Below are 55957 nucleotides of genomic sequence, written 5' to 3'. Positions count from 1 at the left end.
GACGTGGTGTCCCAACGCGGCCAGTTTCTCGGCGAGTTCGACGACCTTGGCGCGTACCTGCGGCTGGAGCCGGGCGGGCACCGCGGTGAACGGGGGCTTCAGGGAAAGGGCGATGCGCAGCCGCCCCGGTTCCCGGCCCACGGCGGCCGAGGCGTCGACGGCGGGCGGGCGGTGCGGGTCCCGCGCGTGGTTGCCGCTCGCCGCGTCCAGCAGCAGGGCGGCGTCGGCGACCGTACGGGCCAGGGTGCCGTTGACGGTGATGCCCTGGAAGGACTCGCCGCGCGGCCAGGTGGAGATCCGCCCGCGCTGCGGCTTGATGCCGACCAGGTTGGTCCAGCCGGCCGGGATCCGTACCGACCCGGCGCCGTCCGAGCCGAGGGCGGCGGGCACCAGACCGGCGGCGACCGCGGCGGCCGAACCGCCGGAGGAGCCGCCCGGGGTGTGCCCCTGGTGCCAGGGGTTGCGGGTCGCGCCGAAGGCGGGGCCCTCGGTGAACGGCCACTGCCCCAGTTCACAGGTGTTGGTCTTGCCGACGATCACGGCTCCGGCCGCGCGCAGCCGCCGTACCGCCTCGCCGTCCTCCGCGACCGGCGGGTACTCCCCGGGGCAGCCGAAGGCGGTGGGCTCACCGGCGACGTCCATGTCGTCCTTGACGGCCACCGGCACCCCGAGCAGGGGCCGCCGGGCCCCGGAGGCGAGTTCCCGGTCCGCCGCGTCCGCCTCCGCGAGCGCCGCCTCGGCCCGGACGAGCCGGAAGGCGTTGAGCGTGGGCTGCGTGGCCTCGATGCGCGCCAGCGCCTGCTCCACCAGCGTCCGGGACGACACCTCCCCGTCGGCCAGGGCACGGGCGGTCTCCGCCAGGCCTGCGGAACGGTCGAACGTCATACGGACACCTCCGGGGACGGCCTTGTCTACTGAACAGTAACCTGTGCGGCGCCGCGACGGAACGACCTTGGCGAGGGCGGGACTTGGGTGTACGGCGCATGTGTGCGCGAACCATTGACGCACTCCAGCCCCACCCCTACCTTCTGACCGACTTACCGAACTCTGTTCGATACCACGAACATGCTGGCGTCGCCGTACGCCGGCAGGGAGAGCCGCCCATGACCCCCCACCCCGCTCCGTCCCGCCGCACCCTGCTCCGCGCGATGGCCGCCGCCCCCGCCGCCGCGCTCCTGCTGAACGACACCCCCGCCCTCGCCGCCGCCCCACCGAACGGCTCCGCCACCCGCTACACGATCGTCCCGTTCCTCAACAGCGACGACGGCACGGTGAACGTCTACCAGTCCGACGACGCCACCGACTTCCGGCTGCTGCGGGCCTCCGCCTACACCCCGCCCGCCGGCCGCATCCGCGACGCGAGCGTCATCAAGCACACCGACGGCTACTACTACGCCACCTACACGACGCACACCTGGCAGGACCCCAGCACCACCATCGGCTTCGCCCGCAGCGCGGACCGCCTCAACTGGACGTTCCTCTACGACCACCCGGTCCCGATCGCGAACCTCTCCCGCGCCTGGGCCCCGGAGTTCTTCGTCGACAGCGACGGCAGCGTGCACATCATCGTGTCCTGCTCGACGACGAACGACGAGTGGATCTTCACGCCGTACGCGTTGCGTGCGACGAACTCCGCCCTGACATCGTGGAGTTCCCCGGCCCCCCTGTCCGGCATAGGCGCCAACCACATCGACACCTACCTGGTGAAGCTCGGCTCGACCTACCACGCCTTCACCAAGAACGAGACGACGAAGTACATCGAGTACGGCACGGCGTCCAGCCTCACCGGCCCGTACACGATCTCCCGCACCGGCGACTGGGCGGGCTGGGGCAGCTACCGCGAGGGCCCGGCCCTCGTCCAGCTCGACAACGGCGCCTGGCGCCTGTTCTTCGACGCCTACGGCGAGGCCCGCTACTACTACAGCGACAGCTACGACACCTTCACGACGTGGTCGCCCCCGACAGCCCTCCCGTCGATCTCGGGCACGGCCCGCCACTTCACGGTGGTGAAAGAGACGGTGACGGGCGGCCCGACGCTACCGCGCGACGCCACCCGCTCCTTCCAGTCCGCGAACTACCCCACCCGCTACTGGCAACAGCAGTCGGCGCTGCTGAACCTCCCGGTGGTGACCGCGACGAGCACGACCACGGACAAGCAGGCGTCCACCTTCACCGTCACCGCCGGCCTGGCCGACCCCACCGCGATCTCCTTCCGCGACACGTCCGGCAACTACCTGCGCCACTACGACTTCCGGGCCCGCTTCGACGCGAACAACGGCACGACCACGTTCGCGAGAGACGCGACGTTCATCCCCCGCACCGGCACGACACCAGGCTCCCTGCGCTTCGAGTCGTACAACTACCCCGGCCACTACCTGCGCCACTACGCCTACCAACTCCGCGTGGACCGCACGGACGGAACCGGTCTCTTCCGCCAGGACAGCTCGTTCGTCCCGGTCACGGCGTGGGGCTGAGCCCCGCCGCCGATCCATGGCCGCCCGCCCTCTCCAAGGCTTTGCGGGCGGCCAGGTACCCCGCGATCCGGAACGCCAGTTCATGGGAGTCCGACGCGTGCGCCCGGACGTGCCGCAGCACGACGCGGGTGGCGACGACGACGCGGTACCCGTGGTCGGGCGACGTGAGCTGCTCCTCGATGCCGCGGGCCGCGGCGGTGACGAAGCGGGACAGGTCCCCGGCCGACGGGGGTTCCACCGACAGCTCGCGCGCCACTTCGAAGACGAACCCCTCGGCGGCGGGCTCGAAGTCCACCTCGATCTCGGCGAAGTGCGGCGCGCAGTTCTGCTTCTGATGCCGCACCCGGACACCCCGGATGGGAAACGGCGGAAACCGAACCGGCCCTGAGGTCATGCAGGAACGCTACCCCGGTCACCCCTGCCTCACGACAGACCACCCGGCCCAGCGGTCAGGACGCTCCCGCGGATGGAGGTCTTGCCGTCGGCCGTCATGTGCGCCCACGTCAGGAAGACCCTTTCCTGGGAGCCGTTGGCGAAGACGGCGGCCGCGGACAGGTGGAAGCAGTTCTTCGGATTGCCGGAGCTGACCTGAACCGGAGTGCCGATGTTCAGCTGTGCGTCCGAGTACAGCTGTGCCGTCACCGTCGGAACGGTGGAGAACGTGTCCGCGCTCTTCTCCACCCAGGCCATGACGAATCGGCCGCCGGGAAGTGCCGTCAGAGCGGGGGAGGTCCGGGTGAAGTGCTTCGGCGAACCGGCGGTGCCGCTCGTGATGACGTCGCCGCCCCCTGCCGGGTCGAAAATGCTGGCCACGGCGGTGGTCTGGGGTTCGCCGAGGTCGCTGTTCTGGACGGACTTGATGTGCGCCGCGACGAACCGCCCGTCGGCGGCACCTGCCCGCCCGACGACCGGCACACGGCCCTCGTCGGCGAACTGGCCGAGCGGCTGCGAGCCCCGTGGGTCAGCGAGCACCTGGCCTTCAACCGGGTCGCGGACGCGACGGGCGGATTCCACACCGGCTTCATGCTGCCGCCCTGCCAGAACGACGCCGGGGTGCGTGCCGCCGTCCGGTCGGTGCGCATCATGGCCGATGCGCTGAGCTGTCCCTCGGCGATCGAGGTCGGCACCAACTACCTCCGGCCGAGGCCCGGCGAGCTGACCGACGGCGACTTCGTGCGGCGGGTCGCCGAGGGCAGTGGCTGCGGTCTGCTCCTGGACCTGCACAACGTGCTGGCCAACGAACGCAACGGCCGGGGCGGCGTGGACACCCTCCTGGCCGAACTGCCGCTGGACCGGGTGTGGGAGGTGCACCTGGCGGGCGGCACCGAGCACCGCGGGTACTGGCTGGACTCCCACTCCGGCCTGCCCGACGCCGAACTCCTCGCGCTCGCCGCGCGCGTCCTGCCCCGGCTGCCCGCCCTGCGCGCCGTCCTGTTCGAGGTGACACCGGGCTCCGTACCGGAACTCGACGCGGGCGCCGTACGTGACCTGCTCTCGTTCGTGCGGGAGGCCTGGCCGGACGCCGATCCGCTGCCCCCGCTGTCGTCGCCGCGCCCGGTGGCGCTCCCAGTGGCGCTCCCGGCAAGCGCGGCGGGAGGACAGGTACTCCCCGCCGAGTGGGAGCACACCCTGGCAAGTCTGGTCATCGGCCGCGACCCCGGCACACCGCTCGCCCGCGAACTCGCCGCCGACCCCGCGATCGGCCTGCTGCGCGAACTCGTCACCGAGTTCAGGGGCAGCGCGCTGGCGGGAGCTCTGCGCTACACCACACGGCTGCTGCTCCTCACACTCGGGCCCGAAGGCGTGGCCCGGCTCCTGGACGCCTACCTGCGCGCGCGACCGCCGCGGCTCTTCGCCTCCGAGGAGGCGTTCGCCTTCGCCGAGCACCTGGCCGGGGACCTTCCCCACGTGCCGTGGCTGGCGCAAGTCCTCCAACTCGACCTCGGACTGCTGCGGGCCCGGATCGACGGCACGCCCTGCACCGTGGCCCTCGACACCGATCCCACTGCCCTGCTGACCGATCTGGGCGCGGGCCGCCTGCCGGCGTCGCCGCGGCGCGGCCGGTACCGGGTCCGGCTCGTCGACGACGAGGTACCGGCCTGAGCGGACGCGGTGCGCTCAGCGGTCCCTGCGCCGCATTTGTCTGGGGCTCACCCTGAAGCGGCGGTGGAAGGCCGTGCTCATGGCGCTGGCCGAGGAGAAACCGGAGGCGTAGGCCAGGTCGGTGATGGTCAGGTGGTCGCAGTCGGGGCAGCGGAGGCGGTCGCGGACCAGGCGGAGGCGTTCCTCGCGGATCAGGTCGCGGGGCGTGGTGCCGACCTGCTGGAGGGCGAGCTGGATCTGGCGCAGGGACCAGCCGAGGGCGCGGGCCATGGACGTACCCGACAGGGCGGGGTCGGCGGCGTGGGCGCGGACGTAGCGGCGGACCATCGCCTCGACCTCCGTCAGGTGGCCGGGGCCGGTGGGGCGGTCGTCGCCGACGGCGAGCATACGGAGCATCTCCACGACCCGGTCGCAGACGGCGTCGAACTGCGCGGCGGTCAGATCGTCGCGCTCCTCGTGCAGGCTGCGCACGACGGTGTGCAGGACCCGGCCCAGGCCCTTGGTCAGGTCGAGGCCGGTGACCAGCGGGGCCTTGCTGTTCAGCGGGCCCTCGATCTCCTGGGCCGGTATCGACATCACGACACCGTGCAGGGAGTCGCCGTGCCTCAGTTCGAAGGGCGTGCCCAGGGTGAACAGGCTGCCCGTGCCCGGACCCATCCGGACCTCCTCGTCGGCCTGGCGCAGCCGCATCTCGCCGGCGAGTGGGATCAGCAGCCGGTAGTCGGGGTCGGGGGTCTGCCGGATCAGGCCGGGAGTGCGGGCGTACTCAACCTCGTCGCTGTGCCAGGTGACGATCTGGTAGGTGGCGCTGTGCTGGCGGATCAGCTCGCCACGGAACGACGCGGGGGAACCGAACCGGTAGTCCATCCGCGGGTGGTACGTGCCCACCCGCTCCGTCCACAACTCGGTCCGCTCGCCCGCCTCGACCTCGGCGGTCCTCGTCGTCTCCACGACATAGCTTCCCGCGGACACCGCTCATCCTCCGCTGTGACGTGCCCCGAGCGGCGCTGCTGCTGTCGGCAACTCCCCTGTGCCCGAGGGCTGTTACTCCCTGCACACTAGGCGTCGGCAATCGGTTTCCGAAACATTTCGCGCTCACATTTGGCCTCAGACCGAAGCGAATTCGGCGCGATCGTTGCCTTCCCGCACCCCGTATGCGCCCCACGGCAACTTCCCTGCGCGCCCGGACAAGTCCCGCTCCCCGCACGGCACTACCGTCTTGCGCTCGTCGACCCACCACCTGCTGTGAGGACCTGATGACGGAACGGATACCGGAGGCCGTGCTCTGGTGCCTGGCCGTGGGCCTGATCGCCGTCGCCGTGCTGCTGCTGCGCGAACGCGGCATCAGCGCACGGCAGCGCGCACGCACCACCGAACTGAGCGACGGCCTGCGGGCCCGTGACGAGGCGTTGCGGCACCTCGTCACGGTCCGCCTTCCGGCCGTGCAGGACACCGCCCAGCCGCGGGACACGGCCGCGCTCCCGCTCGACCACCGGCTGGCGGACACGGAGTTCGCGGGGTGTCTGGACGCCGTCGTGGAACGGTTCACCGACACCGTCGAGCACGCCCGTGCCCGCGCCGACCAGTCCGCGAAGGCCGCCCTGAAGGCGTCCATGCGCTCCATTCAGGCCCTCGCCAACGAACAGCAGGTGTCCATCGCCGATATGCAGGACCGCCACGACAACCCCGACGTGCTGCGTGACCTGCTCGAAATCGACCACGCCAACGCCCAGTTCGGCCGCCGGGCGCAGGCCGTCGCTGTCCTGTGCGGCTCCTGGCCGGGCCGCCAGCGCGCCACCTCCGCGCTGACCGAGGTGGTACGCGGTGCCACCTCCCGCATCCGCGACTACCGTCGCGTCCGCGTCAACGGCGAGGTCGATCTCGCCGTGCGCAGCCGGGCCGTGGAGCCGGTCGTCCTCGCCGTCGCCGAACTCCTCGACAACGCGGCCCGCCACTCCCAGCCGGGCACCACGGTCGAGGTCACCGTGCAGAGCGTGCACAACGGCGCCTGCGTCGTGATCGACGACGCCGGCGTCGGCATGGACGGCAGGGCGGCCGAGCACGCCGCCGAACTCCTCACCGGCAGCCGCCCGGTGGACATCACCCGGCTCGGCGACCCGCCCCGCTTCGGCTTCGCCGTCATCGGGGTCCTCGCCGGGCGCTACGGGTTCAACGTCTCGGTGGACACGCTCTCGCCCTACGGCGGTGTACGCGCCGTGGTGTTCCTGCCCGCCGCGCTGCTCACCCACCTGGAAGCCGTACCCGCGCCCGAACCCGCCCCCGTACCGTCCGCGCGCCCCACCACCGAACCCGACGCGCCGCCCGAGCCCGAGCCCGAGCCCGCCACTGCCCCCGCCCGCGAGCCCGAACCCGAGCACGAACCCGTGGCGACCACCCCCGGCGGACTGCCCCGGCGCCGGCGCCGCACCGCCCGTCCGGCGACCGCCGAGGCTCCACCGGCCGTCGAGGTCGGCGGACGCTCCGCGGACGAGAACGCCCGCCGCATGGCCGCCTTCGCCCGCGGCACCCGCTCCGGCCGCGGCGCCCGGAACCCATTTGACGACGAAGGGAACACCCAGGAATGACCGGGCTGACCGACAACACGCTGGGCTGGATGCTGGACGACGTACTGCAGGTCCCGCACGCGCGGCACGCCATCCTGCTCTCCGCCGACGGCATGCTCCGCGCCCACTCCAAGGACATCGGCCGAGACGACGCCGAACGGCTGGCCGCGGGCCTGTCCGGCGTCCAGTCGATCAGCCGGAGCACGGCCGAGTTCTGCGGCAGCCCGCACACCCCGTGGCGGCAGACCCTGATCGAGTTCGCGCACGGCTACGTCTTCCTGGTCGCCGCCGGGGAGGGCGCCTACCTCGCGGTCTCCACCGGAGAGGACGTCGACATGGAGGCCGTCACCTACCGCATGCACAAACTCGTCGACCGGCTGGGCAAGGAGCTGACCAGTCCCGCCCGGCGGGACGCCGGCCTCCCGGCATGACCCCCAAGCGCCGAGCATCCGACCGGCTGGTGCGGTCGTACGTCGTCACGGACGGCCGCGCCCACCCCACCCGCAACACGCTGGACCTGGTCACCCTGCTGATCGCGGTCGACGACCCGCCGCTCGACGGCCTCAACCCGGAGAAGCGGCGGGTGGTGGAGGTGTGCCGGCCCGGCGCCCTGTCCCTCGCGGAGGTGGCCGGCCATCTGTCGCTGCCGGTCGCCGTGACCAAGGTGCTGGTCGCCGACCTCATGGACAGCGGCCACATCGTCACCCGCGCCCCGATCCCCGCCGCCCGCCCGGCCGACGCCCGCATCCTCCAGGAGGTGCTCGATGCACTCCGCGCCCGCCTCTGACGCCGTCCACCTCGGGCCCCATGTGCAAACGGCGGTCAAACTGCTCGTCGTCGGCCACTTCGCGGTCGGCAAGACCACCTTCGTCGGCACGCTCTCCGAGATCCGGCCGCTGCGCACCGAGGAGGTCATGACCGAGGCCGGCGCCCTCGTCGACGACCTCGCAGGCATCCGCGACAAGACCACCACCACCGTCGCCCTCGACTTCGGCAGGCTCACCCTCAACGAGCGTATGGTGCTCTACCTCTTCGGCACCCCAGGCCAGCAGCGCTTCACCCCGCTGTGGCAGGACATGACCCGCGGTGCCCTCGGCGCGCTGGTCCTCGCCGACACCCGACGCCTCGGCCAGTCCTTCGAGGTGATGGGCGTGCTGGAGGAACACGGACTGCCCTACGCGGTGGCCGTCAACCAGTTCCCCGGCGCCGCCGCGCACCCCCTCGACGAGGTGCGCGAAGCCCTCGACCTGCTGCCCGAAACGCCCCTCGTCCGCTGCGACGCCCGCGACCCGGTCTCCTCCACGCGGGCCCTGATCAGCCTCGTCGAGTACCTCCTGAACCGCACCGGCCACCTGGAGCACGCGTGACCTCCGCAACCCCCGCACCGTCCGCCCCGCCGCCGGGCTGCCCGGCACACGAGTCCCTGCACGGACCGGAGTTCGCCGCCGACCCGGCCGCCGTCTACCGGCGGTTGCGCGCCGTTGGCCCGATAGCGCCGGTCGAACTGGCGCCCGGCGTGCCCGCCTCGCTGGTCGTCGGCTACGACGCCGCCCTGCACGTGCTGCGCGGCACCGAGACCTTCTCCAAGGACCCACGCCGCTGGAAGGACCTCGCCGACGGCACCGTCCCCATGGACAGCCCCGTCGTGCCGATGATGATGTACCGGCCGAACGCGCTGTGGAGCGACGGCGCCGAGCACCGCAGACTGCGCGGCGCGATCACCGACAGCCTGGCGCGGGTCGACGCGGCCACCCTGCGCGGCTATGTCGAGGCGAGCGCGGACACCCTCATCGACCGCATCGCCCCGGCCGGACAGGCCGATCTGCTCGGCGAGTACGCCCAGGTCCTGCCGCTGCTGGTGTTCAACCGCCTGTTCGGCTGCCCCGCCGACTACGGGGAGCGGCTGGTGCGCGGCATGTCCGGGATCTTCGACGGCGTGGACGCCGAACAGGCCAATGAACTGCTCGCCACGACCCTGCTCGACCTCGTCGCGCTCAAGCGCCGCAGGCCCGGAGCGGACGTGACCTCCTGGCTGATGGCCCACTCCGCAGAGCTGACCGACGAGGAGATGGTGCACACCCTGGTGCTGCTCATGGGCGCGGGCACCGAACCGCAGCAGAACCTGATCGCCAACAGCCTGCGCCTGCTGCTCTCCGACGACCGGTTCGCGGGCGACCTGTCCGGCGGCAGCCTGCCCGTGGAGGACGCCCTCGACGAGGTGCTGTGGACGGACCCGCCCATCGCCAACTACGCCGTGCACTACCCGGTGCACGACGTCGTGTACGAGGGAGTCCTGCTGCGGGCCGGGCATCCGCTCGTGGTCAGTCTCGCCGCCGCCAACACCGACCCGGCCCTGACGACCGATCAACGCGCTGGTAACCGGGCCCACTTGGCGTGGAGCGCGGGCCCGCACAACTGCCCGGCGCAGAGCCCGGCCCGGCTGATCGCGGCGGTCGCCGTGGAGAAGCTGCTCGACCGGCTGCCGGAGGTCGAACTCTCGGTACCGGTCGAGGAGTTGACCTGGCGGCCCGGTCCGTTCCACCGTGCGCTGGCGGAGCTGCCGGTGACCTTCCCGTCGGCCGCCGTCACCCCGCGCGGCGAGGGCGCGGCGCCCGTGACGGACACCGCGCCGACACCCCCGCCGTCCGGGGAGACCGGGACGGACCGCGTACGGCGGGGCTGGGGCGGCCGGCTGCTGGCCTGGTGGCGCGGGGAGTGATCAGGACACGTGGACCGGGAGGGAGCGGTGGCCGTTGGAGATGAAGGACTCCACCGGCTCCAACTCCCCCTCGGACACGGCCAGTCGCAGGTGCGGGAAGCGACCGAAGAGCGCCCGGAGCGCGATGTTCGCCTCCAGCCTGCCCAGCGGGGCGCCCAGACAGAAGTGCACCCCGTGACCGAAGGCGAGGTGCTCCTTGTCGACGCGGGTGACATCGAAGCGGTCGGCGTCCGCACCGTACTTGTCCGGGTGGCGCCCGGCGGCGGCGTACGCGGCGAGGATCGCCTCGCCCTTGGCGATCACCATGCCGTCCGGGCCGCCGAACTCGCTCATCTTCAGGTCCTCGACCGCGTACCGCAGCGGCAGGCTGGCCACGGGCGCCTCCACCCGCAGCGCCTCCTCGACCACGTCCTCCCAGCCGGTCCGGCCGTCGCGGACCCGGGCGAGCTGGTCCGGATGGGTCAGCAGGAGGTGGATGGCGTTGTCGATCAGGTTGACGGTGGTCTCGTGCCCGGCGCTCACCATCAGCACCAGGGTGTCCAGCAACTCCTGCTCGCTCAGCCGCCGGTCGCCGTCGTCGTCGCGGGCCGCGATGAGCGCCGAGGTCAGGTCGTCGCCCGGCGACCGCCGCTTGAGAGCGACGAGTTCGCCGAGCGCCGCGTACAACCGGGCGTAGTTGTCGGTGACTTCCTCGGGGGTCGCGGAGGTGCGGAACACGCCGTCCACGACGGCCCGCAGCTCCGCGCCCTGCTCCTCGGGCAGGCCGAAGAGTTCGCTGATCACGCCGATCGGCAGCGGGTAGCAGAACTCCTCGCGCAGATCGACGACTCGGCCGTCCTGCCCGGCCTCCGCGATCCGGTCGAGCAGACCGGTGGTGATCTCCTCGATCCGGGGCCGCAGCGCCGCGGTGCGCCGGGCGGTGAAGGCCTTGGAGACCAGGGAGCGAAGCCGTTTGTGCTCGCCCCCGTAGGCGGTGAACATGTTCTGCACCGCCACCCAGGTGAACAGTGGCCACTCCGGGGCGATTTCGCCGTTGATCCAGCGCGGCCAGTGCCGGCGCGGGTCCTTGGAGACACGGGGGTCGGTCAGCAGGCGCTTGAGCAGTTCGGGGCTGCTCACGGCCCACGCCGGGACTCCGTCGGGGAGTTCGACCAGGGTCACCGGGCCGCGCTCGCGAATCCGGGCGGCCTCGCCGTGGATGTCACGGCCGGTCGGGTCGATCACTAAGGGGCGGGGTTGTCCCACGCAAGCCTCCTCGGCGCTACAGGCATACGACCGGCAACGGTATGCCGACGTATCGCACCGGGGGAGGGCGCGCGGCGGGTGCTGCGCACCGGAGCAAGTTCTCTGCGTCCGGCGGCAAGTCGCGGGTGTGTTCCGCGTTCTACGGTTCGAGGTGTCGGATCGGAGAGCCGGTGAGGGTGATGGCAGTCGAGAGGACCTCGTGGTGGATGCCTCCGGGCAGCATCGAGGTGCGGACCGTGGCCGCGGGCGGTTGGTGGGACGCCGTACGCGCGCCCCTGGACCTCGGAGTGCAGGCGCTGTGGCATCTCGGTGACGATTCCGGAGCAGTGATCCGGGACGGTTTCGGGGGGCGCCTGTACTGGATGGTCCCCCCTGGCTCGGCGGCCGGCTGGGACATGCCACTGGTGCGCGTACTGGGCCGCGGCAGCCATGTCGTGGTCCCGCCGGTCCACCGGGTCATGGGTCCTGGCCTGTGCTGGCAGATCCCGCCGACGCGGGAGCGCGAGTGGACCGACCCGTCCCGTCTGCGCGCCGCCCTGCGCACGGCGCTGCTCAGCGAGGCGTCCCGTACCGCCTGAGAACCGCAAGAGACTTCCGCCCCGGCCGCACCTGAACCCGGCCGGGGCGGAACTGTCCCGGGGGTGGGCTCAGTCGAGGTCGAACCGGTCGAGGTTCATGACCTTGTCCCACGCCTTCACGAAGTCCCGTACGAGCTTCTCCTGCCCGTCGGCGCAGGCGTACACCTCGGCGACGGCGCGGAGCTGGGAGTTCGCGCCGAAGACCAGGTCGACGGCGGTGGCCGTCCACTTCACCTGGCCCGTGGCGCGGTCCCGGCCCTCGTAGACGTTCTCGTCCGTCGTCGAGACCTTCCACTCCGTGCCCATGTCGAGCAGGTTCACGAAGAAGTCGTTGGTCAGCGTTCCGGGCCGGTCCGTGAACACCCCGTGCCGGGACTGCTTGTGGCCGGTGTCCAGGGCGCGCATGCCGCCGATCAGCGCCGTCATCTCGGGCGCGGTCAGGGTCAGCAGGTTGGCGCGGTCCAGCAGCAGGGTCTCCGGGGACAGCTTCTCGCCGGACTTCAGGAAGTTGCGGAACCCGTCGGCCTGCGGCTCCAGCACGGAGAACGACTCCACGTCCGTCTGTTCCTGGGAGGCGTCCGTACGGCCGGGCGCGAACGGCACCGTGACGGCGTGCCCGGCGTCCTGCGCGGCCTTCTCGACGGCCGCGCATCCGCCCAGCACGATCAGGTCGGCCAGGGAGACCTTCTTGCCGCCGGTCTGCCCGGAGTTGAACTCCTGCTGGATCCGCTCCAGGGCCTGGACGGTGCCGGTCACCTCGGGCGCGTTGTTGACCTCCCAGTCCTTCTGCGGCGCCAGCCGGATCCGGGCGCCGTTGGCGCCGCCGCGCTTGTCGGTGCCGCGGAAGCTCGCCGCCGCGGCCCAGGCGGTGGTGACCAGGTTCGGCACGGACAGGCCCGAGTCGAGGATCTTCGCCTTGAGCGCGGTGATGTCCTCGTCCCCGACCAGCTCGTGGTCGACCGGCGGCACGGGGTCCTGCCACAGCTGCGGCTCGGGGACCCAGGGGCCGAGGTAGCGGGAGACGGGGCCCATGTCGCGGTGGAGCAGCTTGTACCAGGCCTTGGCGAAGGCGTCCGCGAGCCGGTCCGGGTTCTCGTGGAAGCTCTTGGTGATCGGACCGTAGACCGGGTCCAGCTTCAGCGCGAGGTCCGTCGTCAGCATCATCGGCGCGTGCCGCTTGGACGGGTCGTGGGCGTCGGGCACGTCGTTCTGGGCGGCGGGGTCGGTAGGCTTCCACTGATGGGCGCCGGCCGGGCTGGTCGTCAGCTCCCAGTCGTACTTGTACAGGTTGTCCAGGAAGCCGTTGTCCCACCGGACGGGGTTGTTCGTCCACGCGCCTTCGAGGCCGCTGGTGAGCGCGTCGCCGCCGACGCCGCTGCCGCAGGTGTTGCGCCAGCCGAGTCCCTGCTGCTCGATCGGGGCGGCCTCGGGCTCCGGGCCGATGCAGTTGGGGTCGACCGCGCCGTGACACTTGCCGAAGGTGTGTCCGCCGATGATCAGGGCGGCCGTCTCCTCGTCGTTCATCGCCATCCGGCCGAACGTCTCGCGGATGTCGCGGGCGGCGGCCAGCGGGTCCGGATTACTGTTGGGGCCCTCGGGATTGACGTAGATCAGGCCCATCTGAACAGCGCCGAAAGGACCGGTGAGTTCCCGGTCGCCGGTGTACCGCTCGTCACCGAGCCAGGTGTCCTCGGGGCCCCAGAAAATCTCCTCGGGCTCCCAGATGTCCTCGCGTCCGAAGCCGAATCCGAACGTCTTGAAACCCATGGATTCCATGGCGCAGTTTCCGGCGAAAACCAGAAGATCCGCCCAGGAGATCTTCTTCCCGTACTTCTGCTTGACCGGCCACAGCAACCGGCGCGCCTTGTCCAGGCTCGCGTTGTCCGGCCAGCTGTTCAGCGGCGCGAAACGCTGAGCGCCGCTGCCGCCGCCACCCCGGCCGTCCGCGATCCGGTACGTTCCAGCGGCGTGCCAGCTCATCCGGATGAAAAGGGGGCCGTAATGGCCGTAGTCGGCCGGCCACCACTCCTGTGAGCTGGTCATCACCTCGAAGACGTCCCGCTTGAGCGCCTCGACGTCGAGGGTCGCGAACTCCTTCGCGTAGTCGAAGTCCTCGTCCATCGGATTGGAGCGGGAGGAATGCTGGTGGAGGATCTGGAGGTCTAGCTGATTGGGCCACCAGTCGCGGTTCGTCCGGGGCCGAGTCGGTGTGGGACTCGGCGAGGAAATCGCGGGGTTCTCGCTTTCACTTCCGGGCATGCCAGTCCTTCTTCCTGTCGGTCGGCGTACGTATGCTCGCGCACGCCGGACCGCATGGCCACGAAACACGCAGAGCGGGTTCGTATGACAAACGCGGAAAAGGAAGTGGCTTTCCGGAAGGGCTGTCAGGCTGTGGGGTCGAGCAGGATTTTCCGCACCCCGTCCGAGCGCTCCGCGAACAATGCGTACGCCTTCGGGCCCTCCGACAGGGGGAAGCGGTGGGAGACCACGACCTCCGGCTTGATCCGGCCGGCCTGGGTGAGCGCGATCAGGGGCGGGAGTTCGTACTGGATCGAGCACAGGCCGATCGCGAACTCCAGTTCCTTGATCTGGGCCAGACCCAGGTGGAACGGGAACGCCTTGTTGTGGCTGACGCCGATCACGCTGACCCGTCCGGCCTGCCGGACCGACTTCAGGGCCAGCTCGATGGTCGCGTCCGAGCCCACCGCCTCCACCACCGCGTCCGGGCCGCGTCCGCCGGTCAGTTCGCGGATGCCGGCCCTGACGTCCTCGTCCTCGACGGGCTCGACGCCCAGCTCGGCGGCGAACGCACGGCGTTCCGCGACCAGGTCCACCCCGAGCACCCGGGCGGCGCCCATCGCGAAGGCGGACTGGGCCGCCATCAGGCCGACCGGGCCGAGGCCGATGACGAGGACGGTCTCGCCGGGCCGGATACGGGCACGGCGGCAGCCGTACCAGGCGGTGGGGGCGTTGTCGGTCAGGACGACGGCGGCCTCGTCGGAGACGCCCTCGGGCAGGGCGACCAGGTTGACGTCGGCGTGCGGCACCGCGAGGGCCTGGGCCTGGCTGCCGGGGAGGCGCGGGCTGACGCCGTAGCAGAGGTCCGTGGGGGACTTGGCGTTCTCGCAGCGGCCGGTGAATCCGGCCGCGCAGGAGCGGCACTGGGTGCAACCGGCCGAGGCGGGCACCAGAACCCGGTCGCCGGGTTTGAAGCGGGTGACCTGCGTGCCGGTGTCGACGACCACACCGACGCACTCGTGGCCCGGGGTGTAGCCGAGTTCCGGGCTGAACGGGTTGCCGTGGTAGATGTGCAGGTCGCTGCCGCAGATACCGGCGGTGGTCACCCGGACGACCGCGTCGGTGGGGCGGGCCACGGCGGGGTCGGGGACCTCGCCGTAGCGGATGTCGTGACGGCCGTGGTACGTCAGTGCCTTCATCGGTTCGCCGTGTCTCCCGTACCCGTCAGTCCGCGATCTTCAGTACGAGCTTGCCGCGGTTCTCGCCGCGGAACAGACGCATCAGGGTGTCCGGGAAGTCGTCGACCGAGCCGGAGACCACGTCCTCAAGGGACTTGAGCCTGCCCTCCGCCCGCCACGCGGCCATCTTCGCGATGCCCTCGCCGTACCGGTCGGCGTAGTCGAAGACGACCATGCCGGTCATGGTGGCCCGGTTGACCAGCAGGGAGAGGTAGTTGGCCGGTCCCTGCGGCTTGGTGCTGTTGTACTGGGATATCGCCCCGCAGACCACGATCCGGGCTCCGCGCGCCAGGCACAGCAGCACCGCGTCCAGGATCTCGCCGCCGACGTTGTCGAAGTACACGTCCACGCCGTTCGGGGCGTGCTCGCGCAGCGCCTTGCGGACGTCCTCGCTCTGGTAGTCGATGGCGGCGTCGAACCCGAACTCCTCCACGATCATGCGGCACTTGTCCGCGCCGCCCGCGATGCCGACGACCCGGCAGCCGAGGATCTTGGCGATCTGGCCGACCACGCTGCCGACCGCCCCGGCCGCACCCGACACCACGACCGTCTGCCCCGGCTCGGGGCGGCCGATGTCGATCAGGCCGAAATAGGCCGTCAGTCCGGACATGCCGAGCGTGCCGAGATACGTCGGCAGGGGCGCCGCCCCGGGGTCGACCTTGGTCACCCCGAGCCCGTTGGACACGCAGTACTCCTGCACGCCGAACGACCCCGACACATGGTCGCCGACGGCGAATCCGGGGTGGTGGGAGGCGACGACGCGTCCGACCGCGCCGGCGCGCATGACCTCGCCGATCTCCACCGGGCGGATGTAGGAGCGGCCCGCGTTCATCCAGCCGCGCATCGCCGGGTCGATGGACAGACAGAGCACCCGCACCAGGAACTCCCCGTCGCCGGGCTCGCCGACCGGTTCCTCGACGTGCTGCCAGTCGGTGGGCCGCGGCTCTCCCACGGGGCGTGCGGCCAGGCGGACCTGGCGGTTGGTCGTGCTCATCGTCGGCGGCTCCTCGGACGGTCGCGGGGGCTGGCGGCACGGCATACCAGCCGGTCGGTATGGGGGGTGAGCGTACGGTGCCGGGGCGGGCGAGGCAAGGGGTTCCGGTCCCGGGACGCGACGGGCCGCTGCGAATCGGCCACGGTCGGCGGCGCTATGGTGAACCAATGCGGACTGCTGTCCGGTAAGTGGGAGGAGCGGGAGTGCGGTCGAGCAACGACGGGCCCCAGCGCTCGGACGCACAGCGCAACCGGGAGCGCATCCTGGAAGTGGCGCTGGCCGAGCTGTCCCACGACGTCGACGTCCCGCTCAGCCGGATCGCCAAGAAGGCGGGCGTGGGACAGGGCACCTTCTACCGCAACTTCCCCAACCGCGAGTCCCTCGTCCTGGAGGTCCACAGCCACGAGGTGCGCGTACTGACCGACGCCGCGGCGGACCTGCTCAGAACCCGGGAGCCCGACCGGGCCCTGAGGGAATGGATGGACCGGCTCGCCCGCTTCGCCGTCGCCAAGGCGGGCCTGTCGGACGCCATGCGCCGGATCATCGGTACCTCGGACGGCCCGGCCCAGCCGGGATACGCGCGGGTGATCGAGGCGATCGAGACCCTGCTGGCGGCCAACCACCGGGCCGGGACCATCCGGCCGGGGCTGACCACCGACGACTTCCTGCTGGCGATCGCCGGCATCTGGCAGCTCGACGCCCGGGCCGACTGGCAGGCGCGGAGCACCAGACTGCTGGACCTCGTCATGGACGGGCTGCGCGCCGGGGCGCCCGCACGTCGCGTCAGTCCGTGATGACGGCGTCCCGGCGGCTCCACTCGGAGCCGTGCGCCGCCTTCACCATGAAGTCGGCGACATCCGCGCGGCTGACCGCGGGTGCCCCCTTCATCGGCAGCCGCTCCCCGACGCGGTACCTGCCCTTGGCCGGGCCGTTCGTCAGCATCGTCGGGTAGACCAGCGTCCAGTCCAGGTCGCCGGCGCGGAGGATGCGCTCGGACGCTTCCTTGTCGGCGTAGATCTTCTTCAGGAAGGTGCGGTACGTCGCCTTCTGGAAGGCGTTGGCCGACCGGTAGGTGTCGCCGACCCCGAACGACGACATCCACACCACCCGGGACACGCCCACCTCCGCCGCCGCGTCCACGAGCGCCGTCGCGGCCCGGGAGAACAGGTCGGTGGCGCGTATGGACTTGCCCCGGCCGAGCGCCGAAATGACGGCGTCCTGCCCGGTCATCGCCTTCGCCAGGTCCGCGCGCGAGGTGGCGTCCCCGCGGATGACGGTGACCCGGTCCGCGTGGCCGGCCATCGCCTCCGGCCTGCGCGCCAGGACGGTGACCGTGTCGCCGGCCGCGAGGGCCAGGTCGACGACGTGCCGACCGGTGGGTCCGGTCGCGCCCAGGATGAGCAGATTCATGCCCGGAACCTTTCGCCGCTGCCGTCCCCGAGGGGCGGCGCCAAGAGGAAAGCGGACAACTGTCCGCCTGTGTGGAACGTACCGGACAGTTATCCGGTTAGCAAGGCCGGACTCACCCGTGCCGGGCTCCGGCGGCGGTGTCATGCTGGAGGGGACGGCCCCAGGGGCCGTCGGCGCCCTTTGGTGAGGCAGCGATGAACTCCAGCGACCGCGGCCGGGCCCCCGACCCGTCCGCCTACCCGGCCTCCTGGGCGGATCGCGCCGACGGGAGTGGCGAGTGGGAGATCGGCCACTCCCTGGTCGGACAGTTCCTGGCGCGGTCCCCCATCGGCATGGCCGTCATGGACACCGATCTGCGCTACGTCTGGATCAACGAGGCCCTGGAGCAGCTCGGCGGTGTGGACCGTGAGGAGCGCCTGGGCAAGCGGCTGAGCGATGTGCTGCCCAAGCTCGACGCGGCGTCCATCGAGTCCGTCATGCGGGAGGTGCTGGAGAGCGGGCGGCCCGCCGTGGACGTCGAGTACCACGGGCGCACCAGCGCCGACCCGGACCGCGAACACGCCTACTCGACCTCGTTCTTCCGGCTGGAGGACGACTCCGGGACCGTGCGCGGCGTCTGCTACATGGTCCTCGACGTCACCGACCGCTGGCGGGCGCGCGAACGCCTCAGCCTGCTGAGCAGGGCCGGCGCGTGGACCGCCCGGACGCTGGATGTCTTCCGGCTCTCGGAGGGGCTCGCCGAGGTCTGCGTCCCCGACCTCGCCGACCTGATCAGCGTCGACCTCCTCGACGCCGTCCTCCAAGGCGAGACCTTCTACGGGACGCTGCCCGGCCAGCAGCGGCTGCGGCGGGTCGCCCTGCTGGGCGCCGAGGGCGCCGCGTCGGACGGACTCGCCGCGGTGGGACACCTGGTGCGGTTCGCCGCGGACTCGCCCGGCGCGCGCTGCCTGGCCGGTGGCATCCCGCACCGGCAGATCGTGACCGCGCGCGAGAGCGAGGGCTGGATCGCCGCCGACGCGCTGCAGGGCCCGCCCGCGCCGAGCCTCGGGCCGTGCGCGGTGATGCTGGTCCCGATCAGGACGCACGGCAGCGTGGTGGGGATGACGACTTTTCTGCGCTGGCCCCCGCGCGGGGCGTTCGACGAGGACGACCTGCTCGTGGCCGACGAGATCGTCGGACGGGCCGCGCTCGGCGTGGAGAACGCCCGCCAGTACACCAAGGAGCGCAACACCGCGCTGGCGTTGCAGCGTTTCCTGCTGCCGCGGCGGATCGCGGCGCAGCCGACGGTCGAGGTGGCCACCCGCTATCTCCCCTCGGGCGGCGGCGTGGGCGGCGACTGGTTCGACGTGATCCCGCTGTCCGGGGCGCGGGTCGCCCTGGTGATCGGCGACGTGGTCGGCCACGGCATCAACGCGGCGGCCTCGATGGGGCGGCTGCGCACCGCCGTCCGCACCCTGGCCGACCTGGACCTGCCGCCCGAGGAGATCCTGGCCCACCTCGACGACCTGATGCTCGGGCTCATCGCCGAGGAGTGTCCCGACGACGCCGGGCGGGTGCCGTCGGAGCTGGGCGCCACCTGTCTGTACGCGGTCTACGACCCGGTGGCCCGCACCGTGGTCATGGCGCGGGCCGGGCATCCGCCGCCGGCCGTCGTCGACCCCGACGGGTCGGTGGAGTTCCCCGAGCTGCCCGCGGGGCCGCCGCTCGGGCTCGGCGGTCTGCCGTTCGAGTCCGCGGAGGTCGAACTGGCCGAGGGAAGCCTGCTCGCGCTCTACACCGACGGGCTGTTCGAGATCCGCGGCCAGGACCCGGACATCGCCCTGAACCGGCTCCGCGCGGCGCTCGCCGCCGTGCACCGGCCGCTGGACGACATGTGCGGGGAGGCGCTGGACACGCTGGAACCCGAACGGCGGGACGACGACGTGGCGTTGCTCATCGCCCGTATCCACGGCCTCGGCGCGGACCAGGTCGCCGTGCTGGACGTGCCCTCCGATCCGGCGGCCGTCTCCAGCGCCCGCGCCTTCGCGCAGCTGTGCCTCGACGGCTGGGGGCTCGGTGACCTCGGGTTCACCGCGGAACTCCTGGTCAGCGAACTGGTCACCAACGCCATCCGGCACGCCTCGGGACCCATCCGGCTCCGGCTGATCCGCGAGTCCGTACTGACCTGCGAGGTCTTCGACGCCAGCAACGTCTCCCCGCGCCTGCGGCACGCCCGCACCCTGGACGAGGGCGGCCGCGGCCTGTTCCTCGTCGCCCAACTGTCCCGCCGCTGGGGCACGCGCTACACGACGGACGGCAAGATGATCTGGGCGGAACTGGACCTGCCGTAGGACACGGGCGTCCCGCCCCGGACTACGCCCGCTCCCGCTTGTCCTCGACGTGCACGACGCGCGGTTCCGTGCCGTCCCGGTGCCGCTTGGCGCGCCCGCACAGACCGACGCCGAGGTTCGAACCGTCCTGCGGCTCGGCGGGGCCGACGTAGGTGAGGACATCGTCATGATGTCCGGTGACGACCCAGCCCAGCTCGTCCTTGAGGGTCATCACCCCGAAATCCGCGGCGGGTGACCCGGCGTGCACCGGGCCGTAGTGCCTGAGGAGTTCGGTGGCCTGTTCGGCGAGGTCGCCCTCGGGTGCGGGCAGCAGGACGCAGGTGCCGTGCTCGAACAGCACCCATGACGTGGGGGAGTCGGAGAGGACCTGCTTCCAGACGTCCGTCGGTGTTCCGGGATTCACGTGATCATCATGCCGCATCCCGCGCCACGGGATCCGGTCCGTACCAAGTCTTGACCGTGGTCGGTCAGGACCCTACTCTCCCGAGCAGTGTAAGGAAACTTTCCTAACAATCATCAGCCGGATGCCGCGGCTTCACGCACCCCGGCGGATCCCCACCGCCGTCAGCATCACCCCCAGTTGAGACCCCACCAGGAGGGCGCCATGCGCAGACCCCTGTCAACTCTGCTCGCCGGCACACTGCTTGCCGCGCTCGGCTTCGGCCTCGTCCCGTCCACCGCCCTCGCCGCCACCGAAGCAACACCCGCGGCGAGTACGAGCGTCGCCGCCTACCAGGCATGGCAGCCCAACACCCCGTACACCGTGGGCACACGTGTGTCCTACGGCGGCAAGGACTACGAGTGCCTGCAGAGCCACACCTCGCTGACCGGCTGGGAACCCCCCAACACCCCCGCCCTGTGGAAGCCGGTCGGCGACAGCGGTGGCGGCACCGACACCACCGCCCCCACGGCCCCGGGCAACCTGCGCGCCACCGGCACCACGTCCGCCACCGTGTCCCTGGCCTGGAACGCCGCCACCGACAATGTGGGCGTGACGGGATACGTGATCTACCGCGACGGCACCCAGGTCGCCACGGCGAGCGGCACCACGTACACCGTCGGCGGACTCGCCGCGAGCACGGCGTACGGCTTCACCGTCCGCGCCCGTGACGCGGCCGGCAACCTCTCACCTGCCTCCAACGCCGTCCGCGCCACCACCCAGAACGGCGGCGGCCCCCAGCCGGGCACCACCCCCGCCGAGATCAACGGCCGCCTCAAGGTGTGCGGACTGAAGCTGTGCAACCAGTACGGCCGCCCGGTCCAGCTCCGCGGCATGAGCAGCCACGGCCTCCAGTGGTACAGCCACTGCCTGACCAACGCCTCCCTCGACGCCCTCGCGGGCGACTGGAACGCCGACGTGCTGCGTATCTCCCTCTACGTCCAGGAAGGCGGCTACGAGACCAACCCGAGGATGTTCACCGACCGCGTGCACCAGCTCATCGAGATGGCGACCGCCCGCGGCATGTACGCCCTCGTCGACTGGCACCAGCTCACCCCCGGCGACCCCAACCACAACCTCGCCGCCGCCAAGACCTTCTTCACCGAGATCGCCCAGCGCCACCGCGACAAGACCAACCTGCTCTACGACATCGCCAACGAGCCCAACAACGTCAGCTGGTCACGGGTCAAGTCCTACGCGGAGCAGCTCATCCCCGTCATCCGCGCCCAGGACCCGGCCACCCCGATCCTCGTCGGCACCCACGGCTGGGGCTCCCTCGGGATCTCCGACGGCCGCGACGAGACCGACATCATCAACAACCCGGTCCAGGCCTCCAACATCATGTACACGTTCCACTTCTACGCCGCCTCGCACGGCCAGGAGTACCTGAGCGCGCTCGACCGGGCCTCGGACCGCATCCCGATCTTCGTCACCGAGTTCGGCACCCAGGAGGCCTCCGGCGACGGCCCGGACAACTTCGGCCGCGCCCAGCAGTACCTCGACCTGCTGGGCGCCAAGAAGATCAGCTGGGTCAACTGGAACTTCTCCGACGACGGCCGCTCCGGCGCCGTCTTCAAGGCCGGCACCTGCAACGGCAACGGCCCCTGGGCGGGCACCGGTTCGCTGAAGCCGGCCGGGATCTGGATCCGCGACCGCATCCGCACACCGGACACCTTCCCCACGTCCTGACCGCACGCAGCCGCTCCCCGCTGGACAAGGGCGGGGAGCGGCACGGGATCAGTCGCCGGAGAACCCGAAGATCCCCAGGTGACTCGCCTTGTCCTCGGAGTAGAGCGTCACGTAGCAGGCGGTCCACCGCATCCGGCACTCATTGGGCAGACTCCGCTGGAACTCCTCGTGATTCATCTCGTTGGCCGCGTCGATCAGCTCCCGGAACCGCTCGACCGTGGGCCGTTCGGTACCGAAGTGGTGCACCACCCGGTCGAGGGCCAGCGGCCGCAGGGTGCCGTGGTCGTCGAGACATGTCGCCACCGGCGGTTTGTCCGTGGCGACGACCGCGTATATGTCGAGGATCGAGTGCGTGCCCTCGGTCGCGAGGTACTCGTCCTGGCGCAGGTCCTCCAGGCTCGCGAACTCGCCCCCGTACTCCTCCTGGAACTCCCGGGCGTGCAGGGCCCCGAGCGCCGCCTCGACGTCCCCCTCGTACTCGGTGACGTAGCTCCACCCACTGGCGCCCATGAGGCACCCCCCTCGCAGATCGTTGAGGGGCGAACAGTACCTGCGGGCACTGACAGTCAGTCCTCGCAGGGCCGCAGGTCGTCCGCCCAGCGGGCGTAGCTGCGTTGGTCGGGCAGGGCGATGAGGGACAGGTCCATGCCGTCGCGCTGCTCGCCGGGGAGCAGCAGGGGCTCGATCACGTACCGCGTGGGCCAGCCCGGGCGGCGTTCGATCGCGAGGAGCCGGCCCACGCTGTGCGGGTCGAAGTCGCCGGTGCTGAAGGGCGCGAACTCCATGACCAGGTCGCCGGGCCGGGGGTGGTCCATGCGGTCGCGGAGCTGCGCCACGACCGGGGCCGGGCTGCCCAGGTGGCTGGCGGCCCACAGGGCGCGCCCCACCTGGGCGATGTGTTCCACCAGTTGCTCGGCGGTGGGCTTGTCCGGCGACGGCGTGCTCACGCCCCTCCTCCTCATGCGTAGGCCCCACGACGCGAACAGCCGGACCGGGCGGACCAGCTGGTGGGGGAGGGCGGCGGGTCGTTCGCAGCCTACACAGCGTGTGCACGTTCATGTGCGGGGCGTCCACAGTTCGTGATCTTCCCGCAATCCACGCCGGGCCGGTGAAGGGGCAGCGAGCGGCCGGCGAGGCGTCAGCGAGGCGTCAGGAGGCAGAACTCATTGCCCTCCGGGTCGGCGAGCACCGTCCAGTGCAGCTCGGACTGGTCGATACCGGGGTCGGTGGCGCCCAGGGCGCGCAGCCGCTTCGCCTCCGCGGCCATGTCGTCGCCGGGATAGGGGGCGACATCGAGGTGGACGCGGTTCCAGACCGTCTTCGGGTCGGGATTGCGTACGAACTCCAGGTACGGGCCGACGCCCTTGGCCGAGCGCAGGGTCGCGTGGTCGTCCGCCACCGCGTGCACCGTCCAGTCCATGGCCGCGCCCCAGAACCGGGCCATCTCCCGAGGATCGGCGCAGTCGACCACCACCGCGGCGATCGGCCCGGTGTCCAGATACATCTCCCGGGGTTCCAGGACGCAGAACTCGTTGCCCTCCGGGTCGGCCATGACCGTGAAGGGAACATCGCCCTGACCGATGTCGGCGGGCGTCGCGCCGAGCCCCGTCAACCGCTCGATCAGTTCCGCCTGGTGGGCGGCAGAGGTGGTGGCCAGGTCCAGATGCACCCGGTTCTTGACCGTCTTCGGTTCCGGATGGGCGATCAGGTCGATGCAGACCGCCGAAGGGTCGGGGTAGGAGAAGCCCACGGGCTCCAGGTTGGTCACCCCGGGCGCCTCGCTGTCGATGCCCCAGCCGAGCACCTCCGCCCAGAAGCGGCCGAGCGCGGAGTCGTCCAGCGCCTTCATGTTGATCTGCACGAGTCGAGTGGCCATGCCGGTGATCCTACGGGCGGGCATCGCCGGTACGCGGGGTGACCAGGCCTGATTCATAGGCGAGGACCACGAGTTGGGCCCGGTCGCGGGCGTGCAGTTTCGTCATCGCCCGGTTGATGTGCGTCTTCGCGGTCGTGGGGCTGATGACCATGCGTGCGGCGATCTGGTCGTTGGACAGACCCCGGGCGGCCAGCGCCACCGCCTCGCGCTCGCGCTCGGTCAGCTCCGTCAGAACGGTGTCCGCGGCGGTGGGAACGGGCTCGGTGACATAGCGGTGGATCAGTCTGCGGGTCAGCGACGGGGCGAGCAGGGCGTCCCCGCGGGCGGCGACCCGTACGGAGTGCAGCAGGTCCTCCGGGAGGATGTCCTTCACCAGGAACCCGGCCGCGCCCGCGCGCAGCGCCTCCAGGACGTACTCGTCCATGCCGTAGTTGGTCAGCATGACCACGTGCACGCCCGACAGGGACGGGTCGGCGGCGATCCGGCGGGTCGCCTCGATGCCGTCCATGACCGGCATCCGGATGTCGAGGAGCGCGACGTCGGGCAGATGCTCCCGGGCGAGCGCCAGGGCCGTCTCCCCGTCGGCGCCCTCGGCCACCACCTCGATGTCGGGTTCGAGGTCGAGCAGGGCGCGGAAACCGCTGCGGATGAGGGGCTGGTCGTCGACCAGCAGGACTCGGATCATGACGCTCGTTCCACAGGGAGTTCGGCACGGACGGTGAAGCCGTGATCGGGGCGTGGTTCGGCCCGGAGCCGGCCGCCGAGGGCGGTGACGCGTTCGCGCATGCCGAGCAGGCCCAGGCCGGGCGCCGGGGTGTCGCCGGGCATGGCCTTGCCGTCGTCGTCGACCTGAACGGACAGCCGGTCGGGTCCGTAGGCGATACGGACCGTGGCGGTGGTGGCGGCGGCGTGCCGGGCCGTGTTCGTCAGCGCCTCCTGCACGATGCGGTAGGCGGTACGGCCCACCGCCGCCGGGACGGAGTGCCGCTGCCCCTCGACGGTCAGCGTCGCGTCCAGGTCCATCGAGCGGGCCCGCTCCACCAGCTCCGGGATGTCGTCCAGCCCCCGTGGCGGTGCCGTGTCGTCGTCGCGCAGGGCCTCCAGGGTCGCCCGCAGCTCCCGGGTCGCCTCCCGCCCGGCCGCCTGGATCGCCAGCAGCGTCTCGGGCACCTCCTCGCCGCGCCGGCGGGCCATGTGGACGGCTACCTCGGACTGCACCTTGATGACCGAGATCTGATGGGTGAGGGAGTCGTGCAGCTCCCGCGCGATGTGCAGCCGCTCCTCGTCGGCGCGGCGCCGCGCGGTCTCCTCCCTGGTGCGTTCGGCCTCCTCCGCACGCCGCTCGGCCTGCCGCAGCGCCTCCCCGGCGGCGAACGCCGCGATCAGCCAGGCGATCTCCAGGACGTCCCGGGCCGACGAGAACGCCTCCCGGGCCGGTCCGTCACGGAACACCAGCGCCGTGACCTGGAGGACGACGAGCAGCGCCACGGACACCGCCGCCGTCAGCGCCCGGTGCCCGGCCCGTACCGCGCCGTACACCGCGACCAGGTACGGCACCGAGAGCACCGTGAACCCGGCCGCCTCGTACCCCACCGTGCACAGCGCGGTGACCGCGAGTACGACGAGCGGAGCCCTGCGCCGTGCGAGGAGCGCCAGACCGGCCGCCGCCAGCAGCACCGCGCCGAGCACCTCGCGCCCGCCGTCCGGATGCTGACCCGACAACCCGCCGCCCAGCGACAGGGCCGCCACACCGACGGCGATCGCCCAGTCCACGGCACCGGCCGGGACACGAAGTCGCCCTGTGTCCATGTCCGCACCCTAGCCGCGGGCGGCCGTGAGCGAGTCCCGCGCGCGGAGGAGCAGTCATCTACCGCGTCCGTGGTAGTCACCGCCTGCCTGCCGCGTCCGCGGCACCCCGAAGTGACCGCGCCTGCCGGACGACCCGGACGCGGCGGGACGGCACGCTCAAGGCACGACAGCGAACACGTCCCGTACGAAGGAGATGAGCGCCATGAGCGCAGCCGACGTCCTGACAGTGGCCGCCGAGGGCGGCATCATCGGCGACGGACGTACGGGGGCCAACCTGGCCCTCGGCGTGGGGTTCGCCGGGATCGTCCTCGGCTGGTCGGCCCTGGCCCGTCTCGCCGGGCGCATCCGCGTCGGCAACCCGCGTACGGGCGCCCTGTCGGCCCTCGTGGCCGGCCTGGCCGGCACCTTCCTCGGGCTGCTGCACCTGGCCACCTCCGACGGCGGACCCGGTACGGGCAACGGCATGGTGGGCGCGGTCGTGGCTGTCCCCCTGGGCCTGGCCGCCATGGAACTCGGCCGCCGCGCCCTCAAGCGGTCATAGAATCACCCGGGTGACCGATCAGCCCGTGTTCGTCCTCAGCGGTGAGCTCCAGGCCCTGGAACCGGCCGGGTTCGCGACCGAGGCGGAGTTCCAGGAACTTCTCGCCCGGCATCCGCGTGTGCTGGACTTCGGCTCGCTCGCCGACGGCCGCCCGCTCCGACTGACCCTCGTGGCCCGCGAGATGGGCGTGCCGACCAGCGCGGACGGCGGTGCGGTGTACGCGCTGGACCACCTCTTCGTCGACGCCGACGGCGTACCGACCCTGGTGGAGGTCAAGCGGGCCACCGACACCCGTATCCGGCGCGAGGTCGTCGGCCAGATGCTGGACTACGCGGCGAACGCGGCCCGTTACTGGCCGGCCGCCCTGTTGCGGCGCTCCTTCGAGGACACCTGCGCCAAGGACGGCCGCCCGCTGGAGGAGGCCTACAGGGACCTGCTCGGCGAGGGACCGGTGGACGAGTTCTGGGCGACCGTCGAGGAGCGGCTGGCCGCCGGGCAGATGCGGCTGCTGTTCGTCGCCGACCGGTTCCCGCTGGAACTGCGGGCCATCGTGGAGTTCCTCAACCGCCAGCTGCGCCAGACCGACGTGTACGCCGTCGAGTTGACCCAGTACCGCGGCGACGGAGACCTCCGCGTCCTCGTCCCGCGGGTGCACGGAGAGGTCGCCACGGCGGCGAAGTCACCCTCGTCCGCACGCACTTCGCGCCGGACGACACGGGAGGAGATGGACGCGGCGATCCGCGCCCGCCGCGATCCGGACGTACGGCGTACGGCCACCGCCCTGCTCGACCACGCGGCGTCCCGCGGCCGCCTGGAGCCCGGTACGGCCAGGTACCCGAGCATGCGCATGTACTACCCGGTCTCCGGGCGGACGCTGCCGGTCGCGACGGTGTCCCTGTACGGCGACCCGGCGAAGGACGACATCTCCTTCGCCTTCGGCTCCCTCGCGCATCACCTCGGGCGCGAGCGCGCGGCTCGGTTCGCCGCCGACCTGCCGCCCGTCCCCGGCCTGAAGGAGCGGTTGGCTGCCCTCCCGGCGAAGGGCTACAACGCCTGGCCGCACGCCACCCTGTCCACGGTCGCCGCCGAACCCGGCGCGCTGGAGGGGATCCTGGCCGCGATCCAGGGGCTCATCGACGGTCCCTGAGTCCTGCCTGTCCGGCGGCGGCCTCCAGCCGCACGAAGGGGATGGTGCGTCCGGCGTTCCGGAAGGACGCCTCGCCGCCGTCGACGGGAAGTCCCATGAAGGCGCACAGGCGACGGGCGGTACGCGGATGGCGGCGCGCGTAGTCGGCCATCAGGTCGGCGCCCGTCTCGGCCGGGAGGAAGTGCGCGGTGACGGCGTAGGGACGGTTGCCGAACCGGACCAGGGTCTTCGGCTGCGCGCGCAGATTGCGGTACCAGTCGGCGCGGGGCCCGAATCCGGAGGCGACCGTCCAGCTCGGGGCGTCGGCGTCGTAGGACACCACCTCCAGGACCGCGGTGCGGTCCAGGCCGCTGACCCGGCCGGTGTGGTGCAGCAGGAGGAACCGCCGCCCGAGCAGGGGGCCCAGGCCCACGCGGTAGAGCGCGATCGGCAGCCGGGCGGCCAGGCGCCGCAGCCCGGTGGGCGGCGGGGGCCGATGGGGTGCGGTGTGTCGGTCGGGCATGGTCGCCCCTCCGCGGATCGGGATACGGCTTCCGGCCTCGATTGGGTAAAGGACCCGGGTCGGGCACGGTCTCGCGCGAGTCACCTTTGCATAGTCTAAAGGTCGGGAGGGGCGCCCGCGCGGCAGGAGGCGGCTCTCGAAGCCGTGACACCGCAGGAGTGCGCCATGACCGACGGGACGCCGTCCGCGAACCGGGCCGTGCTGACCGCCATGCCGGTCGTGGTGATGGCCGTGGTCGCGCTGATGGACCTGGTCACCGAACCCGGCGTGGGCTTCCTGCCGCTGGTCTCCCTCGGACCGGCGTTCGCGAGCCTGGTCGGCGGCTGGCGCCGCACCGCGGTGATCGGGCTGGTGGCCCTGGTGCTGTGCGTGGGCCTCGGTGTCTACGACCGGCTCTTCGAGGAGCGCCGCGGATTCGCCGCCATGGCGTCGGTCGCGGGCGTGACGGGGGTCGGCATCGCCGCGGCCCTGATGCGTTCGCGCCGGGAGGAGCAGCTGGCCAGCATGCGGTCGATCGCGGAGGTCGCCCAGCGGGTCCTGCTGCGGCCGGTGCCGCGCACGGCGGGGCCGCTCCGGGTGGCGGTGTCGTACACCTCGGCGGTCGCGGAGGCGCGGATCGGCGGCGATCTGTACGAGGTGGTGGCCTCCCCCTACGGCGTCCGCGTCATCGTGGGTGATGTGCAGGGCAAGGGCCTGGCCGCGGTGGAGACCGCCGCCGTCGTCCTCGGTGCCTTCCGGGAGGCGGCCCATGACGAGCCGGACCTGGTGGGGCTCGGCGAGCGGCTGGAGCGGAGCGTGGCACGGGAGCTGGAGGGCGAGAAGTTCGTCACCGGGATCCTCGCCGAGATCGGCGCCCGCCCCGAGATCGTCTTCCTCAACTACGGGCACCCGGCCCCGATGGTCGTACGCGGCGACGGCACCGTCCGCTTCCCCGAACCGCCCGCCTACGCCCTGCCCCTGGGCCTCGGCGCACACGGCGGCGAGCACCCCAAGCCGTACCGGGTGGACTTCGCGCCCGGCGACCAGGTCCTGCTGTACACCGACGGCGTCACCGAGGCCCGCGACGGCGACGGCTCCTTCTATCCCGTCGGGGAACGCGCGCCGCTGCTCAAGGACCCGGACGCCGACCGCGCCCTGGAAGCCCTGCGCGCGGACCTCGCCCGGCACGCCGGCGGACCGCCGCACGACGACGCCGCGATGCTCCTGCTCCGCTACCACGGCCACGGCGACGGAAAGCCCGTTCCCTCCGGGTGAGGAGGCCGCCGCGCCGGCGCGGTACAAAGGACCCATGCCGGAGCGCGAGACCCCCGCGGGGGCCATGGACGACGTCGAGGCCGTGACCCGGGCGGTGCTGACCGCCTCCCGGCTGCTGGTCGCGGTCTCCGCGCGCTCCCTCGCCGCGGTCGTCGAGGAGCGGGTCACGCTCCCGCAGTTCCGGATGCTGGTGGTGCTCTCCACCCGCGGGGCCACCAAGCTGGTCACCCTCGCCGAGCTGCTCCGGGTGGCGCCGTCCACCGCCATGCGGATGGTCGACCGGCTGATCGCGGCCGGGCTCGCCGACCGGCAGCCCAACCCCGACAGCCGCCGCGAGACCCTGCTGCGCCTCACCGACGAGGGCCGCCGCATCGTCGAGGACGTCACCGCGCGGCGCCGCGCCGAGATCGCCGCGATCGTGGAACGCCTCCGTCCGGCCCAGCGGCTGGCCCTGGTGGAGGCCCTTGCCGCCTTCAACGAGGCCGGGGGAGAGCCGCTGGAGTCCGCGTCGGACGACACGGAGCCGCATCCGCTGGGCTGGGCGATGTCCGAACCGGTGTCCCGGGACGGCTGACCGGGGCGGGCGTGCCGCGTAGCCTCGGCCGCCATGGGGATACGGATCGACGTAGCGGTGGATTGCCCGGTCAACGACGAGGTGGAGCGGGTGCTCGGGCTCGCCGAGGCGGTCGGTGAGCCGGTGACGGTGACCTTCCGGTGGGAGGGGCGGGAGCCGGAGCACGCGGTGCTGGTGCCCGCGGCGACGCTGGCGCTGTGGGAGCACTGGGCGCCCGCGTTCCCCTACGGTCCCCCGGCGCCGACGCGCGAGCGCGCGCACCCGGAGCAGTTCGGCCCGTTCACCCTCTTCCGGCGCCGCACGGGATGGCGTACTGCGGTCGCCCGCGACGGGGTCGTCGTCGCCGAGCTGCTGCCTCCCGACGAAGCGCACTGGCTCCGGGAACAGGCCCGCGACGTCCGCCAGGGCTACATGGACCCGAAGCAGAAAGCGGCCTTCGAGGAGTTCCTGGCCCGCCAGGAATCCCTCGACCCCGAGTGACTGTGAGGTTTCTGTTATCCGGCCCCCGGGTCTGGGTCTCCCCTTGTACCGGGCGAATAATGCGTGGACCGGAAAGGGATGTGAAGCAGGTATGGCAGCAATGGGAGAGCACGAGTACGCCGTGGTCGAGGCGGCTCAGCGTGGTGCCCTGTGGGCCCAGGACGAGCTGGTCGGCGCGTACCTGCCGCTCGTGTACAACATCGTGGGCCGCGCCCTGAACGGGCACGCCGACGTCGACGATGTCGTGCAGGAGACCATGCTCCGTGCCCTGCGCGGCCTGGGGTCGCTGCATCACCCGGGCAACTTCCGGTCCTGGCTGGTGGCCATCACCATGAACCAGATCCGCACCTACCAGCACCGCCGGCAGGCCGCTCCGGCGGGCTCGGAACTCCAGGACGCCCATGACGTGGCCGACCCCGGCGCGGACTTCGTGGACCTCACCATCGTGCGGCTCGGTCTGGAGGGCCAGCGGCGGGAGGTCGCCGAGGCCACCCGCTGGCTGGACGGCGACGACCGGGTGCTGCTGTCGCTGTGGTGGCTGGAGGCGGTCGGTGAGCTGACCCGGGCGGAGGTGTCCGCGGCCCTGGAGGTGTCGCCGCAGCACACGGCCGTACGGGTACAGCGGATGAAGGCGCAGCTGGAGACCGCCCGGCTGGTGGTGCGCGCGCTGTCCGCGACGCCCCTGTGCGACCGCCTCGACCAGATGGTCGGCAACTGGGACGGCCACCCGTCACCGCTGTGGCGCAAGCGCATCGCCCGGCACGCCCGGGAGTGCGTGCGCTGCTCCGGCCACCAGGCGGACCTGTTCCCGGCCGAAGGGCTGCTGGTGGGCCTGGGCCTGGTTCCGGTGGCGGCGACGCTGACGGGCCTGGCGGGGCTCACGGCGTTCGGGGGCACGGAGAACGCGGCTCACGTGGCGGGGTACGGCACGGCCGACGCGGGAGCGTACGGCGGCAGCGACATGGGGGCGTACGGCGGTCCTGACATGGGGTCCTACGGCGGCGCCGAAACGGCGGGCTACGGCGGCAGCGACATGGGGTCCTACTCCGGCACTGACATGGGGGCGTACGGCGGCAGCGACATGGGGTCCTATTCCGGCTCCGACACGGCGGCCCGCGGCGGCGCCGACCCCACGGCCGACACCGCGGCCTTCGGCATGCCCGGGTACCCCGACCAGGCCCTCGACCATGCCCCGGCCGCCGCGGAGCACGCCTCAGCGCACGCCCACCCGGCAGCGGCGGCGGACGCGGGCGACCCCACCACCGTCATCGCCCCGGTGCGCGGCGCGCACGCACGCGGGCGGCACGGGCGCCCGGGACGAATACCGCAGCGGCGCCGGATCACCGGCGTCGCCGCCGCCGTAGCCGTACTGATCACCGGGGGCACCGTGGCGACGCTGACCCTGAAGCCGGACGGGGACAGTGACCGGGTCCAGTCCGCCCCCGACGAGCCGTCCGGCGAACCCCTGGCCACCTCCTCCGCCCCGAGCACCCCCTCGGCGTCGGCGTCCCCGTCGCCCACCAAGTCCGCCTCCCCCTCGCCCAAGCCGAGCACCAAGTCGCCGAAGCCGAAACCGACACCGACACCGTCGAAGACGACCACCGAGCCGAAGACGACGACGCAGGCACCCGCCCCGGCGGACCCGGCAGCCGCCGCACCGCGCGCGGGCAGCCCGGCCGCCCAGGTGCTCGCCCTCGTCAACGAAGAGCGCCAGGCTGCCGGTTGCGGCCCGCTCACGCAGGACGCCCGTCTCGCCCGCGCCGCCCAGCTGCACAGCGAGGACATGTCGGCCAACAACTACTTCAGCCACACCAGCCTCGACGGCCGCAGCTTCGCCGACCGCGCGAGCGCACAGGGCTACCCCTCGCCCGGCGCCGAGAACATCGCCCGGGGCCAGAGCAGCGCCGCGTCCGTGATGGAGTCCTGGATGAACTCGCCGGGCCACCGCGCGAACATCCTCAACTGCGACCTGAAGACCATGGGCGTCGGCGTCGTTGAGGACGACTGGACCTGGACCCAGGTCTTCGGCTTCTGAACCCCGCGCACCCGGTCACACCAGGCACCGGCCCAGCAGCCAGCGGGCCCGGTGCGCGGAGAGGGTCAGCTCGTCCTCGTGCCCGGCGTCGATGACCAGGACCACCTCGTCGCTCGGCCAGCGCCTGGCCAGGTCCCGCAGGGTCACCGGGCGGTAGCAGGGGACCAGGGGGAAGGCGTCGAGCAGCCGTTCCTCCGAGGTGAAGACCATGACCGCGGGCGCGTCGTAGACGCTCTCGATCACCGGGAGTACGAGGCGGACCAGTTCGGCGCGGTCGCGCACGCACCGGATGCCGCCGATCGCGGGGACCAGCACGTCGCATCCGGCCAGCGCCTCCAGCGCGGGCAGGTCCGCCGAGGAGGACAGGTCGTGCAGAGCGCTTCGGGCCACCGAGGCGAAGACCTCTGCCGGGATCTCAGTCATAGCGCCGCACCTTCGCAGGCAGTGCCGCCGCCCGGACATCGGGTGATGCGGCACCGCCTACCCAGGTTCGGCCGCTTCATGCGGCGGCCCGGGGACCGGATCAGCCCGTGGGCGCGCTGATCTCCCGCTTGAGGATCTTGCCGCTGGGGCCGGTCGGGAGGGAGTCGACGAGCCAGACCTGGCGCGGGTACTTGTACGCCGCGACCCGCTCCTTGACGAACTCCCGGAGTTCGTCGGGCGTGGCCTGTGCCTTCGGGCGCAGCACGACCGCGGCGGCGATCTCCTCGCCCAGGTGCGTGTCCGGCACGCCCACCACCGCGGCCAGCGCCACGGCGGGGTGCTCGTGCAGGACCTCCTCGATCTCGCGCGGGTAGACGTTGTAGCCGCCGCGGATGATCATGTCCTTCTTGCGGTCCACGATGTAGAGGTAGCCGTCCTCGTCCCGGCGGGCGAGGTCGCCGCTGCGCAGCCAGCCGTCCTGGACGGTGGCCGCGGTCTCCTCCGGGCGGTTCCAGTAGCCCTTCATCACGTTCGGCCCGCGCACGGCCAGTTCACCGATCTCGCCGGGGGCCACGTCCTGCCCCTTCTCGTCGAGCAGCCGCACCTCCACGTCCTTGATCGGGGTGCCGATGGACCCGGGCTTGCGCGGCCGGTCGGGGTGGTTGAAGGTGACCACCGGGCTGGTCTCGGACATGCCGAAGCCCTCCAGGATCATGCAGCCGAACCGCCGCTCGAAGCCGTGCAGCACCTCCACCGGCAGCGAGGCGCCGCCCGAGACGCACATCCGCAGCGTGGAGACATCGGCGTCGGAAGGGTGCTGGAGCAGCGCCGCGTACATCGTCGGCACGCCCTCGAACACCGTGGCCCGGTCGCGGGCGATCGCGTCCAGCACGGCCTGCGGGTCGAAGCGGGGGACCAGGATCAGCGTGGCGCCCGCGCGGATGCTGACGCTCATCGTGCAGATCTGCCCGAAGATGTGGAACAGCGGCAGGCACCCCACGACCACGTCGTCCGACGTCATCCGCTGCACATGGACCGTGTTGACCTCGGTGTTGTGCCGCAGCCCGGCGTGGGTGAGCGCGGCGCCCTTGGGGCGGCCGGTGGTGCCGGAGGTGTAGAGCAGGACGGCCACGTCCTCGTCGTCCGTGCCGTGCGCCCCCACGAGCGGCTCGTGCCCGGCGAGCAGCTCCGCGAAGGCGGCGGGCTCCACGGCGACGTGCCGCACCCCGGCCTCGGCGGCGCCCTGCGCGCCCTCGCCCGGCGCCTGGTGCCACTCGAACAGCAGCGCGGCGCCCGAGTCCCGCAGGTGGTACTCGGTCTCCCGGGTCTTCAGCAGCGGGTTCATCGGTACGACGACGCCCCCGGCGCGCAGCACGCCGTAGTAGAGGACGACGAACTCGGGCACGTTCGGCAGCATCAGCGCGACCCGGTCGCCGGGCCGCACACCCTCGGCGCGCAGCAGGGCGGCGGCGCGGGCGCTGCGCTCGTCGAGCTCGGCGTAGCTCGTGACCCGCTCGCCCAGCCGCAGCGCGGGCCGGTCCGGCTGCCGCCGCGCCGTCTCCACCAGGAACTGCGCCAGATTGGCCATGACCGCCTCCACGAACGTCACCGTCGAAATCCGCTGTTCACGCTGACGACATGGTGCAGAGATCGGCGGTGACGACCTATGTGCCCCCGGACAGCGTCCGCGTCCACGCATTGTCACCGGGAACAAAACAGGGGCGTTACGCTGCGGGAATGAACATATCCGGGGTGGTCTCGGCCCTCCAGGCGCGGCTGCCGGAGCTGGGCGAGCGGATGGCCGAGCGCATACGGTCCGACGTGGACGCGTACAGGAACGAGTCACTGATCCCCTTCGACTCGCTGCGCCGCTCCTGCACCGCCAACGCCGACCTGCTGCTCCAGCAGTTCGGCCAACCCGAACCGCAGGCCCCGGCCCCGGCGCGGGAGACCGGCCGGCTGCGCGCCGAGCAGGGCGTGCCGCTGGCGGACACCCTGCACGCCTACCGGATCGGCTTCGAACTGCTGTGGTCGGAGGTGCTCGCCGAGGCCCGCACCCATCCCGAGGTCACCGACGCCCAGCTGGTGTCCCAATCCGCCGAGCTGTGGACCCTGTTCGGCCACTACGCCGAGGCGGTCGCCGCGGCCTACCGGGAGACCACCGCCGAACTGACCGCACAGCGCCAGGCCCGGCGCTCCGCCCTGGTGGAGGCCCTGTTCACCGGCGCCGTCGCCGACCGCACGCTCTGGGAGGCCGCCCGCGAGCTGGGACTGCCCGACCGCGGCCCCTACCTGGTGGCTGCGGCCTCCGCCGACGCCCCCGGCGAGCAGCCGCTGGCGGGCACCGAGTCGGCGCTGCGCCAGGCCGGCATCCCCTGCGCCTGGCGGCTGCTGCCCGACCAGCAGCTCGGCGTCGCCGCGCTCTCCACGCCGACGGCGGAGGCCACGTGCCTGCGCGTGATGCGCCGCTCCGGCGCCCGCGTGGGCGTCAGCCCCTCCTTCGACGACCTGCGCGACACACCGCAGGCCCTGCGCTTCGCCCGCCTCGCCCTGTCCGGCCTCCAGGGCAGCGGACCCGGCGTCGCCCGGTTCGACGACGACCCGCTGGCCATGGTGGTGGCCGCCGCCCCGGCCGAGGCGGCGCACCTCGTCGACGTGGTCCTGCGGCCGCTGCTCGACCTCCCGGCCGCCGAACGCGCCCGCCTGCTGGAGACTTTGGAGCACTGGTACGCCGCCAAGGGCTCCGCCACGGAGGCGGCACGCGGCCTGTTCGTCCACCCCAACACCGTCCGCTACCGGCTGCGCCGCGTCGAGGAACTGACCGGGCGCTCCCTGTCCGACCCGCGCGCGGTCGCCGACATCGGCGCGGCCTTGCTGGCGGCCCGCCGTCGCTGAACCGTCAGACGCTGAGCGCCTCCCGCACCGCCCCTTCCGCCTGGGCGCCGCCCTCGCCGGAGGAGGTCACCCGGCCCGCCTCCAGGATGTAGTAGCGCTGGGCGGCCCGCATGGCGAAGCCCACATGCTGCTCGACGAGCAGGACGGACAGCCCGCCGCGCCGGGACAGCGCGAGCACCGTCTCCTCGATCTCGGCGACGACGGAGGGCTGGATGCCCTCGGTCGGCTCGTCCAGCAGAAGCAGCCTCGGCGAGGTGATCAGCGCCCGGGCGATGGCAAGTTGCTGGCGCTGGCCCCCGGAGAGCAGGCCGGCACGGCGGCCGGACAGCTCCCGCAGCACCGGGAAGAGGTCGAGCGCCTCGGCGACCGCCTCCTTGCCGTTGCTCCGGCCGTCGGCGACCAGTTGGAGGTTCTCGGCGGTGGTCAGGTGCGGGAAGGACTGCTGCCCCTGCGGCACGTAGGCCATGCCGCGGGCGACCCGCTGGTGCGGGGCGAGGCGGGTGATGTCCTCGCCGTCCAGCAGCACCCGGCCGCCCTTCGGCCGCAACAGACCCATCGCGACCCGCAACAGGGTGCTCTTCCCGGCCCCGTTGTGACCGAGGACGGCGGCCACCCCGTCCTTGGGGACGGCGACGGTGACGTCGTGCAGGACGGAGCTACGGTCGTACCCGGCCCGTACGTCGGTGATCTCCAGCATGCTGTTCACGCCTCCTGCGCCGTCGCGACGGGTTCCGAGGGCACCGGTTCGGCGGCGCGTCCGAGGTAGACCTCCTGGACCTTCGCGTCGGCCTGGACCTCGGCGACCGTGCCCTCGCTGAGCATCCGCCCGGCGTGCAGGACGCTGACGCTGCGTGCGAAGGAGCGCATGAAGTCCATGTCGTGCTCGATGACGACGACCGTCCGCTCCTCGCTGATCCGCTGCAACAGCTCGCCCGTCGCCTGCCGTTCGTCATGGCTCATCCCGGCGACCGGCTCGTCGAGCAGCAGCAGCCGTACGTCCTGGACCAGCAGCATGCCGATCTCCAGCCACTGCTTCTGCCCGTGCGCGAGAACCCCGGCCGGACGGTCGCGCAGCGCGGAGAGCCCGATGGTCTCCAGTGCCCTCTCGACCGGCTCCGGCACCTCCTTGCGGCGCCGCAGCATCGTCCACCAGCGCCGGCCGGCGCCCGCCGCGATGTCCAGATTCTGAAGCACCGTCAAGTTCTCGAACACGGTGGCCGTCTGGAAGGTGCGGCCGATGCCCGTGCGGGCGATCGCCTGCACCGGCCGGCCCAGCAGTTCCTGTCCGCCGAAGCGGGCCGATCCGCTCGCCTTCACCAGTCCGGTCACGGCGTCGACCAGCGTGGTCTTCCCGGCGCCGTTCGGTCCGATCAGGAAGCGCAGGTCGCCGGGGCGGATGTCGAGGTCGACGCCGTCGACGGCGGTGAACCCGTCGAACGTCACCCGCAGATCGCGGACGGTCAGCCCTTCGCCCTTCAGCTCGCCCTTCATACGGCCCCTCCTGAACTGTCGGGTCGGGTACGGCGGTTGCGCAGCAGGGTCGCCAGGGAGGCGAGGCCCCCCGGCAGGAAGCCGACCGCGACGACGAACAGCAGGCCCTGGAGATACGTCCACGCGGCCGGGAAGGCGTCGGAGAGCGTGCTCTGCGCCCAGGCCACCGCGACCGCGCCGAGCACCGCGCCCACCAGCGAGGCCCGCCCGCCGACCGCCGCGCCGATGACGAAGCCGATGGACGGCACGATGCCGATCAGCGCGGGGGAGATGATCCCCACGGCCGGGACGAACAGCGCCCCGGCCAGCCCCGCCATCCCGGCGGCCACGACATACGCCACCAGCTTGACGTTGGCCGGGTTGTAGCCGAGGAAGCGCACCCGCTCCTCGGAGTCGCGTACCGCGACGAGGAGTTCACCGAAGCGGCTGACGAACAGCTGCCGGGCCAGGACCATCACCAGGAGCAGAGCGGCGGCGATGACGAGATACACCATCCGCTGGTTGACCGGGTCGTTGAGGTCGTAGCCGAAGAAGCCCTGGATGTCGGTGAGTCCGTTGGTGCCGCCCGTGGTGGCCTGCTGGCCGACGAGCCAGATGGCGAGGGCGGCGGCCAGCGCCTGGCTGAGGATCGCGAAGTAGGCGCCCTTGACCCGGCGGCGGAAGACGAAGAAGCCGAGCGCCGCGGCGACCGCCATCGGCAGCACCACCGTCATGACGAGGGCGAACAGCGGACTCCTGAACGGCTCCCACCACCACGGCAGCGCGTCCGAAGTGCCGTACAGCTGCATGAAGTCGGGGAGCGTCTCACCGGCCGCGGTGGCGTCCGCGAGCTTGAGGTGCATGGCCATGGCGTAGCCGCCGAGGCCGAAGAAGACGCCCTGGCCGAGCACCAGCAGCCCGCCGCGCCCCCAGGCCAGGCTGACGCCGACGGCCACGATGGCGTAGCACAGGTACTTGGCCAGCAGGGAGAGCCGGAAGTCGGGCAGGACCAGCGGCGCCACGCCGAGCAGCAGGACGGCGCCGAGGAGGAACCCGCCGGGTGCCCGGAAGCGGGCGAGGCGCGCGCGGGAGGTCACGGTCGTCGTCATGCCAGGCTCCGGGTGCGCAGGGTGTACAGGCCCTGGGGCCGCCACTGGAGGAAGGCGACGATCGCCACCAGCACGGCGACCTTCGCGACGCTGATCGTGGTCGAGTACTCCAGCACCGCCTGGAGGACGCCGAGCACGAACGCGGTGATCACGCTGCCCTTGAGCTGCCCGATCCCGCCCACGACCACCACCAGGAAGGCGTCGACGATGTAGTTGGTGCCCATCGTCGGGCCGATCGGGCCGACCAGGGTGAGCGCCACCCCGGCCACGCCCGCGAGGCCCGAGCCGATGAAGAAGGTCGTCCGGTCGACCCGCTCGGAGGCGATGCCGGAGACCTCGGCGAGGTCCCGGTTCTGCACCACGGCCCGGATCCGGCGGCCCAGCGGCGTCAGCCGCAGCACCAGGGTGAGCCCGAGCACGCACAGCAGGGCGAGTCCGAGGATGAAGAGCCTGCTGTTGGCGAAGGTGACCCCGCCCACCGAGATGTGCCCGGTGAGCAGATCCGGCGCGCGGGTCTGGACGTTGGGGGCGCCGAAGATGTCACGGGCGAGCTGCTGGAGCATCAGGGAGAAGCCCCAGGTCACCAGCAGGGTGTCGAGCGGACGGGTGTACAGGCGGCGGATCAGCAGCCACTCCAGCAGCGCGCCCAGGGTTCCGGCGACGAGGAAGGCCAGCGGCAGCGCGACCAGCAGGGAGAGGCCGGCCGCGCTGATCGACTGCTGGAGCACGTACGTGGTGTACGCGCCGGCCATGATGAACTCGCCGTGCGCCATGTTGATCACGCCCATCTGACCGAACGTCAGCGTCAGTCCGAGCGCGATGAGCAGGAGGACGGCACCGATACTGATGCCGGTGAAGCTCTGGTTGAGGATGACCGTCATGCAGCGGCTCCGGGTCGGGGACGGGGGTGCGGGTCGGAGCGTGGCGGGTCAGGACAGGCCGGACGCCCAGGAGTAGCCCTTCAGATACGGGTCGGGCTCGATCGGCTTGCCCGAGTTCCAGACCTCCTCGATGAGGCCGTCCGCGCCGACCTTGCCTATGCGGGCGGTCTTGTGGACGTGCTGGGTGGTGCCGTCCACGGTGACCTCGCCCTCGGGCGCGTCGAAGGTGATGCCGTCGGAGGCCGCCTTGACCTTGGCGACGTCGAACGAGCCCGCCTTCTCCACCATCGCCTTCCACAGATGGACCGAGATGTACGCGGCCTCCATCGGGTCGCTGGTCGGCCTGTCCTTGCCGTACTTCGCCTGATACGCCTTCACGAACGCGGAGTTGGCCGACCCCGGAGTGGTCTGGTAGTAGTTCCAGGCCGTCAACTGGCCCTCCAGGTACTGCGTACCGATGCTCTTGACCTCCTCCTCGGCGATGGACACCGACAGCACCGGCATCTTCTTCGCGGTCAGGCCGGAGGACTTGTACTCCTTGAAGAAGGCCACGTTGCTGTCGCCGTTGAGGGTGTTGAACACCGCGTCGGCGCCGGAGTCCTTGACCTTGTTGACGATGGTGCTGAACTCCGTGGAGCCCAGGGGCGCGTAGTCCTCGCCGACCACCTTCATGCCGTTGGCCTCCGCGTACGCCTTGATGATCTTGTTGGCGGTGCGCGGGAAGACATAGTCGCTGCCGACCAGGTAGAGCCGGGTCAGCCCCTGCTTCTTCAGATAGTCGAGCGCGGGCACGATCTGCTGGTTGGTGGTCGCGCCGGTGTAGAAGATGTACGGCGACTGCTCCAGGCCCTCGTACTGCACCGGGTAGAACAGCAGCGACTTATACCGCTCGAAGACCGGCTTGACGGCCTTGCGGCTGGCGGAGGTCCAGCAGCCGAAGGTGGCGACGACCTTGTCGTCCTTGATCAGGCCCTCGGCCTTCTCCGCGAAGGTAGGCCAGTCGGAGGCACCGTCCTGGCTGACCGGCTTGAGCTTCTTGCCGAGCACACCGCCGGCCGCGTTGATCTCCTCGACGGCGAGGAGCAGCGCGTTGTGGACCGTCACCTCACTGATGGCCATGGTGCCCGAGAGCGAGTTGAGCAGCCCGACCTTGACCGTGCTGCCGGAGGTGTCGGCCTTCGCCGCGGAGCCTGCCGACGAGTCCTCGCCGGTCTTGGCGCCGCACGCGCTGAGCGCGGCGGACGCGCCGAGGGCGGAGACGCCCGCCAGCAGACCGCGACGGCTGATGCTGAGCCCGGACATGCGCAACCTCCTTGCCCCACAGGGGCGTTGGGAAGAGTGAGGGTTTTTTGAGGGGACGGGCACGTGCAGACACTCAGGGCGTGATGGGCGCTGCGGTGGGCGCGCGCATTCCCAGCCGTACGGTGCGGTGGCGGCCGAGCTGGTGGACCGAAGTGCGGTCACAGACTGCGCCCGTGCTGTTACCCCGGCGTTTCGGCGCCGTTGATGAATAATTTCCGTTGGAAGTAATAGACGGCGCACGGCAGTTGGGGCGCGCGCCCCCTGTACCGGAATCACAGTGGTCAGTGGCGCTCCGCGCGCTCCGGGCGGTGATTCTTTCTGTGGAAAGCACTTGCGGGGGGAGGTATGGTCGGCGCTGTGAGTCCCCGCGATCTCCCCCGACTGCTCAGCAGCGCGGAGCGGTTGATGACCCGTCGGCTGGCCGCCGCGCTGGAGGCCGAGAGCTGCTCCGTCGAGGAGTGGCGGGTGCTGTCGCTGCTCTCGGACGGCCGCGGACACACCATGTCCGACGTGGCCGACCACGCCCTGATGCCCGCGCCCAGCCTCACCAAGCTGGTCGACCGCATGGTGTCCGCCACCTGGGTCTACCGCCGCAAGGACCCCGGGGACGGCCGCCGCGTTCTGGTCTACCTCTCCGCCCGCGGCCGCACCCGGCACCGCGCGGTGGCGGCCCTGGCGGAGCGGGCACAGGACGAAGTGCTCGCCCAACTGCCGGACGCGCGCGAGCTGGAGGAGGCACTGGCCCGCCTGGAGTCCGTACTGCAGGGCACCCCGGTACGGATCACAGCCGGGCCGTGATCTCGAAGTCCAGCGCGTCCGCGCGGGCGAGGTAGAGCCGCTGTTCGAGATGGTTGCCGCGCAGCCGCAGCGCGCCCCGGGGGCCCTCGTAGGAGATCGTGTCGTCCGGCCCCGGTGGCGCCGACACGGCCAGCGACCCGCGCTGCTCCGCGAGCGCCCCGAGCAGCATCATCCCCTCGAAGCAGGACTCGCCGAGACTGCCCGCGACCGGTGCCTCGTCGCCGAAGCGGCGGGTGTAGCGGTGCCCGAAGGACAGGCTCTCGGAGGTCATCAGGGAGTCGAAGTACCCGGCCGCCGCCCACAGCCCCTCGGCCGCCTCCGCACCGGTCGCCAGGAGCAGGTTCTCGTCCATGTGGGTGCTCAGCCGTATGCAGCGCTGGTGCAGTCCGACCGCCGCGAACGCGCGGCCGAAACGCACCGCGTCGTCCCCGAGCAGCAGCATCAGCACCGCGTCCGCACCGCAGGTCTCGACCCGGCGCACCACCGGCCCGAACTCCTCGGTGCCCAGCGGCACGAACACCTCGTCCACGACCCGGCCGCCGCACTCCCCGGCGACCCGGCGCGCGGTGCGGGCGGTCACCCGCGGCCAGACGTAGTCACTGCCCACCGTGCACCAGCGCCGCGCACCGGTCGCCTCGCTCAACAGCCGCATCGCCGGGCCGAGTTGCCGCACGTCCGTCTCGCCGGTGAGGAACACGCCCGGGGTCTGCTCGCCGCCCTCGTACTGGGCGGTGTAGATGTACGGCACCCGGTGCGCGATCCGGGGCGCCAGGGCCCGGCGTACCGCCGAGTCGTGCCAGCCGACCACCGCGTCCACCGCGCCCAGCGCCACCAGGCCGGCCACCTCCTCCGCGACCTGCCGGGGCGCCCCGCCGCCGTCCACGACGACCAGGCGCACCTCCCGGTCCAGGACACCACCCGCGGCGTTCAGCTCCTCCGCCGCCAGCCGCGCGGACAGCTCACAGGACAGACCGAAGATCCCGGCCGGTCCGTGCAGAGGGATGACGAGTGCGACGAGCAGGACGTCCCGTCGGTCCGAGGACAGCTGCGCTGCCGTCGTGTGCACCGGGCACCTCCGGGGGATTTCCGCGGCGGGCGTGGAGTTCGGCCCCGGCGCCCTTGCAGAGGATCTCCCGCGTCGACGGAGCCTAGACCGGCACCCGATGGTTGACAATGTTCGCCGTGCCGACGTGCGGCGACGGGAACCGCCGACCGTCCGGAGGCACTCTGAGTGGACGGGGGAGACCCCGGGCAAGTGCAGGGACAAGCGGGGGGTTGCGGTGAGCCAGGTGCTCTACGGCGAGCGGTCGTGGAATCCGCTCGCGCGGGTCGTGGAACTGACCGAGACGGGGCTGCGCAGGGGCGGCCGGATCACACCCCTGTACGAACTGAACCTCGTCGCGATGGCCGACGCCTACCTGCGCGGCCAGTGGCTCGGGGGCGGCGGCGCGGAGCGCGCGCTGGAGGTGCTGCCCGAGGGGCCGGGACACGTTCCGGTCACGCGCGTCACCGGCACCAGCAAGCCGCTGAAGGTACGCGACGCCGCCGAGTTCGCGCACCGGCTCGGTGAGCTGGCGGTACGGCTCAGCGGCGGCCCGGAGGCGGTGGCCGCGCACGCCCAGCGGGCCCGGGCCGAGGGCGTACCGCTGTGGATGGCCCGCCGGTTCGCGCACGGACCGGCCGGACCGATCGCCGTCGCCGTCGACCGCCACCTGGTACGGGTGGACGTCTGGGGCCCGCACGCCCCCGTCGTACGGATCCGCGCCCCCTACGGATTCACCGGGGCGTACTCCGAATCGTCCCAGGGGCTGCGGATGCACGTCGGGGAGGTCCCGGCCCAGCTCGTCCTCCAGGGCCGCAAGCGCAAGTCGAAGCGGTACGTGGAGGTGTCGCTGCCCGGACAGCGGTGGGTGCTGAAGCGGGAGAACGCCGACAGCTCCCGGCTGCTGCGCGACGACCGTCCGGTCGCCCTGCTCGTCCGGCCCGAGGGACCCGTGGAACCGGAGCCGGGTTCGGTACTCCGACCGCTGACACCCGTGCACTGCGAGAGCGGCGACCCGCTGGACGCCGTGATGGCCCATGCCTTCGCCGCCGCTTTCGGGCTCGGCGACACCACGGGCAGGGCCCGCTTCCGGGCCCGGAAGCGCCGCACGGACTCCGGCGGCGAACCCGTCGCCGTGGACGAGTGGTGGGACCGCCCTTGGTTCAGCAACATCGGCTTCGGCAGCGACGACAACGAGTCCGGCGGCGCCGACGGCTGGGGCTCCGACGGCGGAGACGGCGGCGACAGCGGCGGGGACTCCGGCGGCTGGGGCGGCGACGGCGGTGGCGGGGGAGACGGCGGCGGAGGCGGCGGGGGCGACTGAACCCGTCTCGGCGGGGCGCTGAACCCGTCGTCGGCGGGGCGCTGACCCCGTTCTCGGCGGGGCGCCGAACCCGTCCTGCGCGTGGGGTGAGACCGGGCCGCCGGAGTGAAGTGCGGCGGCCCGGTGGCGCTCCGTGGCCAGGTTCACATGGCCAAAGTGACATGTGGCCGACACCATGGGGGCACCTCACGCCGGGCGAAGGGATCACGTATGTTCCGCAAGGTGCTGGTCGCCAACCGTGGCGAGATCGCGATTCGGGCCTTCCGAGCGGGCTATGAACTGGGCGCGCGCACCGTCGCCGTCTTCCCGCACGAGGACCGCAACTCGCTGCACCGCCTGAAGGCCGACGAGGCCTACGAGATCGGCCAGCCCGGACACCCGGTGCGCGCCTACCTCTCCGTGGACGAGATCGTCGCCGCGGCCCGGCGTGCCGGGGCGGACGCCGTCTACCCCGGTTACGGATTCCTCTCCGAGAACCCCGAACTCGCCCGCGCCTGCGAGTCCGCCGGCATCACCTTCGTCGGACCGGACGCCGACATCCTGGAGCTGACCGGCAACAAGGCCCGCGCCGTGGCCGCCGCCCGCGCCGCCGGGGTCCCCGTGCTCGGCTCCTCCGAGCCCTCCACCGACGCCGACGAACTGGTCCGCGCCGCCGAGGACATCGGCTTCCCCGTGTTCGTCAAGGCTGTCGCGGGCGGCGGCGGACGCGGTATGCGGCGCGTGGAGGAGCCCGCCCAGCTCAGGGAGGCCATCGAGGCGGCCTCCCGCGAGGCGGCGTCCGCGTTCGGCGACCCCACCGTCTTCCTGGAGAAGGCCGTCGTCGAACCCCGCCACATCGAGGTGCAGATCCTCGCCGACGGCCACGGCAACGTCATCCACCTCTACGAGCGGGACTGCTCCGTGCAGCGCCGCCACCAGAAGGTCATCGAACTCGCGCCCGCCCCCAACCTCGACCCCGAGCTGCGCGACCGGATCTGCGCCGACGCCGTCCGCTTCGCCCGCCAGATCGGCTACCGCAACGCGGGCACCGTGGAGTTCCTCCTGGACCGCGACGGCAACCACGTCTTCATCGAGATGAACCCGCGCATCCAGGTCGAGCACACGGTCACCGAGGAGGTCACCGACGTCGACCTGGTCCAGGCCCAGCTCCGCATCGCCGCCGGCGAGAGCCTCACCGACCTCGGGCTCGCCCAGGAGACCATCACCCTGCGCGGTGCGGCCCTGCAGTGCCGTATCACCACCGAGGACCCCGCCAACGGCTTCCGCCCCGACACCGGCCGCATCAGCGCCTACCGCTCACCCGGCGGCTCCGGCATCCGCCTCGACGGCGGCACCACCCACGCCGGTACGGAAATCAGCGCCCACTTCGACTCCATGCTGGTCAAGCTGACCTGCCGGGGCCGGGACTTCGCCGCCGCGGTGGGCCGCGCCCGGCGCGCCGTCGCCGAGTTCCGCATCCGCGGCGTCGCCACCAACATCCCCTTCCTCCAGGCGGTGCTGGACGACCCCGACTTCCAGGCGGGCCGGGTCACCACCTCCTTCATCGAGAAGCGCCCGCACCTGCTCACCGCCCGGCACAGCGCCGACCGCGGCACCAAGCTGCTCACCTACCTGGCCGACGTCACCGTCAACCGCCCGCACGGCGAACGCCCCGACCTCGCCGACCCGCTCGCCAAGCTGCCCCGGCTCCCGGAGGGCCTGCCCCCGGCCGGATCGCGCCAGCGCCTGGTGGAACTCGGCCCCGAGGGCTTCGCCCGCAGCCTGCGCGAGTCGCCCACCCTCGGCGTCACCGACACCACCTTCCGCGACGCCCACCAGTCGCTGCTCGCCACCCGCGTGCGCACCAAGGACATGCTCGCCGTCGCCCCCGTCGTCGCCCGCACCCTCCCGCAACTGCTCTCCCTGGAGTGCTGGGGCGGCGCCACCTACGACGTCGCCCTGCGCTTCCTCGCCGAGGACCCCTGGGAACGGCTCGCCGCCCTGCGCGAAGCCGTGCCCAACATCTGCCTCCAGATGCTGCTCCGCGGCCGCAACACCGTCGGCTACACCCCCTACCCGACCGAGGTCACCGACGCCTTCGTACAGGAGGCCGCCGCCACCGGCATCGATATCTTCCGCATCTTCGACGCCCTCAACGACGTCGACCAGATGCGCCCCGCCATCGACGCCGTACGCGAGACCGGCACCGCCGTCGCCGAGGTCGCCCTGTGCTACACCTCCGACCTCTCCGACCCCAACGAGCGCCTCTACACCCTCGACTACTACCTGCGCCTCGCCGAGAAGATCGTCGAGGCGGGCGCGCACATCCTGGCCGTGAAGGACATGGCCGGGCTCCTGCGCGCCCCGGCCGCCGCCACCCTCGTATCGGCACTGCGCCGGGAGTTCGACCTGCCGGTGCATCTGCACACCCACGACACGGCGGGCGGCCAGCTCGCCACCTACCTGGCCGCCATCCAGGCCGGCGCCGACGCCGTCGACGGGGCCGTGGCCTCCATGGCGGGCACCACCTCCCAGCCGCCGCTGTCGGCGATCGTCGCCGCCACCGACCACTCCGACCGCCCGACCGGCCTCGACATCCAGGCCGTCGGCGACCTGGAGCCGTACTGGGAGAGCGTCCGCAAGGTCTACGCGCCCTTCGAGGCCGGACTGCCCGCGCCCACCGGCCGCGTCTACCACCACGAGATCCCCGGCGGCCAGCTCTCCAACCTGCGCACCCAGGCCATCGCACTCGGCCTCGGCGACCGCTTCGAGGAGATCGAGGCCATGTACGCCGCCGCCGACCGCATGCTGGGCCGGCTGGTGAAGGTCACCCCGTCGTCCAAGGTCGTCGGCGATCTCGCCCTGCACCTGGTGGGCGCGGGCGTCGACCCGGCCGACTTCGAGGAGTCGCCCGACCGGTTCGACATCCCCGACTCCGTCATCGGCTTCCTGCGCGGCGAACTCGGCACCCCGCCCGGCGGCTGGCCCGAGCCGTTCCGAAGCAAGGCCCTGCGCGGCCGCGCCGAGGCCAAGCCGCCCGTCGAACTCTCCGACACCGACCGCGCCGGACTGGTCAAGGAACGCCGCGCCACCCTCAACCGGCTGCTGTTCCCCGGCCCGACCCGCGAGTTCGAGACCCACCGCCAGAACTTCGGCGACACCAGCGTCCTGGACAGCAAGGACTTCTTCTACGGTCTGCGCCAGGCCAAGGAGTACGCCATCGACCTGGAACAGGGCGTGCGGCTGCTGATCGAACTCCAGGCGATCGGCGACGCCGACGAGCGCGGCATGCGTACGGTGATGTCCACGCTGAACGGGCAGTTGCGGCCCATCCAGGTCCGCGACCGGGGCGTCGCCTCGGACATCCCGGTCACCGAGAAGGCCGACCGCTCCAACCCCGGCCATGTCGCGGCCCCGTTCGCGGGTGTGGTGACCCTGGCGGTGGCCGAGGGCGACCAGGTGAAGGCGGGGGCGACGGTGGCCACCATCGAGGCGATGAAGATGGAGGCTTCCATCACCGCCGCCAAGGACGGCACCGTCTCCCGGCTCGCCGTCGGCCGCATCCAGCAGGTCGAGGGCGGTGACCTGCTGGTCGAGATCTCCTGACCGTCGTCAGCGGCGGCAGTACAGGAACAGATGGGGCTCCGGCCCCGCACCGGGATGGTCGGGGGTGAAGACGGTGCTGTGCCGCTCCAGCACCGTCAGCCCGGTCTCCTCGGCGAGGGCGGCGAAGTCGTCCTCGCCGAAGGAGGTCGCCCGGACCGGCTGCCCCATGAACACGATCTCCAGGTCCTCCACATCGGCGGGCACCGTGGCCAGCGCCAGGTGCCCGCCGGGCCGGAGGGCGCGGGCCAGCCGCCGCAGCAGTGCGGACTGCTCCGCGCGGGACATCTGGAGCAGTGAGAAGAAGACGCAGATCCCGTCGAAGGAGCCTTCCTCCAGGGGGAGTTCGCGGATGTCGGCGTGACGGAACTCGGCGCCGGGGACTTGGTGTCGCGCCAGCTCGACCATCACGGGGGCGACGTCGACGCCGAGCACGGAGTGACCGGCCGCCGTGAGCATGTCCGCGGTCGGCCGCCCGGTACCACTGCCCACGTCCAGGACGCGGGCAGCCGTCGGAAGGCGTTCCATCAGCCATCGCAGGGCGTCCAGATGGGCCGGGGCGTGCGCGAACGCCTTCTCGTAGTCGGCGCCCAGCGCGTCGAACACCACGGCGGCGGGCGGTCGTTGGTCCTGGTGCGGCACGTCGGTGCCCCTTCCTCGCTCGACGGCCCGCATCCTCGCACCCGGCGTGCCCGGGCCACAACGGCGGCCCGGTGCGCGTCGGTATGCCCGTGACGGGGGAGAATGGGGTTCCACCGACGGTCGAACCTTGCGGAGGAGCGGGGAAGATGCAGCACGAGCGAGCGGGGCAGGTCGCCGGACCCGAGGATCTCATCGACGTGGCCCGGCTGGTCACGGCGTACTACGCGCTCCACCCCGACCCGGCCGACCCCGGCCAGCGAGTGGCGTTCGGCACCTCCGGGCACCGCGGTTCGTCCCTCGCCTCGGCCTTCAACGAGGACCACATCGCCGCCACCAGCCAGGCCATCTGCGAGTACCGCTCCGCGCAGGGCACCGACGGCCCCCTCTTCCTCGGCGCCGACACCCACGCGCTGTCCGAGCCCGCCCGGATCACGGCGCTGGAGGTGTTCGCCGCCAACGACGTCACGGTCCTGATCGACCAGACGGACGGCTACACGCCCACCCCGGCGGTGTCGCACGCGATCCTCACGTACAACCGCGGCCGCACGTCCGGCCTCGCGGACGGCGTCGTGGTCACCCCCTCCCACAACCCGCCCGCCGACGGCGGCTTCAAGTACAACCCGCCGAGCGGCGGCCCCGCCGGCTCCGACGCCACGTCCTGGATCCAGGACCGCGCCAACGAGATCATCACGGGCGGTCTGAAGGACGTACGCCGCATCCCGTACACCCGCGCGCTGAAGGCCCCCGGCACGGGCCGCTACGACTTCGTCGGCGCGTACGTGGCGGACCTCCCCCAGGTCCTGGACCTGGACGCGATCCGCTCGGCCGGGGTCCGGATCGGCGCGGACCCCCTGGGCGGGGCCTCCGTGGCCTACTGGGGCCGTATCGCCGAGGAGCACCGCCTGGACCTGACGGTGGTCAACCCCCTCACCGACCCCACCTGGCGTTTCATGACGCTGGACTGGGACGGCAAGATCCGCATGGACTGCTCCTCGCCGCACGCCATGGCCTCGCTCATCGAGGCCCGCGACCGCTACGACATCGCGACGGGCAACGACGCCGACGCCGACCGGCACGGCATCGTGACGCCGGACGGCGGCCTGATGAACCCGAACCACTACTTGGCGGTGGCGATCTCCTACCTCTTCTCCCACCGGGAGGAGTGGCCGAAGGCGGCCGGAATCGGCAAGACGCTGGTGTCCTCCAGCATGATCGACCGGGTCGCGGCCGACGTGAACCGCCCGCTGGTCGAAGTCCCGGTCGGCTTCAAGTGGTTCGTCGACGGACTGTCCGACGGCAGCCTCGGCTTCGGCGGCGAGGAGTCCGCGGGCGCGTCCTTCCTGCGCCGGGACGGGTCGGTGTGGACCACCGACAAGGACGGCATCATCCTGGCGCTGCTCGCCTCCGAGATCACGGCGGTCACCGGCAGGACGCCCTCACAGCACTACGCCGACCTGACCGACCGCTTCGGCGCCCCCGCGTACGCGCGCGTGGACGCGCCGGCCACCCGCGAGGAGAAGGCCCTGCTGGCCAAGCTCTCCCCGGCCCAGGTCACCGCCGACACCCTGGCCGGCGACCCGGTCACCTCGGTGCTGACGGAGGCCCCCGGCAACGGCGCCGCCCTCGGCGGGATCAAGGTCTCCACCGCCAACGCCTGGTTCGCGGCCCGGCCTTCCGGCACGGAGGACGTCTACAAGATCTACGGCGAGTCCTTCCTCGGCGCGGACCACCTGACCCGGGTCCAGGAGGAGGCCCGGTCCGTGGTGCTGGCGGCGCTGGGCGGCTGACATGAGCGAGGCCGTGGTGACGGCACTCGTCGCGGCCGGTGCCGCGATCGGTGGCGGGGCGCTGACCGGCTGGTTCAGCCTCGCCGCCGCCAAGCGCCAGGCCGCGGCGGCCTGGGCGGCGGGCGAACGCCAGGCAGCGGCGGCCTGGGAGGCGGGCCGCCAACAGGCAGCCGCCGCCTGGGACGCGGGCCAGATCCAGGCCACGGCCCAACTGGACGTGGCCCGCCGGACACTGACGGAACAGCACCTGGCGTCGCAGCGGGCGGTGCGCAGGGCGGCGTACGTGGCGTTCCTCGGGCGGACCGACAGTGCCCGACTGGCGTTGCAGGCCTGGCAGAGCGCCATCGGCACCGCGGGCGAGACCGCGCGCCGCCGTGAGTACGACACGGAGATGGCCGCCGTGGGGGAGGCGCTGAACGTCGTGCGCCTGGAGGGTCCGGATGCGGTGGTGACAGCGGCGGAGCGTCTGGGCGACGCCCTGTCCGCGACCGCACCGGCCGCTCAACACGCGCTCGCACAGCGGGAGTTCCTGGACGCGGCGCGAGCGGCGCTCACACCGGTGTGAGCCACCCTGGGTGGATAGGATCCGCAGTGCCCGAGACGAAGGGAACCCGGTGCAGCCGAAGGAGTCGTACGAGGACCGGACGGGACTGAACAAAGCCTTCCGTGCCGACGACGATGTGCCGAGCGCGACGGCGGGGCTCGTCACCGGACCGGCGCGCGGCGGGGCGGCCGGGAGCCGAGGCGTGGTGGGGGAGGGCGTCACCTACGAGCACATCACCGAGAGCATCACGGTGGTCAAGGTGTCGGTGGGGTTGGATGTCCTCACCGCGCCACGCCTGCGCGAGGCACTGGTCGAGACGATCCACCAGGGGCGGTACTTCCTGGTGGTCGACCTCAGCGATGTCGAGGTGCTCGACTCGACCGGGGTGGGCGTCCTGGCCGGCGGCCTGAAGCGGGTCCGGTTCCACGGCGGTGAGCTGGTGGCGGTCGCGGCGTCGGAGGGCGTGCTGAAGCAGTTCTGGATCACCGGCCTGAGCAAGCTGATTCCCGTATTCGACGCGGTGCACCCCGCCGTGGAGCACCTCGGCCGGAGGGGGACCGAGACACATGCCTGACGGTGCATCGGGGCGGCCGCGGGTGTCGTACGAGGACCGGCCGGACGGGGTCACTCTCGTGCGGCTCGCGTACGAGGGGGAGGGGGACGCGTCAGCGCTGCGCGGCGACATGCTGAGGCTCGTCGAGGACGGTCGGCCGCAATTCGTCGTCGACTTCGGTGGGCTCGGGCACGTCGACGACCCGCGTGCCCTGGTCGAGGACCTGAAGTGGGCCTGCTTCAAGGGCGCGGCGATCTCCCTGGTCGTGACGAGCGCCGCCTGGCATTTCGCGTTGGCCGATGCCGGCCTCTACCGGCTCTGCCACGCCCACGACACCCTGGAGGACGCGCTCAAAGGCCGCGCTGCCATGGTGGAGGAGGGGAGCTCAGAGTGGGCACGGCACTCGCGTGAGGCCGATGAGCGCCACGACGCGTCGGGCGGCCACACGTACGAACACCTCTCCGAGGACGTCACGTTGGTGCGCGTGATGGCCGGGCACCCGTTCGGCCATCTGGACGTGTACGCGGCACCAGGTCTCCGCGCCCTGATCGTTGACCTGGCGAACCAGGGACGGCACTTCCTGGTGCTGGACCTGACACACCTCGGCAGCCTCGACTCGACCGGACTGGGTGTGTTCGTCGGCGCCCTGAAGAGGACGCGTGCCCGCGGCGGTTCGATCGCGATGGTCGTTCCTTCGGCGCGCATTCTCAAAATGTTCCGGATCACCGGGCTGACCAAGTATTTTCCCGTGTACGACACGGTCGCCCCCGCCGTCGAACACATCGGACGCGAGGTGCCAGGAGCACATGTCTGACCCCGAGACCGGCCTGCGCACCGCCTCCCAGTGGGACCCCCTCCGCCTGGGAGTCCGCCCCGCACCCGACCTGGACGGCTCCGTCGAGCCACCGCTGACCGAGTACCTCACCCGCCCCCACGACGACACCCTGCGCCAACGGCTGGCCCGCGCCGCCGCCACGCACGGCTCGGTGTTCGTACTGCTCGTGGGCCCTTCCGCGAGCGGCAAGACACGTGCCGTCTACGAGGCGGTGGCGGCCGTTCTGCCCGACTGGCCCGTGGTGCACCCGGCGGACGGGGAGGAACTGCTCGCGGCGGAGACCGGCCCCCGTACGGTCCTGTGGCTGGACGAGACGCAGCGCTATCTGCACGGCGCGGCCGGCGAACGTGCCGCCCGGTCCCTGACCCGGCTCCTCGACCGGGTCGCCCCGCTCGCCGTCGTGGGGACGATGTGGCCGGAGCACCTACGGCGGCTCACCCAGACCGTCGACGACGAAACTCCCACCGTACGCGCGTTGTTGACAGGAGGTCACGCGCGCATCACCGTACCGGACACCCTCACTGCCCAGTCCTCCGAAGTCGCCGCCGCGGCGACCCGTGATCCCCGTCTCGCGGCCGCCGTCCGTGCCGCGGGCCCCGGCAACCGCGTCCTCCAGCACCTCACCGGCGGCCCGGAGTTGGTCCGGCACTGGGACATGGGCCCCGACCAGTGGTTCACCGCCCCGGAACACGCCGTGCTGACCGCGGCGGCGGAGGCACGCAGGCTCGGGCACACCAGCGCCGTACCCGCCCACCTGCTGCAGGAGGCCGCCGCGGCGTTCATGGACGCCAACTCCCGTGCCACCGCCGGAGAGGGCTGGTTCCCGGAGGCGATCAGTGCCCTGACCACCGCCCGACCCGGCCCCGCCCCGCTGATCGCCGAACGGCACAATCCCGGCGTCGGGGCGCCCGACAGCTACCGACCCGACGACTATCTGGAGCAGCACATCCGTCGGGTCAGGGCGCACCGGGCGCCGCCCGCCGAGTTCTGGACCGCCGCCGCCCTGTCACGGACTCCCGACGACCTCTACGCCCTCGGCCGGGCCGCCGAACAGCGCCGCCGTTACGGCGCCGCGGCGCATCTGTACGAGTGCGCCGTCGCGCAGGGTCAGCCGCGTGCCCGCGCCGCCCTCGCCCGGCTCCGGGAGCGGACCGACGGCCCGGCCGCCGCCGAGGAGACCGCCGCGACCGACCCCGCCGCCTGGGCGGCGCTCGCGGTCGTGCGGGAAGCCAGGCGGGACGAGCAGGGCGCCCACGACGCCTACCGACGTGCGGCGGAGGCGGGTGACGTGTGGGCCTGGGCCGCCCTCGCCCGTATCCGGGAGGAAGAGGGCGACCCTGTCGCCGCCGACGAGGTCGCCTCACAGGCGGCTGCCGCCGGGCACGCGCTCGCCTGGCGCACGCTCGGACGGATGCGCGCGGCCGACGGACCCTCGGCGGCGAAGGCCTTCGAACAGGCGGTGACCGTCGGCGACGCCTGGGGGCACCTGGGGCTGGCCCAGGTCGCGGAGCGCGCCGGCGACCTCCCCGAGGCGGTACGGCACGCCGTCCTTGCCGCTGACGCGGGCGTAACCGCCGCCTGGGCGCTGCTCGTTCGGCTGCACTGGGCGCTCGGCGACACGGCGGCGGCCGTGGCCGCGGCCACCAGGGGCGCGGACGCAGGAAGCCCGGAGGCATGGTCCCGGCTCGCCCACCTGCGCTACGCGGACGGTGACTTGTCCGGTGCGGCCGCCGCCCATCGCGAGGCCGCCGCCCTCGGCCTCGGCGCGGCCTGGCGGGAACTCGCCCTGCTCGCCGAGGCGGACGGCGACACGGCGGCCGCCGAGGAGCAGGCCGCGCAGTCGGTACGTACCGGCGACCCGGAGGCGTGGATCGCCCTGTCCGAGGACCGGGCCGCCCGCGGGGACGACGAGGGCGCCGCACGCGCCGCCGCCGAAGCGGCCCGCGCCGGTGCCGTGGAGGCCTGGATCACGCTGGCCCGCAGCAGGGAACGCGCCGGGAACACGGAGGGCGCCGAACACGCCGCCGACCTGGCCGCCGAACGGGGCTCCCCGGCTGCCTGGGCCGCCCTGTCCCGGATGCGGGAGCGCGCGGGCGACCGCGAGGGCTCCCGCCGCGCCGTCGTCCGGGCTGCCGCCCTGGGCGCCTCCGATGCCTGGACCGCCCTGGGCCGCGAACGTGAGACCCAGGGCGACAGAGCGGCCGCCGAACGTGCCTACCTCCGCGCCTGCGAGGCCGCGGACGTGGAGGCGTACGCGGCACTCGGCGCCCTGTACCTGGACCAGGGGCGCGTTACCGAGGCGTGCGAGGCCTACCGCGCGGCCGTGGACGCGGGACTGCCCGACGCGTGGGAGGGCCTGCTGTCGGCCCTCGCGGCACAGCCGCCGCGCGCGGTGTCGGCACGGACAGTGGCGCGGCTGCGGCGGACGGGGATCGATCCGTAGCGGGGTGGCGGCTCAGCTCTTCGGCAGCCGCGGCATCCTCGCCCGTACCGCGTAGCCCGCGAGCCGTGTCCGCCTGCGCACGTCCCTCGTGCCGTGCCGCCCCCGCCACACCAGTGACGGCGAGCCGGCGGTGTCGTCGGCCGTGATCAGCAGGCCGCCCAGCATGGACAGGTTCTTCAGGAAGTGGATGCGCTGCTGTTCCCGCTGCTCCGGGTCCTCCTCCTCCCAGAACCGGTGCCCGGCCAGCGTGGTCGGTACGAGCGTCGCCGCGATCGCCAGCGCGGCGAGCCGCGGCATGCGGCCGATACCGAGGAGGACGCCCGCGGCCACCTGGACGGCGCCGTTGAGGCGTACGGCCCGGACCGTGCTGTCGGGGAGCGCGTCCACCCGTGCGGTGACCGGCTGTACGACAGGGTCCGCCACCGGGGCCACGGCCTCGGGATTCCTCAGCGAGTCCAGACCTCCGGCGACGAACATCGAGGCGAGCATCGGGCGTCCGGTTGCGCGCAGCAGACTCATGGCACTCTCCGGGATCGTTGCGGACGGCGGGATCACCGGGTTCCCGAGTCGGGCGGGCTCATGCGGCCGGCGGGGCGAGCCTCAACTGCATCAGCGTCAGATCGAACCACCGCCCGAACTTCGTCCCGGCCTCCTTCAAGGTGCCCACGTGCTCGAAGCCCCGCCGCTCGTGCAGCCGGATCGACGTCGCGTTCCCCGACTCGATCGCGGCGATCATGCTGTGCTGCCCGGTCTCACGGGCCCTCGCGATCAGCGCGGTCAGCAGGGCACCCCCGATGCCCAGACCGTGGTGCCCGTCGCGTACGTAGACCGAGTCCTCCACCGTAGTGCGGTAGCCCTCCAGGGCACGCCACGGTGCGTAGGCCGCGTACCCGGCGATCTCGCCGTCCACCTCCGCCACCAGCGCCGAGCCCCTGTCGAGGTGGTCCGCGAACCACGCCCTGCCCTCGGCCGGGGTGTGCGGCACCGAGGTCCACAGGGCCGTCGAGTGCGCGACGGCGTGATTGCGGATGGCGACCACGGCCTCGGTGTCCTCGGGCCGGGCCGAGCGAACCGTCACGCCCCCTCGCTTCTCGTATATTGGAATCATGTCCAATATGATAGATCCCCTGGTCGAGCGGATAGCCAGCCGTATCCGTGCCGAGCGGGAGCGGCGCCGGTGGACCCTCGCCCAGCTCGCCGAGGCATCCGGGGTCTCCCGCGCGATGATCAACCGGATCGAGCGCGGCGAGAGCAACCCCACCGCCGTCGTACTCGGCAAGCTCTCGGCCGCCTTCCGGATCAGCGTCGCCTCGCTGCTCGGGGAGACCGAGGGGACCGCCATGGCCGAGGCGCCGACGGGCGTGCGGCGCCGCGCGGAGGACATCGAGTGGACCGACCCCGAGACCGGCTACCGGCGCCGCCAGATCGCCGGGCCGCGCTTCCCGGCCGAGATCGCGGAGATCCAGTTGCCGCCCGGCGCCCGCGTCCCCTATCCGGCCGCCGCCTTCGCCTTCCTCCACCAGCTCGTCTGGGTCCTGGAGGGGCGGCTCACCTTCCACGACGGCGACAGCGTGCACGAACTCGACGCCGGGGACGTCATCGAACTGGGCGAGCCCGCCCCGCGCGTCTTCGCCAACACCGGCGCCGACACCTGCCGTTACGCCGTCGTCCTCGCCCGGACCGACCGCCCGTGACCCGCCCCGCCCGCCCCGCACGCCGCGGCGCCACCGCGCTGCTCGCCGTCCTGGCCGGTACGGCGATCGCCGACAACTACACCCTCCAGCCCGCCCTCGCGGTCGTCGCCGCCGACCTGGACGTGCCGCTCTCCGCGATCAGCCTGGTCCCGTCCGCCGCGCTCGCCGGCTCCATGACCGGCTTCGCCCTGCTGCTGCCCCTCGCCGACCGCGTCGCCCCGGCCCGACTGGTCGCCGCCCACTTCGCCGCCCTCGCCGCGGGCCTGGTCCTGGCCGCCACCGCGACCGACGCCGCCGTGCTGATCGCCGCCCACCTGATCATCGGCGCCGCCGCCTCGGTCGCCGCGCAGGCGGGCGTGATCGCCGGACGCCTGGCCCCGCCCGGCCGCCGCGC

General features: G+C 72.3%; 54 protein-coding genes and 1 pseudogene (1 of these 55 cut by a window edge). 28 read left to right on the top strand and 27 right to left on the bottom strand.

Annotated elements, in window-relative coordinates:
• A protein-coding gene (locus tag GA0115233_RS10780; protein WP_093719933.1) for an amidase crosses the window boundary here: on the bottom strand, nt 1–885 show its 5' portion. It extends 549 nt beyond the left edge of the window; 885 of the gene's 1434 nt are visible here — the first part of the coding sequence; its start codon is at nt 883–885; its stop codon lies off the left edge, out of view.
• Nucleotides 886–1103: 218 nt separating this feature from the next.
• On the opposite strand from GA0115233_RS10780, the gene GA0115233_RS10775 reads away from it, so the two are divergent.
• Nucleotides 1104–2474 (top strand): glycoside hydrolase family 43 protein, encoded by a 1371-nt coding sequence (locus GA0115233_RS10775; RefSeq protein WP_093719932.1) that lies wholly within the window; start codon nt 1104–1106, stop codon nt 2472–2474.
• Here the strand turns inward: GA0115233_RS10775 and GA0115233_RS10770 are convergent.
• Together GA0115233_RS10770 and GA0115233_RS40965 are read right to left on the bottom strand one after the other, a co-directional pair.
• Nucleotides 2458–2817 carry a hypothetical protein gene (locus GA0115233_RS10770; protein WP_176711722.1) on the bottom strand — a complete coding sequence of 120 codons (360 nt, stop codon included), beginning with the start codon at nt 2815–2817 and terminating at the stop codon, nt 2458–2460. The genes GA0115233_RS10775 and GA0115233_RS10770 overlap by 17 nt on opposite strands.
• Nucleotides 2818–2897: 80 nt before the next feature.
• Entirely contained in the window at nt 2898–3389 is a 492-nt protein-coding gene (locus tag GA0115233_RS40965) for a hypothetical protein (protein WP_176711721.1), read from the bottom strand.
• Here GA0115233_RS40965 and GA0115233_RS10765 point away from each other — a divergent pair.
• Nucleotides 3336–4577: a DUF692 domain-containing protein gene (locus GA0115233_RS10765; protein WP_176711720.1), complete on the top strand. Its 1242-nt coding sequence runs from the start codon at nt 3336–3338 to the stop codon at nt 4575–4577. The two genes, GA0115233_RS40965 and GA0115233_RS10765, sit on opposite strands and share 54 nt — an antisense overlap.
• A gap of 15 nt (nt 4578–4592) precedes the next feature.
• Here the strand turns inward: GA0115233_RS10765 and GA0115233_RS10760 are convergent, their stop codons facing one another.
• Nucleotides 4593–5549 carry an AraC family transcriptional regulator gene (locus GA0115233_RS10760; RefSeq protein ID WP_255310131.1) on the bottom strand — a complete coding sequence of 319 codons (957 nt, stop codon included), beginning with the start codon at nt 5547–5549 and terminating at the stop codon, nt 4593–4595.
• Between the two features lie 284 nt (nt 5550–5833).
• Between GA0115233_RS10760 and GA0115233_RS10755 the strand changes: the two genes are divergently transcribed.
• From GA0115233_RS10755 to GA0115233_RS10735, 5 genes are read left to right on the top strand one after another with little or no spacing between them, the layout of a single operon-like run.
• Entirely contained in the window at nt 5834–7162 is a 1329-nt protein-coding gene (locus GA0115233_RS10755; protein ID WP_093719929.1) for an ATP-binding protein, read from the top strand.
• A complete protein-coding gene (locus GA0115233_RS10750; RefSeq protein ID WP_093719928.1) occupies nt 7159–7572 on the top strand; it encodes a roadblock/LC7 domain-containing protein in 414 nt (137 codons plus the stop codon). Before GA0115233_RS10755 ends, GA0115233_RS10750 begins: the two co-directional genes overlap by 4 nt.
• Nucleotides 7569–7928, top strand: coding sequence for a DUF742 domain-containing protein (locus tag GA0115233_RS10745; protein WP_093719927.1), 360 nt, complete (start codon nt 7569–7571; stop codon nt 7926–7928). Before GA0115233_RS10750 ends, GA0115233_RS10745 begins: the two co-directional genes overlap by 4 nt.
• Nucleotides 7906–8508 (top strand): GTP-binding protein, encoded by a 603-nt coding sequence (locus tag GA0115233_RS10740; RefSeq protein ID WP_093719926.1) that lies wholly within the window; start codon nt 7906–7908, stop codon nt 8506–8508. Before GA0115233_RS10745 ends, GA0115233_RS10740 begins: the two co-directional genes overlap by 23 nt.
• Nucleotides 8505–9860, top strand: coding sequence for a cytochrome P450 (locus GA0115233_RS10735; RefSeq protein ID WP_176711719.1), 1356 nt, complete (start codon nt 8505–8507; stop codon nt 9858–9860). The genes GA0115233_RS10740 and GA0115233_RS10735 overlap by 4 nt, the downstream gene beginning before the upstream one ends.
• Here the strand turns inward: GA0115233_RS10735 and GA0115233_RS10730 are convergent, their stop codons facing one another.
• On the bottom strand, nt 9861–11105 hold the full coding sequence (locus GA0115233_RS10730) for a cytochrome P450 family protein (RefSeq protein ID WP_093719925.1): 1245 nt from the start codon (nt 11103–11105) through the stop codon (nt 9861–9863).
• 179 nt (nt 11106–11284) lie between these two features.
• Here GA0115233_RS10730 and GA0115233_RS10725 point away from each other — a divergent pair, with 179 nt between their 5' ends.
• Nucleotides 11285–11683 (top strand): hypothetical protein, encoded by a 399-nt coding sequence (locus GA0115233_RS10725; RefSeq protein ID WP_093719924.1) that lies wholly within the window; start codon nt 11285–11287, stop codon nt 11681–11683.
• A 69-nt stretch (nt 11684–11752) separates the two neighbouring features.
• Here GA0115233_RS10725 and katG read toward each other — a convergent pair whose 3' ends face one another.
• The 3 genes from katG to GA0115233_RS10710 form a co-directional block, all read right to left on the bottom strand.
• On the bottom strand, nt 11753–13942 hold the full coding sequence (katG, locus tag GA0115233_RS10720; RefSeq protein WP_093719923.1) for a catalase/peroxidase HPI: 2190 nt from the start codon (nt 13940–13942) through the stop codon (nt 11753–11755).
• Between the two features lie 125 nt (nt 13943–14067).
• Nucleotides 14068–15120: a zinc-binding dehydrogenase gene (locus GA0115233_RS10715; RefSeq protein WP_093719922.1), complete on the bottom strand. Its 1053-nt coding sequence runs from the start codon at nt 15118–15120 to the stop codon at nt 14068–14070.
• Nucleotides 15121–15145: 25 nt separating this feature from the next.
• Entirely contained in the window at nt 15146–16153 is a 1008-nt protein-coding gene (locus tag GA0115233_RS10710) for an NADP-dependent oxidoreductase (RefSeq protein WP_093719921.1), read from the bottom strand.
• Between the two features lie 203 nt (nt 16154–16356).
• On the opposite strand from GA0115233_RS10710, the gene GA0115233_RS10705 reads away from it, so the two are divergent.
• Nucleotides 16357–16947, top strand: a complete 591-nt coding sequence (locus GA0115233_RS10705) for a TetR/AcrR family transcriptional regulator (protein ID WP_093719920.1) — start codon at nt 16357–16359, stop codon at nt 16945–16947.
• Here the strand turns inward: GA0115233_RS10705 and GA0115233_RS10700 are convergent.
• Nucleotides 16937–17563, bottom strand: a complete 627-nt coding sequence (locus GA0115233_RS10700; protein ID WP_093719919.1) for an NAD(P)-dependent oxidoreductase — start codon at nt 17561–17563, stop codon at nt 16937–16939. The two genes, GA0115233_RS10705 and GA0115233_RS10700, sit on opposite strands and share 11 nt — an antisense overlap.
• A 194-nt stretch (nt 17564–17757) precedes the next feature.
• Between GA0115233_RS10700 and GA0115233_RS10695 the strand changes: the two genes are divergently transcribed.
• The gene (locus GA0115233_RS10695) at nt 17758–19893 is read left to right on the top strand and encodes a SpoIIE family protein phosphatase (protein ID WP_093719918.1); all 2136 of its coding nucleotides are present in this window, start codon (nt 17758–17760) and stop codon (nt 19891–19893) included.
• Nucleotides 19894–19915: 22 nt separating this feature from the next.
• On the opposite strand, the gene GA0115233_RS10690 is transcribed toward GA0115233_RS10695, so the two are convergent.
• Nucleotides 19916–20296 carry a hypothetical protein gene (locus GA0115233_RS10690; protein WP_255310130.1) on the bottom strand — a complete coding sequence of 127 codons (381 nt, stop codon included), beginning with the start codon at nt 20294–20296 and terminating at the stop codon, nt 19916–19918.
• Nucleotides 20297–20497: 201 nt separating this feature from the next.
• Between GA0115233_RS10690 and GA0115233_RS10680 the strand changes: the two genes are divergently transcribed.
• Nucleotides 20498–22021, top strand: coding sequence for a cellulase family glycosylhydrolase (locus tag GA0115233_RS10680; protein ID WP_218063452.1), 1524 nt, complete (start codon nt 20498–20500; stop codon nt 22019–22021).
• 48 nt (nt 22022–22069) lie between these two features.
• On the opposite strand, the gene GA0115233_RS10675 is transcribed toward GA0115233_RS10680, so the two are convergent.
• The 5 genes from GA0115233_RS10675 to GA0115233_RS10655 form a co-directional block, all read right to left on the bottom strand.
• Nucleotides 22070–22531 carry a hypothetical protein gene (locus GA0115233_RS10675; protein ID WP_093719916.1) on the bottom strand — a complete coding sequence of 154 codons (462 nt, stop codon included), beginning with the start codon at nt 22529–22531 and terminating at the stop codon, nt 22070–22072.
• 56 nt (nt 22532–22587) lie between these two features.
• The gene (locus GA0115233_RS10670) at nt 22588–22968 is read right to left on the bottom strand and encodes a hypothetical protein (protein WP_093719915.1); all 381 of its coding nucleotides are present in this window, start codon (nt 22966–22968) and stop codon (nt 22588–22590) included.
• Nucleotides 22969–23159: 191 nt separating this feature from the next.
• A complete protein-coding gene (locus tag GA0115233_RS10665) occupies nt 23160–23897 on the bottom strand; it encodes a VOC family protein (protein ID WP_093719984.1) in 738 nt (245 codons plus the stop codon).
• Between the two features lie 10 nt (nt 23898–23907).
• Nucleotides 23908–24582, bottom strand: coding sequence for a response regulator (locus GA0115233_RS10660; RefSeq protein ID WP_093719914.1), 675 nt, complete (start codon nt 24580–24582; stop codon nt 23908–23910).
• Complete coding sequence (locus GA0115233_RS10655; protein WP_093719913.1) at nt 24579–25706, bottom strand: sensor histidine kinase; 1128 nt, start codon at nt 25704–25706, stop codon at nt 24579–24581. Before GA0115233_RS10655 ends, GA0115233_RS10660 begins: the two co-directional genes overlap by 4 nt.
• Nucleotides 25707–25908: 202 nt before the next feature.
• Here GA0115233_RS10655 and GA0115233_RS10650 point away from each other — a divergent pair, with 202 nt between their 5' ends.
• Both GA0115233_RS10650 and GA0115233_RS10645 read left to right on the top strand, forming a co-directional pair.
• Nucleotides 25909–26247 carry a DUF6223 family protein gene (locus tag GA0115233_RS10650; protein ID WP_093719912.1) on the top strand — a complete coding sequence of 113 codons (339 nt, stop codon included), beginning with the start codon at nt 25909–25911 and terminating at the stop codon, nt 26245–26247.
• Nucleotides 26248–26257: 10 nt separating this feature from the next.
• Nucleotides 26258–27394 (top strand): hypothetical protein, encoded by a 1137-nt coding sequence (locus tag GA0115233_RS10645; RefSeq protein ID WP_093719911.1) that lies wholly within the window; start codon nt 26258–26260, stop codon nt 27392–27394.
• On the opposite strand, the gene GA0115233_RS10640 is transcribed toward GA0115233_RS10645, so the two are convergent.
• Nucleotides 27378–27896: a nitroreductase family deazaflavin-dependent oxidoreductase gene (locus tag GA0115233_RS10640; protein ID WP_093719910.1), complete on the bottom strand. Its 519-nt coding sequence runs from the start codon at nt 27894–27896 to the stop codon at nt 27378–27380. The genes GA0115233_RS10645 and GA0115233_RS10640 overlap by 17 nt on opposite strands.
• A gap of 165 nt (nt 27897–28061) precedes the next feature.
• On the opposite strand from GA0115233_RS10640, the gene GA0115233_RS10635 reads away from it, so the two are divergent.
• The 4 genes from GA0115233_RS10635 to GA0115233_RS10620 all read left to right on the top strand — a co-directional run bounded on the left by GA0115233_RS10635 (nt 28062) and on the right by GA0115233_RS10620 (nt 32239).
• Nucleotides 28062–29150: a PP2C family protein-serine/threonine phosphatase gene (locus GA0115233_RS10635; RefSeq protein ID WP_093719909.1), complete on the top strand. Its 1089-nt coding sequence runs from the start codon at nt 28062–28064 to the stop codon at nt 29148–29150.
• Between the two features lie 34 nt (nt 29151–29184).
• Nucleotides 29185–29724: a MarR family winged helix-turn-helix transcriptional regulator gene (locus tag GA0115233_RS10630; protein WP_093719908.1), complete on the top strand. Its 540-nt coding sequence runs from the start codon at nt 29185–29187 to the stop codon at nt 29722–29724.
• 33 nt (nt 29725–29757) lie between these two features.
• The gene (locus tag GA0115233_RS10625; RefSeq protein WP_093719907.1) at nt 29758–30204 is read left to right on the top strand and encodes a hypothetical protein; all 447 of its coding nucleotides are present in this window, start codon (nt 29758–29760) and stop codon (nt 30202–30204) included.
• Between the two features lie 91 nt (nt 30205–30295).
• Entirely contained in the window at nt 30296–32239 is a 1944-nt protein-coding gene (locus GA0115233_RS10620) for a sigma-70 family RNA polymerase sigma factor (RefSeq protein WP_093719906.1), read from the top strand.
• Nucleotides 32240–32254: 15 nt separating this feature from the next.
• On the opposite strand, the gene GA0115233_RS10615 is transcribed toward GA0115233_RS10620, so the two are convergent.
• Nucleotides 32255–32662, bottom strand: coding sequence for an SseB family protein (locus GA0115233_RS10615; protein ID WP_176711718.1), 408 nt, complete (start codon nt 32660–32662; stop codon nt 32255–32257).
• Nucleotides 32663–32762: 100 nt separating this feature from the next.
• Complete coding sequence (locus tag GA0115233_RS10610) at nt 32763–34250, bottom strand: long-chain-fatty-acid--CoA ligase (RefSeq protein WP_093719983.1); 1488 nt, start codon at nt 34248–34250, stop codon at nt 32763–32765.
• 164 nt (nt 34251–34414) lie between these two features.
• On the opposite strand from GA0115233_RS10610, the gene GA0115233_RS10605 reads away from it, so the two are divergent.
• Complete coding sequence (locus GA0115233_RS10605; protein WP_093719904.1) at nt 34415–35557, top strand: PucR family transcriptional regulator; 1143 nt, start codon at nt 34415–34417, stop codon at nt 35555–35557.
• A 4-nt stretch (nt 35558–35561) separates the two neighbouring features.
• Here GA0115233_RS10605 and urtE read toward each other — a convergent pair whose 3' ends face one another.
• Genes urtE through urtA form a run of 5 tightly spaced genes read right to left on the bottom strand, consistent with a single transcriptional unit; the run spans nt 35562 to nt 40319 of the window.
• Complete coding sequence (gene urtE / locus GA0115233_RS10600) at nt 35562–36254, bottom strand: urea ABC transporter ATP-binding subunit UrtE (RefSeq protein WP_093719982.1); 693 nt, start codon at nt 36252–36254, stop codon at nt 35562–35564.
• A 5-nt stretch (nt 36255–36259) separates the two neighbouring features.
• A complete protein-coding gene (gene urtD, locus GA0115233_RS10595; RefSeq protein WP_176711717.1) occupies nt 36260–37048 on the bottom strand; it encodes an urea ABC transporter ATP-binding protein UrtD in 789 nt (262 codons plus the stop codon).
• Nucleotides 37045–38136: an urea ABC transporter permease subunit UrtC gene (gene urtC / locus GA0115233_RS10590; protein ID WP_093719903.1), complete on the bottom strand. Its 1092-nt coding sequence runs from the start codon at nt 38134–38136 to the stop codon at nt 37045–37047. Before urtC ends, urtD begins: the two co-directional genes overlap by 4 nt.
• The gene (gene urtB / locus GA0115233_RS10585; protein WP_093719902.1) at nt 38133–39017 is read right to left on the bottom strand and encodes an urea ABC transporter permease subunit UrtB; all 885 of its coding nucleotides are present in this window, start codon (nt 39015–39017) and stop codon (nt 38133–38135) included. The genes urtC and urtB overlap by 4 nt, the downstream gene beginning before the upstream one ends.
• Nucleotides 39018–39065: 48 nt before the next feature.
• Nucleotides 39066–40319, bottom strand: coding sequence for an urea ABC transporter substrate-binding protein (gene urtA / locus GA0115233_RS10580; RefSeq protein ID WP_093719901.1), 1254 nt, complete (start codon nt 40317–40319; stop codon nt 39066–39068).
• A gap of 357 nt (nt 40320–40676) precedes the next feature.
• Here urtA and GA0115233_RS10575 point away from each other — a divergent pair, with 357 nt between their 5' ends.
• Entirely contained in the window at nt 40677–41117 is a 441-nt protein-coding gene (locus tag GA0115233_RS10575; protein WP_308313625.1) for a MarR family winged helix-turn-helix transcriptional regulator, read from the top strand.
• On the opposite strand, the gene GA0115233_RS10570 is transcribed toward GA0115233_RS10575, so the two are convergent.
• Nucleotides 41101–42183, bottom strand: a complete 1083-nt coding sequence (locus tag GA0115233_RS10570; protein WP_093719899.1) for a substrate-binding domain-containing protein — start codon at nt 42181–42183, stop codon at nt 41101–41103. The genes GA0115233_RS10575 and GA0115233_RS10570 overlap by 17 nt on opposite strands.
• A gap of 214 nt (nt 42184–42397) precedes the next feature.
• Between GA0115233_RS10570 and GA0115233_RS10565 the strand changes: the two genes are divergently transcribed.
• A complete protein-coding gene (locus GA0115233_RS10565) occupies nt 42398–43483 on the top strand; it encodes a hypothetical protein (RefSeq protein ID WP_093719898.1) in 1086 nt (361 codons plus the stop codon).
• A gap of 210 nt (nt 43484–43693) precedes the next feature.
• Nucleotides 43694–47068: a pyruvate carboxylase gene (locus GA0115233_RS10560; protein WP_093719897.1), complete on the top strand. Its 3375-nt coding sequence runs from the start codon at nt 43694–43696 to the stop codon at nt 47066–47068.
• Nucleotides 47069–47074: 6 nt separating this feature from the next.
• Here GA0115233_RS10560 and GA0115233_RS10555 read toward each other — a convergent pair whose 3' ends face one another.
• On the bottom strand, nt 47075–47740 hold the full coding sequence (locus tag GA0115233_RS10555; RefSeq protein WP_176711716.1) for a class I SAM-dependent methyltransferase: 666 nt from the start codon (nt 47738–47740) through the stop codon (nt 47075–47077).
• Nucleotides 47741–47853: 113 nt separating this feature from the next.
• Here GA0115233_RS10555 and pgm point away from each other — a divergent pair, with 113 nt between their 5' ends.
• The 5 genes from pgm to GA0115233_RS10530 all read left to right on the top strand — a co-directional run bounded on the left by pgm (nt 47854) and on the right by GA0115233_RS10530 (nt 53869).
• Complete coding sequence (gene pgm / locus GA0115233_RS10550; protein ID WP_093719895.1) at nt 47854–49494, top strand: phosphoglucomutase (alpha-D-glucose-1,6-bisphosphate-dependent); 1641 nt, start codon at nt 47854–47856, stop codon at nt 49492–49494.
• 1 nt (nt 49495) lies between these two features.
• Complete coding sequence (locus GA0115233_RS10545; protein ID WP_093719894.1) at nt 49496–50059, top strand: hypothetical protein; 564 nt, start codon at nt 49496–49498, stop codon at nt 50057–50059.
• Between the two features lie 211 nt (nt 50060–50270).
• On the top strand, nt 50271–50612 hold the full coding sequence (locus GA0115233_RS10540) for an STAS domain-containing protein (RefSeq protein ID WP_093719980.1): 342 nt from the start codon (nt 50271–50273) through the stop codon (nt 50610–50612).
• Between the two features lie 58 nt (nt 50613–50670).
• Nucleotides 50671–51405: an anti-sigma factor antagonist gene (locus GA0115233_RS10535; RefSeq protein WP_255310129.1), complete on the top strand. Its 735-nt coding sequence runs from the start codon at nt 50671–50673 to the stop codon at nt 51403–51405.
• On the top strand, nt 51398–53869 hold the full coding sequence (locus tag GA0115233_RS10530) for a hypothetical protein (RefSeq protein ID WP_093719892.1): 2472 nt from the start codon (nt 51398–51400) through the stop codon (nt 53867–53869). The genes GA0115233_RS10535 and GA0115233_RS10530 overlap by 8 nt, the downstream gene beginning before the upstream one ends.
• A gap of 12 nt (nt 53870–53881) precedes the next feature.
• Here the strand turns inward: GA0115233_RS10530 and GA0115233_RS10525 are convergent, their stop codons facing one another.
• Both GA0115233_RS10525 and GA0115233_RS10520 read right to left on the bottom strand, forming a co-directional pair.
• On the bottom strand, nt 53882–54388 hold the full coding sequence (locus tag GA0115233_RS10525) for a DoxX family protein (RefSeq protein WP_093719891.1): 507 nt from the start codon (nt 54386–54388) through the stop codon (nt 53882–53884).
• Between the two features lie 58 nt (nt 54389–54446).
• Nucleotides 54447–54977: a GNAT family N-acetyltransferase gene (locus tag GA0115233_RS10520; RefSeq protein ID WP_093719979.1), complete on the bottom strand. Its 531-nt coding sequence runs from the start codon at nt 54975–54977 to the stop codon at nt 54447–54449.
• A gap of 7 nt (nt 54978–54984) precedes the next feature.
• Here GA0115233_RS10520 and GA0115233_RS10515 point away from each other — a divergent pair, with 7 nt between their 5' ends.
• On the top strand, nt 54985–55563 hold the full coding sequence (locus GA0115233_RS10515; protein ID WP_093719890.1) for a helix-turn-helix domain-containing protein: 579 nt from the start codon (nt 54985–54987) through the stop codon (nt 55561–55563).
• Nucleotides 55560–55957 (top strand): annotated as a pseudogene (locus tag GA0115233_RS10510) (MFS transporter); the annotation flags it as partial. The gene GA0115233_RS10515 and the pseudogene GA0115233_RS10510, both read left to right, overlap by 4 nt.

Source organism: Streptomyces sp. DI166 (assembly GCF_900091315.1).
Taxonomy (GTDB): domain Bacteria; phylum Actinomycetota; class Actinomycetes; order Streptomycetales; family Streptomycetaceae; genus Streptomyces; species Streptomyces fuscus.
Note: the sequence above shows the minus strand (reverse complement) of the source record. Positions and strands in the feature narration are given on the sequence as shown.

Bases quoted from the DNA above. Each gene is read 5' to 3' on its own strand.
- GA0115233_RS10775 (WP_093719932.1), top strand. From the start codon at position 1,104: ATGACCCCCCACCCCGCTCCGTCCCGCCGCACCCTGCTCCGCGCGATG.
- GA0115233_RS10755 (WP_093719929.1), top strand. From the start codon at position 5,834: ATGACGGAACGGATACCGGAGGCCGTGCTCTGGTGCCTGGCCGTGGGC.
- GA0115233_RS10750 (WP_093719928.1), top strand. From the start codon at position 7,159: ATGACCGGGCTGACCGACAACACGCTGGGCTGGATGCTGGACGACGTA.
- GA0115233_RS10745 (WP_093719927.1), top strand. From the start codon at position 7,569: ATGACCCCCAAGCGCCGAGCATCCGACCGGCTGGTGCGGTCGTACGTC.
- GA0115233_RS10740 (WP_093719926.1), top strand. From the start codon at position 7,906: ATGCACTCCGCGCCCGCCTCTGACGCCGTCCACCTCGGGCCCCATGTG.
- GA0115233_RS10725 (WP_093719924.1), top strand. From the start codon at position 11,285: ATGGCAGTCGAGAGGACCTCGTGGTGGATGCCTCCGGGCAGCATCGAG.
- katG (WP_093719923.1), bottom strand. From the start codon at position 13,942: ATGCCCGGAAGTGAAAGCGAGAACCCCGCGATTTCCTCGCCGAGTCCC.
- GA0115233_RS10715 (WP_093719922.1), bottom strand. From the start codon at position 15,120: ATGAAGGCACTGACGTACCACGGCCGTCACGACATCCGCTACGGCGAG.
- GA0115233_RS10710 (WP_093719921.1), bottom strand. From the start codon at position 16,153: ATGAGCACGACCAACCGCCAGGTCCGCCTGGCCGCACGCCCCGTGGGA.
- GA0115233_RS10700 (WP_093719919.1), bottom strand. From the start codon at position 17,563: ATGAATCTGCTCATCCTGGGCGCGACCGGACCCACCGGTCGGCACGTC.
- GA0115233_RS10695 (WP_093719918.1), top strand. From the start codon at position 17,758: ATGAACTCCAGCGACCGCGGCCGGGCCCCCGACCCGTCCGCCTACCCG.
- GA0115233_RS10680 (WP_218063452.1), top strand. From the start codon at position 20,498: ATGCGCAGACCCCTGTCAACTCTGCTCGCCGGCACACTGCTTGCCGCG.
- GA0115233_RS10675 (WP_093719916.1), bottom strand. From the start codon at position 22,531: ATGGGCGCCAGTGGGTGGAGCTACGTCACCGAGTACGAGGGGGACGTC.
- GA0115233_RS10665 (WP_093719984.1), bottom strand. From the start codon at position 23,897: ATGGCCACTCGACTCGTGCAGATCAACATGAAGGCGCTGGACGACTCC.
- GA0115233_RS10660 (WP_093719914.1), bottom strand. From the start codon at position 24,582: ATGATCCGAGTCCTGCTGGTCGACGACCAGCCCCTCATCCGCAGCGGT.
- GA0115233_RS10655 (WP_093719913.1), bottom strand. From the start codon at position 25,706: ATGGACACAGGGCGACTTCGTGTCCCGGCCGGTGCCGTGGACTGGGCG.
- GA0115233_RS10650 (WP_093719912.1), top strand. From the start codon at position 25,909: ATGAGCGCAGCCGACGTCCTGACAGTGGCCGCCGAGGGCGGCATCATC.
- GA0115233_RS10640 (WP_093719910.1), bottom strand. From the start codon at position 27,896: ATGCCCGACCGACACACCGCACCCCATCGGCCCCCGCCGCCCACCGGG.
- GA0115233_RS10635 (WP_093719909.1), top strand. From the start codon at position 28,062: ATGACCGACGGGACGCCGTCCGCGAACCGGGCCGTGCTGACCGCCATG.
- GA0115233_RS10630 (WP_093719908.1), top strand. From the start codon at position 29,185: ATGCCGGAGCGCGAGACCCCCGCGGGGGCCATGGACGACGTCGAGGCC.
- GA0115233_RS10625 (WP_093719907.1), top strand. From the start codon at position 29,758: ATGGGGATACGGATCGACGTAGCGGTGGATTGCCCGGTCAACGACGAG.
- GA0115233_RS10620 (WP_093719906.1), top strand. From the start codon at position 30,296: ATGGCAGCAATGGGAGAGCACGAGTACGCCGTGGTCGAGGCGGCTCAG.
- GA0115233_RS10615 (WP_176711718.1), bottom strand. From the start codon at position 32,662: ATGACTGAGATCCCGGCAGAGGTCTTCGCCTCGGTGGCCCGAAGCGCT.
- GA0115233_RS10610 (WP_093719983.1), bottom strand. From the start codon at position 34,250: ATGGCCAATCTGGCGCAGTTCCTGGTGGAGACGGCGCGGCGGCAGCCG.
- urtE (WP_093719982.1), bottom strand. From the start codon at position 36,254: ATGCTGGAGATCACCGACGTACGGGCCGGGTACGACCGTAGCTCCGTC.
- urtD (WP_176711717.1), bottom strand. From the start codon at position 37,048: ATGAAGGGCGAGCTGAAGGGCGAAGGGCTGACCGTCCGCGATCTGCGG.
- urtC (WP_093719903.1), bottom strand. From the start codon at position 38,136: ATGACGACGACCGTGACCTCCCGCGCGCGCCTCGCCCGCTTCCGGGCA.
- urtB (WP_093719902.1), bottom strand. From the start codon at position 39,017: ATGACGGTCATCCTCAACCAGAGCTTCACCGGCATCAGTATCGGTGCC.
- urtA (WP_093719901.1), bottom strand. From the start codon at position 40,319: ATGTCCGGGCTCAGCATCAGCCGTCGCGGTCTGCTGGCGGGCGTCTCC.
- GA0115233_RS10560 (WP_093719897.1), top strand. From the start codon at position 43,694: ATGTTCCGCAAGGTGCTGGTCGCCAACCGTGGCGAGATCGCGATTCGG.
- GA0115233_RS10555 (WP_176711716.1), bottom strand. From the start codon at position 47,740: ATGCGGGCCGTCGAGCGAGGAAGGGGCACCGACGTGCCGCACCAGGAC.
- pgm (WP_093719895.1), top strand. From the start codon at position 47,854: ATGCAGCACGAGCGAGCGGGGCAGGTCGCCGGACCCGAGGATCTCATC.
- GA0115233_RS10545 (WP_093719894.1), top strand. From the start codon at position 49,496: ATGAGCGAGGCCGTGGTGACGGCACTCGTCGCGGCCGGTGCCGCGATC.
- GA0115233_RS10530 (WP_093719892.1), top strand. From the start codon at position 51,398: ATGTCTGACCCCGAGACCGGCCTGCGCACCGCCTCCCAGTGGGACCCC.
- GA0115233_RS10525 (WP_093719891.1), bottom strand. From the start codon at position 54,388: ATGAGTCTGCTGCGCGCAACCGGACGCCCGATGCTCGCCTCGATGTTC.
- GA0115233_RS10520 (WP_093719979.1), bottom strand. From the start codon at position 54,977: ATGATTCCAATATACGAGAAGCGAGGGGGCGTGACGGTTCGCTCGGCC.
- GA0115233_RS10515 (WP_093719890.1), top strand. From the start codon at position 54,985: ATGATAGATCCCCTGGTCGAGCGGATAGCCAGCCGTATCCGTGCCGAG.